Genomic DNA, 57671 nt, shown 5'->3' with positions numbered 1-57671 from the left:
GCAGCCGGCCCAGGTTCGCGTCGTCGAGGGCGGCCTCGACCTCGTCCATCACGTAGAACGGGCTCGGCCGGGCCTTGAAGATCGACACCAGCAGCGCGACCGCGGTGAGCGAGCGCTCGCCGCCGGACAGCAGAGACAGCCGCTTGACCTTCTTGCCGGCGGGCCGGGCCTCGACCTCGATGCCGGTCGTGAGCATGTCCGACGGGTCGGTCAGCACCAGCCGACCCTCGCCGCCGGGGAACAGCCGCGGGAACACCCGGTCGAACTGCTCGGCGGTGTCGCGGTAGGCGTCGGCGAACACCCGCTCGACGCGCTCGTCGATCTCCTTGACGATCTCCAGCAGGTCGGCGCGCGACTTCTTGAGGTCGGCGAGCTGCTCGACCAGGAACTTGTGCCGCTCCTCGAGCGCCGCGAACTCCTCCAGGGCCAGCGGGTTGACCCGGCCCAGCTGCGACAGCGCGCGCTCGGCCGCCTTCAGCCGCTTCTCCTGCTCGGCGCGGACGTACGGCACCTCGCGCGGGCCGGCGTCCTCGTCCTCGCCCGCCCCGGCCGCGGGCGGGGTGAGGACCGGGACGGGCCGGTGCGGGCCGAACTCCTCGACCAGCACCGTCGGGTCGATGCCGAGGTCCTCGACGGCACGGACCTGCAGCTGCTCGACCCGCAGCCGCTGCTCCGCGCGCAGCACCTCGTCCCGGTGCGCGGCGTCGGTCAGCCGGGCGACCTCGCGCTGGGTCTCGTCGACCCGCGACCGCACCGCGGACAGCGCGGTCTCCCGCTCGGCGCGCGCGGCCTCCGCGGCGTCCCGCTCGTCGGCGGCCCGCTGCAGCGCGTGCTCGATCGCGCCGAGCGCCTGCGTCGCGCCCAGGGCGACGGCGGTCGCGACGGCGGCCTGCCGGGCGCGGGCGCGCTCCCGCTCGGCGGCCCGCTCGCGCGCGGCCCGCTCGGTGCGCGCGGCGCGGTCGAGCGACTCGGCGCGGCCGGACAGCGCCCGGGCCCGCTCCTCGGCGGTGCGCAGGCTGAGCCGGGCCTCGGTCTCCTTGCCGCGCGCGGCGGTCGCGGCCGCGTTCGCGGCGTCCCGCTCCCCCGTGCGCTCCTCGATCGCGGCGTCCGTGTCGGCGGGCTCGGCCTCGGCGGCGGCCAGCCGCTCGGTGAGCTCGGCCAGCTCGGCGGCGCCGTCGGCGAGGGTCTGCTCCGCGGTGGCCAGCGACGCCTGGACGCGCTCCGCCTCGTTCCGCGCGGCGCGGGCGGTCGCGCCGAGGTGGCCGAGCTGCTCGGCGACCGCGGCCAGCGCGGCGTCGGACTCGTTGAGCTCGTCGAGGGTGCGCTGGTATTCGGCGCGGGCGGCCTCCTCGGCCTCGCGCGCGCCCACCAGGGCGAACCGCGCCTGCTCCGCGCGGGCCGCCGCCGCCTCGGCGCCCTGCCGGGCGTCGTCCAGGGCGGACTGCAGGTGCAGGGCGCTCGGCGCGGTGGCGGAGCCCCCGGAGGCGCGGTGCGCGGCGAGCACGTCGCCGGCGCGGGTCGCGACCACGAGGTCGGGGCGGTCGCGCAGCACGCCGCGTGCGGCGACCAGGTCGTCCACGACGGCGACGCCGCGCAGCAGCCGCCGCACGGCGGGGACGACGGCCGGCGGCGCCTGGACGAGGTCGAGCGCCCAGTCGGCGCCGTCGGGGGCCGCGCCCTGGTCCTCGTCGCCCGCGTCCGCCGCGTCCCCGGCCGCGACGACGAGCCCCGCCCGCCCGGCGTCCTGCTCGCGCAGCCAGCGGATCGCGTCCACCGCCGCCTCCACCGACTCGACCGCGACCGCGTCCGCGGACGCACCGAGCGCCGCCACGATCGCGTCCTCGTCCCCGGCCGCGACGCCGAGCAGCGCGGCGACCGAGCCGACCACGCCGACCAGGTCGTCCGCCGCGAGCAGCGCGCCGGCGCCGTCCTTGCGGGTCAGGCTGAGCTCGAGCGTCTCGATGCGGGACTCCAGCGCGGCGCGCTCGCGCTCGGCCTCGGTCAGCTGCGCCGTCAGCTCGGCGACCCGCGCTGACGCGGTCTCGACGGCCTCGGCGGCCGCCTCGTGCGCGGCGTCCAGGTCCTCCTCGCCCTCCTCGACGCCGGCGACCCGGGTCTCCAGGGCGGTGAACTCGACGGTCGCCTCGTGCCCGCGGCGCTCGGCCGCGGTCAGCGTCTCGCGGAGCCGGCCGATCTCGGCCTCGGTGGCCTCCAGCCGGCTGCGCCGCGCGCCGACCTGCCCGGCGAGGCGTGCGAGCCCCTCGCGGCGGTCGGCCGCACCGCGCAGCACGGTGGCCAGCGCCTTCTCGGCCGCCGCGGCGGCGCCCTCCGCATCCTGGCGGGCGGCCTGCGCGGCCTCCAGCGCGGCGCGGGCGGCGTCGACCTCGGCGGTGAGCTCGGCCTCGGCCGCGCGCGCGCGCTCCGCCTGGCGCTCGAGGTCGTCCGGGTCCTGCCCGCGGGTCGGCTCGGGACCGGCCCCGCCCAGCAGCCGGGCGCGGTCCGCGGCCAGCGAGGCCGTCCCGCGCAGGCGCTCGCGCAGCGAGGACAGCCGGTACCAGACGTCGGACGCCTCGCCGAGCGCCGGCGCCGCCTCGGCCGCCTCGCGCTCCAGCGCCGCGAGCCTGGTGCGGGCGGCGTCCAGCGCCGCCTCCGCCTCGGCCCGGCGGGCCCGCAGAGCCGTGTCGTCGGCGATCTCCTGCTCCAGCTGCGCGGTGAGCTGCGCCAGGTCGTCGGCGAGCAGCCGCGCGCGGGCGTCGCGCAGGTCGGCCTGCACGGTCTGTGCGCGGCGGGCGACCTCGGCCTGCCGCCCGAGCGGGCCGAGCTGGCGGCGCAGCTCCCCCGTCAGGTCGGTGAGCCGGGTGAGGTTCGCCTGCATCGCGTCGAGCTTGCGGAGCGCCTTCTCCTTGCGCTTGCGGTGCTTGAGGACGCCCGCGGCCTCCTCGATGAACCCGCGGCGCTCCTCCGGGGTCGCGCGCAGCACGGCGTCGAGCTGCCCCTGGCCGACGATGACGTGCATCTCGCGGCCGAGCCCGGAGTCGGACAGCAGGTCCTGGATGTCGAGCAGCCGGCACGCGCGGCCGTTGATCGCGTACTCCGAGCCGCCGTTGCGGAACAGCGTCCGCGAGATCGTGACCTCGGTGTACTCGATCGGCAGGGCGCCGTCGGTGTTGTCGATCGTCAGCGCGACCTCGGCCCGGCCCAGCGGCGGGCGGCCGGAGGTGCCGGCGAAGATGACGTCCTCCATCTTGCCGCCGCGCAGCGACTTGGCGCCCTGCTCGCCCATGACCCAGGCGAGCGCGTCGACGACGTTGGACTTGCCGGAGCCGTTCGGCCCGACGACGCAGGTCACCCCGGGCTCGAGGTTCAGCGTCGTCGCCGAGGCGAACGACTTGAACCCGCGCAGGGTGAGCGTCTTCAGGTGCACGGGCCGCAGCCTAGTGCGGCCGCGGCCCGTGCCCCGGGAGGTGGTGGGTCAGACCGCCAGGGCCGGGAACCAGAGGGCGATCTCGCGGGCGGCCGACTCCTCGGAGTCCGAGCCGTGCACGAGGTTCTGGGTGACCTTGAGGCCCCAGTCGCGGCCGAGGTCGCCGCGGATGGTGCCGGGCGCGGCGGTGGTGGGCTCGGTGGCGCCGGCCAGGGACCGGAAGCCCTCGATGACGCGGTGGCCCTCGGCCACGACGGCCAGGACCGGCCCGGACTTCATGAAGTCGACGAGGGGCTGGAAGAACGGCTTGCCCTGGTGCTCGGCGTAGTGCTCCTCCAGGAGGGCGTCGTCGGCGGTGCGGAGCTCGACGGCCACGAGGGTGTAGCCCTTGGCCTCGATGCGGCGGAGGACCTCGCCGGAGAGTCCGCGGCCGACGCCGTCGGGCTTGACCAGGACGAGGGTGCGCTGGATGTCGCTCATGCCCCGAACCCTAACGAACGAGCACCGCCGAGATCGGACCGTTCCGCCGAGATCGGACCGGCGACGGTCCTACCTCGGCGCGCAGGTCCTATCTCGGCGAGCCAGGCGCGGTCGGCGAGCCAGGCGCGGTCGGCGAGCCCGGCGCGGCGGGCGGGTCCTGGGCGCGGGGCGGGAGGCCGCCCTGCGGTGTCTGGTCCGGGTACTCGGCGTCGAACGCCGCCCGCTCGCGGTCGATCCGCGCGCCCAGGCGCAGGGACACGAACCAGAGCACCGCGAACAGCAGGCCGAGCGCGAACATCAGCGGGATCACGAACCCGCAGGCGATGACGACCACCTGCGCGACCGACCCGGCGACGTAGCCGCCCGGCGCGGTGACCAGCCGGGACAGCACGACGAGCACGACGAACAGCACGCCCGCGACGGTCCAGAGCACCGCCGGCGACGCCGCGACCACGCCGGCCTGCGCCAGCCCGTACGCCGTCAGCGCCGCGAACAGCACCAGCACGCCCTCGAGGACCAGGATCATCGAGGTGAACTGGGGCTTGGCGGGGCGCTTCTGGCGCACGGGCCGAGAGGAGTGCATGCTCACGCGGGAAGGCTACCTGCGGTCGTCGGCGGAGCCGTGGTCCGGGCCCGCGCCCTCGCCCGGGGCGGCCGCGGACGCGCTCGGGGTCGCCCCCGTCGCACCCGCGGTCGCCTCGCCGCGCGCCACCATGCCGGCGACGTCGGACAGCTTCACCTCGCGCAGGAACAGCGTGAGCACGAAGCCGACCGCCAGCAGCGGCACCAGGTACCAGAACGCCGGGGCGAGCGCCTCGGTGTACGCGGTGACCACGCCGTCGTGCAGCGGCTCGGGCAGCTGGGAGACGAGAGCGGGAGTCAGCGACTCGGCGGAGCCGCCGGTGTCGATCCCCGCGGAGCCGGCGCCCGCGAACACGGACTCGAGCCGCTCGGACAGCCGCGTGGTGAAGATCGTGCTGAACAGCGCGGTGCCCACCGCGGCGCCGATCTCGCGGAAGAAGTTGTTCGCGGAGGTGGCGGTGCCGAGCTCGTGCGGGTCGACGGAGTTCTGCACGGCCAGCACGACGGTCTGCATGACGAGGCCGAGGCCCGCGCCGAGCGCGAAGATCATCGCGCCGAACAGCACCATCGACATGTCGCCGGTGATCGTGGTGAGCCAGGCCAGGCCGAGCGTGGTGATCGCCATGCCGGTGATCGGGAACGCCTTGTACTTCCCGGTCTTCGTGATCGCGAGGCCGGAGGCGATCGAGGTCAGCATGACGCCGACGGTCATCGGCAGCATGAGCAGGCCGGACTCGGTCACGCCCGAGCCGGTCGACATCTGCAGGAAGGTCGGGAGGAACGCGAGCGACGCGAACATGCCCATGCCGATGACCAGGCCGATGCCGGTGGCGAGGGTGAACGTCGGGTTCTTGAACAGGCGCAGCGGGAGGATCGGCTCGGCGGCGCGCAGCTCGACGAGCACGAACGCCACGGCGGCGGCCAGGGTGCCGACCAGCAGGCCGACGAGGCGCGGGTCGGACCAGTCGTAGCCGCCCTCGCCGGACAGCGAGGTCCACGAGGTGACGAGCACCAGGCCGGAGGTGGCCAGGGTCAGCAGGACGATGCCCGCGACGTCGAGCGGGCGGTTCGACCGGTGGCTCGGCAGCTTCAGCGTGAACCAGGCGACGACGAGCGCGGCGATGCCGATCGGGATGTTGATCCAGAAGCACCAGCGCCAGTCGAAGTGGTCCGTGAACAGGCCGCCGAGCAGCGGGCCGGCGACCGCGGAGACGCCGAACAGCGCACCCATCGGGCCCATGTACTTGCCGCGCTCCTTGGCGGGCACGATGTCGGCGATGATCGCCTGCGACAGGATGATCAGGCCGCCGCCGCCGAGGCCCTGGACGCCGCGCCAGATGACCAGCTCGTGGAAGGTCTGCGCGAAGCCGGCGCCGGCGGACGCGAGCGTGAACAGGCTGATCGCGACCAGGAACGGCCAGCGCCGCCCCCACAGGTCGCCGAACTTGCCGTACAGCGGCATGACGATCGCGATCGCCAGGATGTAGATCGTCACGACCCAGCCCTGGTGCTCGACGCCGTTCAGCTCGCCGACGATCGTGGGCATCGCGGTGCCGACGATCGACTGGTCGAGGGACGACAGCAGCATGCTGGCGAGCAGGGCCCCGAAGATCAGCCACACGGTGCGCTGGTTCAGCTCCACCAGGGGCTTGTCGGGGGCGGGGGCGGCGGTGGCCATGGGTACCTCGTTCTCGTGCGGGCGGCGCCGGGGCCGCCGGGGCGACGCCGGGGCGGGGCCGTCGTCGGCGGTGGTGGTGCGGCGGGTGGTGGTGCGGTGGCCGCGGAGGCGGCCGGACCGCGACGGGTGCTAGCGGGGCGCGAAGATCGCGGTGAGGTCCGCGACGACCGACGGCAGGTGGTCCTGGACGTCGCCGGTCCCCCCGGCGGTGTCCCAGCGCACGAACGTCGCGTGGGCGAGGCCGAGCAGCAGGGTCCCGACCAGGGCGACCGCGGACTCGTCGGCCGCGTCGCCGAGCCGGCGCCGGACCAGGGCGCCGATCTCGTCGTGCAGGCCCTGGACGTGGGTGTAGGCCCGGAGCATGAGCTCCGGGTGGCCCTTCGCGAGCTCGAAGGCCCGCTCCATCCGCTCCTTGCCGAGCGGCGGGTGGTCGAGGGCGCTGGCGGTGAGGGCCTGCATGTCGGCGAGCAGGTCGCCGGTGGGCCCGCCGGTCGCGAACGCCTCGGCGGCGGCCTCGTCGAGGCGCCAGTGCTCCATGCCGAGCACGGCGTCGTCCTTCGACTCGAAGTAGTTGAAGAACGTGCGGACCGAGACGCCGACCTCGGCGCAGATGGCCTCGACCGTCACGCGGTCCAGGCCCTGCTCCGCCGCGAGGCGGTGGGTGGCGTCGACGAACGCCTCCAGGCGGGCGCGCTTCTTGCGCGCCCGCAGCCCCTCGGGCTCCACGACTTCTTGCACGCCCTGAATTATTGCAGAGCGTGCAGAGTTGTCCAGGGCAACGGAGGTGCGAGGCCCGTCACACCTCGCCGAAGCCCTCCTCGACCGCCCCGACGAACGCGTCCACGGCGACCCGCGCCTGCGGACCGGTGGCCGTCACCTCGAGGGTCCGGCCCTGCGTCGCGGCGAGCTGCATGAGCTCCAGGACGCTCGCGCCGTTCACGCCGTCGACCTGCACGGCGGCGTCGAACCCGGCCATCATCCGGGCGAGCACCGCGGCCGGGCGGGCGTGCAGTCCCATGGGGTTGCGCACGACGACGTGCGCGGTGATGGGGGCTGCGGAGTCGCCGGCGTGCGGCGGCGCGGGCGGCGTGGGCTCGGCGGACGCCTCGGGCGCCACCTCCCCCGGCCCCGCGGCGTGCGGGAAGCCCGCCCCCGCGGCCACGGCGGCGCCGAGCACCTCGCCCACCGGCGCCCCGCCCGCGGCGGTCACCCCGGCGGCGACCGCCGCCTCGACGAACGGCGCGTCCGCCAGGTGCACCCGGGCCGCGACGTCCTCGTCGAGGAACTCGAGGACGGACTCGGTGGTGAGGACCGCCGACCCCAGGTCGGTGAGCACGACCGCGGACCGGCCGTCGGCCGTCGCCTCGCCGAGCGCCTGCTCGACCAGGTCGAAGCTCGTGCCGAGCCCGCCCGCGCCGTCGCCGCCGGCCGCGACGATCAGCACCTCCGGCGCCATCTGCGCCGCCAGCTCCCGGACGCCCTCGGCCAGCGTCGCCGAGTGCGAGACCAGGACGAGGGCGACCGGGGCGGTCATGCCGTCGCCTCCGCGGTGGCAGCCGCCGCCTCGAGGATCAGGGCGGTCGACGTGGCGCCGGGGTCCTGGTGCCCGGCCGAGCGCTCGCCCAGGTAGGACGCGCGCCCCTTCGTCGCGACCAGGGGAATCGTCGCCTCGGCCCCGGCGCGCGCCGCCTCGGCCGCGGCGGCCAGCACCGCGGCCGGGGAGGCGCCCGCGTCGGACGCGGCCACGGCGGCCTCGACCGCCGGGGTCCACGCGTCGACCATCGTCTTCTCGCCCGTCGTGGCCTTGCCGCGCACGACGATGCCCTCCAGGCCGGCCTCCAGCAGCGCCACGACCGCGGCGCTGTCGAGCTCCGGCAGCCCGGTCACCTTCGCGGCGCGCAGGTAGGCCGTGCCGTACAGCGGGCCCGCGGCGCCGCCGACGGTGGACATGAGGGTCGTGGCCACGAGCTTGAGCACGGCGCCGACGTCGCCCGGCGGGGCGTCCAGCGCGTCCAGCTTGGCCGTCACGGCGGTGAACCCCCGGTTGAGGTTCTCGCCGTGGTCGCCGTCGCCGATCTGCCGGTCGAGCTCGATGAGCTCCTCCCGGTGCTCGGCGACCACCTGCGCCGTGCGCCGCACCCAGGCGACCGCCCAGCCCGCGTCCAGAGAGCCCGTCATGTCCCGTTCCCACCTCCGCCGTCGGACCCACGACCCCGCCCCCGGGAGGGCGGCGGGCCGGCTACCAGTGCAGCGCGGCCGTGCGCACCGGCGCGTCCCAGAGCGCGGTGAGCTCGTCGTCCAACCGGAGGACAGTGACCGAGGCGCCCTGCATCTCCAGTGATGTCACGTAGTTGCCCACGAGCGAGCGGGTCACCTGGACCCCGCGGCCCTCGAGCAGCTTGCGTGCCTGACGATAGACGACGTAGAGCTCCGACAGCGGCGTGCCGCCCATGCCGTTGACGAACAGCAGCACCTGCTCCCCGGACGCCAGGCCGAGGTCGTCGGCCACCGGGGTCAGCAGCATCTCGGTGATCTCGTCGGCCGGGGCGGCCTTGATGCGGCGCCGGCCCGGCTCGCCGTGGATGCCGATGCCGATCTCGAGCTCGTCGTCCGGCAGGTCGAAGGACGGCTTGCCGGCGTGCGGGACGGTGCACGCGGTCAGCGCGACGCCCATCGACCGCGCGTTCGCCACGACCTTCTCCGCCACCGCGACGACGGCGTCCAGGTCGTCCCCCCGGGCGGCGGCTGCGCCGGCGATCTTCTCGACCGCGACGGTGCCCGCGACGCCGCGGCGGCCCGCGGTGTACAGCGAGTCCTCGACCGCGACGTCGTCGTGCACGACCACCGTCCGGACCGTCAGGTCGTCGGCGTCGGCGAGCTCGGCGGCGGTCTCGAAGTTGAGCACGTCGCCGGTGTAGTTCTTGACGATCGCGAGGACGCCCGCCCCGCCGTCGGCCGCCGCGAACGCGGGGGCGATCTGGTCCGGTGTGGGCGAGGTGAACATCGCGCCCGGCACGGCGGCGTCGAGCATCCCGTCGCCGACGAACCCGGCGTGCAGCGGCTCGTGGCCGGAGCCGCCGCCGGACACGAGGCCGACCTTGCCGCTCACGGCGCCGCCGGCGCGGGAGACGAACAGCGGGTCGGTGTGCACCTCGACCACGTCGGCGTGCGCGAGGCCGAAGCCCTCCACCGACTCGGCGACGACGTTCTGGGGGTCGTTGATGAGCTTCTTCACGGCGATGCTTCCTTCCCGGCACCCGGACCGCGGCGCCCTCGCCGCGACAGTGCTCACACTCGCCGCGCTGGTCGCGGGCCGTCAAGGGCACGGTGTGCGGCGGGGGTGCACGTTCGTGCACCCCCGCCGCGGCGTCCGTCAGGCGCGGCCGGTGAGCACCCGCGCCTCGGCCACCAGGTAGATCGACCCGGTCACGAGGACGGCCGCGCCGCGCTCCACCTCGCGCTCCGCGAGGTCCGCCGCCAGGGTCACGGCCTCGTCGAGCCGCTCGCGGACGTGCACCCGGTCCTCGCCGAACACGTCGACGGCGATCTCGGCCAGGTCGTCGACCTCCATCGCCCGCGGGTTCGACGCCCGCGTCACGACGACCTCGGCCAGGTACGGCTCCAGGACCGCGAGCAGGCTCTCGGCGTCCTTGTCCGCCATCGCCCCGACCACCCCGACGATCCGCTGGAACGCGAACGCCTCCTCGACCGCCGCGACCAGCGCCTCCGCGCCCGCGGGGTTGTGCGCCCCGTCGACCAGGACGGTCGGGCTGGACCGGACCAGCTCCAGGCGGCCCGGGGAGTCGACGTCGGCGAACGCCGCCTCCACCACCGACCCGTCCAGCGCGCCGCCGCCGGCGATCAGCGCCTCGACGGCCGCGAGCGCCGCGAGCGCGTTGTGCGCCTGGTGCTCGCCGTGCAGCGGCAGGAACACGTCGGTGTAGACGCCGCCGGAGCCGCGCAGCGTGAGCAGCTGCCCGCCCACGGCGACCTGCCGGTCCACCACGTCGATGTCGACGCCCTCGCGCACCACCCGCGCCCCGTGCTCGGCCGCGGCGTGCAGGATGACGCCCTCGGCGTCCTCCTCCTGCGTCGACAGCACGAGGGTGGCACCGTCCTTGACGATCCCCGACTTCTCCCCCGCGATCTCCACGAGGGTGTGCCCGAGCCAGCGCTCGTGGTCGTAGGCGACCGGGGTGATGACCGCGACCTCGCCGTCGGCGACGTTCGTGGCGTCCCAGCGGCCGCCCATCCCGACCTCGACCACCGCGACGTCCACCGGGGCGTCCGCGAAGGCCGCGAACGCCATGACGGTGAACACCTCGAAGAAGCTCAGCCGGGGCCGACCGGCCTCCTGCTCCTTGACGTCGACCATGTGCACGTACGGCGCGATGTCCTGCCAGGTGGCCACGAACGCCTCGTCGGAGATCGGCTCCCCGTCGATCGCGATGCGCTCCGTCACCCGGTGCAGGTGCGGGCTGGTGAACCGGCCGGTGCGCAGCCCGTGCTCGCGCACCAGCCGCTCGACCATGCGCGCGGTCGACGTCTTGCCGTTCGTGCCGGTGAGGTGCACGACCCGGTACGCCTTCTGCGGGTCGCCCAGCAGGTCGCACACCGCAGCGACCCGGTCGAGGGTCGGGTCGATGTCGTGCTCGGGCGCGCGCTCGAGGATGCCGGCGTACACCTCGTCGGCGGCGCGGCGGGCGGCTGCGGCGGCCTCGTCGCGCTGGTGGTCCGCTCCCCCGCGGCCCTTCGCGGCGGCCATCAGGCGGCCACCCGCTCGACGCCGACGGTGAGCTCGGAGCCGCCGTCCTCGACGACCACCTCCGTCGCCAGCGTCTCCCGCGCGATGAACTCCCGGTGCGCGTCGACCGCGGCCCGGTGCTCGGCCGGGACGCCCAGCGTGAGCCGGATCCGGTCGGTGACCACGAGGTCGGCCGCCTTGCGGGCGTCCTGCACCGCGCGGACCACGTCGCGGGCGTAGCCCTCGGCGAGCAGCGCCTCGTCCAGCGCCAGGTCCAGCACCACGAACCCGCCCGAGGGCAGCACGCCCGCGGCCAGCGTCGGGGCCTCGCCCTCGGCCGTCGTGACGTCGATCGTGGTCGTCAGCTCGTACTCGGACGGCTGCATCGGGACCTCGCCGTCGTCGGTGCGCACGACCACGGTGCCCTCGGCGTCCGTCGACCAGTCGCCGGCCTTCGCCGCGCGGATCACGGCCTGGACGCCGCGGCCCAGGCGCGGGCCGGCGGCGCGCGCGTTCACCGCGAGGTTGCTCCGGACCGCGACGCCGCCGGCGGCCGCCTCCTCGACCGTCGACAGCGCGACGTGCTTGACGTTGAGCTCCGCGGCGAGCAGGTCCGCGAACGGGGCCAGCGCCTCGGGCGTCGCCGTGGCGACGCGCAGCTCGTTCAGCGGCTGGCGGACGCGCAGGCCGTTGGCCTTGCGCAGCGCGAGCGCCGCCGACACCGCCTCGCGCACGCCGTCGACCGCGGCGACCAGGTCGTCGTCGGCCGCGAGCGCCAGGTCGTCCGCCGAGCCGTCGCCCAGGGTCGGCCAGTCGGTCAGGTGCACCGACCGGTCGCCGGTCAGGCCGCGCCACACCTCCTCGGAGAGCAGCGGGGCCAGCGGCGCCATGACGCGGGTCAGCGTCTCGAGCGAGGTCCACAGCGTGTCGAACGCCGCGGCGTCCTCGGACCAGAACCGGTCGCGCTGCGTGCGGACGTACCAGTTGGTCAGCAGGTCCAGGTGCACCCGGACGGTCTCGCAGGCTCCCGGCACGTCGTACGCGTCGAGCTGCGCGGTCACGGTCTCGACCAGCTTCCGGGTCCGGGCGAGCACGTACCGGTCCATGGTGGTGACCGGGGTGTCGGGCGTGACCCGGCCGGCGGTGAGGCCGGTCCCGTCGTTCGCCGCGTTGGCGTACAGCGCGAAGAAGTACCAGGTGCTCCACAGCGGAAGAAGCACCTGGCGCACCTCCGAGCGGATGCCCTCCTCGGTGACGACCAGGTTGCCGCCGCGCAGGATCGGCGACGCCATGAGGAACCAGCGCATCGCATCCGAGCCGTCGCGGTCGAACACCTCGTTCACGTCCGGGTAGTTCCGCAGCGACTTGCTCATCTTGCGGCCGTCCGAGCCCAGCACGATGCCGTGCGAGACGGACGTGCGGAACGCCGGGCGGTCGAACAGCGCGGTCGCCAGCACGTGCAGCAGGTAGAACCAGCCGCGCGTCTGCCCGATGTACTCGGTGATGAAGTCGCCCGGGTAGTGGTGCTCGAACCAGTCGGCGTTCTCGAACGGGTAGTGCACCTGGGCGAACGGCATCGAGCCGGAGTCGAACCACACGTCCAGCACGTCCGGGATCCGGCGCATGGTCGAGTGCCCGGTCGGGTCGTCCGGGTTCGGGCGGGTCAGCTCGTCGATGAACGGGCGGTGCAGATCGGGCTCGCCGGCGTCGTTCAGCGGCAGCCGGCCGAAGTCGGCCTCCAGCTCGGCGAACGAGCCGTAGACGTCGATGCGCGGGTGCGCCGGGTCGTCGCTCACCCACACCGGGATCGGCGTGCCCCAGTACCGGTTCCGGGACACCGACCAGTCGCGGGCGTTCGCGAGCCAGTTGCCGAACTGGCCGTCCTGGATGTGCTCCGGCACCCAGGAGATGTCCTGGTTGAGCTCGACCATCCGGTCGCGGAAGGCCGTGACCTTCACGAACCAGGACGACACGGCCTTGTAGATCAGCGGGTTCCGGCACCGCCAGCAGTGCGGGTACGAGTGCACGTACGACGCCTGGCGCAGCAGGCGGCCGTCGGCGCGCAGCCGCTGGGTGATCGGCTTGTTGGCCTCGAAGACCTGCTGGCCCTCGAAGTCGGGCACGAGGGACGTGAACTTCCCGCCCTCGTCGACGCTCAGCACCGTCGGGATGCCGACCGCCTCGCAGGTCTCCTGGTCGACCTCGCCGTAGGCCGGGGCCTGGTGCACCACGCCGGTGCCGTCCTCGGTCGTGACGTAGTCGGCGAGCAGGATCTGGAAGCCGTGCTCGGCCATGCGCGGCTGGTCCGCCAGGTAGTCGAACAGCCGCTCGTACCGGACGCCGGCCAGGTCGGCGCCGCGCACCTCGCGGGTCACCGCGGCCAGGGCGTCCTCGGCGGAGTCGTAGCCGAGGTCCTTGGCGTACCCCTTGACGAGGTCGCGGGCGAGCAGGAACTGCTCCGCCGTCGCGGAGGTGCCGTTCGGGCCGGCGGGGACCACCGCGTAGGTGACGTCGGGGCCGACCGCGAGCGCCGAGTTGGTCGGCAGGGTCCACGGGGTCGTCGTCCAGGCGAGGGCGGCGACGCCGTCGAGGCCGAGCTCGGCCGTGCGCTCGCCGGTCAGCGGGAACGTGACCGTCACCGTCTGGTCCTGGACGTCCTTGTAGACGTCGTCGTCCATCCGCAGCTCGTGGTTCGACAGCGGCGTCTGGTCGTTCCAGCAGTACGGCAGCACGCGGTAGCCCTCGTACGCCCAGCCCTTGTCGTAGAGCTGCTTGAACGCCCAGATCACCGACTCCATGAACGTCGGGTCGAGCGTCTTGTAGTCGTGCTCGAAGTCCACCCAGCGCGCCTGGCGCGTCACGTACACCTGCCACTCGTCGGTGTACCGCAGCACCGACGTCCGGCAGGCGTCGTTGAACGCCTTGATGCCCATCTCCTCGATCTGCGCCTTGTCGGTGATGCCGAGGATCCGCTCCGCCTCGAGCTCCGCCGGCAGGCCGTGCGTGTCCCAGCCGAACCGGCGCTCGACGCGGCGGCCCCGCTGCGTCTGGTACCGGCCGACGATGTCCTTGGCGTACCCGGTCAGCAGGTGGCCGTAGTGCGGCAGGCCGTTCGCGAACGGCGGGCCGTCGTAGAACACGAACTCGTTGGCGCCGTCGGTGCCGGCGTCACGGGCGTCGATCGACGCCTGGAACGTGCCGTCGGACTCCCAGTACGCGAGGACGTCCTTCTCCAGCGCCGGCAGGTCCGGGGACGCGGGCAGGCCGAAGGACGCGCCGGGCGCGACGGGGGCGGCGTGCTTGCCGCTCGGGGTGCGGTGCAGCGGATAGGCCATGGCGGATGGCGCTCCTGGTGGTCGGCGGGCCCGGGGGCTCGCGGTGCGGTGGCGGATCCACGGGGACGACGCCCGCCCGGCTCTCGCCCGGTGCGCACCGCGGTACCACCCCGCTTGCCGATCGCCGGGTCCCGCCGGGGGCGGGGTCGGCGCGCGACCACTCTCTGCGACGGCTGTGACGGGCCTGCCCCGTCCGGTTCTACTGGGGGCGCCGGTGGTGCTGCCGCCCTGTTCTTCCGGAGGCTCCCCGGTGATGGCCGGATCGGTGCCTGTGCGCACGAGTGTAGCGACGGCGTCCAGCGGGCCGCACCGGGATACCCGCCCGCCGCCCGGGCGCCCGGGTCGATCACCCGGCGATCCGGGCCACCCGCCCTTCCGCCCGGGACGCCCCCGGGCCCAGCGTCGTGCCCGGCGGAGGCACCGGGCCTCCCCGTCACGGAGGGGCACGACATGACCACGCACGACACCTCGTCCACGACCGCCGGCCGCGCGTCCGGCGTCGGTGCCGCCGCAGGGGGCGGCACCGACGCGGCGGGCGCGACGCCCGCGACCACCCCGGCGTCGATCGCCGTCAGCCGCGTCCGGCCGCAGCCGCGCGGCTGGGCGCTCGCCGGGATCGCGGCCGGCGTGACCGGCCTGGTCGGCATCCAGGCCTCGATGGCGCTCGGCGTGAACTGGGAGGAGACCGCCGGCGACGCGGACGCGATCATCGCCGACCTGTCCGGGCGCACCGCGACGCTGCTGCTGTTCCACACCGCGACGATCCTGTCGGCGCTGCTGGCCGTCGTCTTCGCCGCAGGCCTGTCCCGGCGGCTGTCCCAGCAGGCGCCTGCGGGGAGCCTGCTGCCGTCGGTCGCGTCCGGCGGGCTGCTGCTGGTGGCCGTCGCGGGGCTGCTCGGGTCGGGGCTCGACACCCAGTTCATGTTCGGCCTCGCCGATGTCGACCTGATCGTCCCGGAGTCGGGCGCGTTCTTCAGCGACTGGATCGCGACCATCCCGTGGCTGTGGGTCGGGGCGGGGCTGTCCGGGGTCGCGGTGGCCGTGGCGGCGCTGCGGCACGCGGCGGCGCCGCGGTGGCTCGGCTGGGTGGGCGCGGTGCTCGGCGGGCTGACGCTGCTGCTCGGCATCTCGCCGCTGCAGTACATGGCCGGGTTCACCGGCCCGCTCTGGCTGCTGCTGACCGCGATCGGGTTCGCGGTGGGCGACCGGCGGTGATCGTCGAAGTCGTGCCCGAACCCTCCCGTTCTGTGGTGGTCTGCCCCTACGGTGACGCCATGGGCCGGGAGGGTTCGGGCGCGCGCGACCTGCCGCGCGACGGGCTGCCAGGCGTGGCGCTCGCGATCGCCCTGGTCGCCTGGCTGCTCGCCGGGACGGCGGCCGTGCTGCACGTCGCCGCCGGAGGTGGGATGTCCGCGGGCGACCTGCTGTTCACCGCCGTCGACGTCACCGTGGCGGCCGTCTACGGCACCGTCGGCGCGGTCGTCCTGTCCCGGCGCCGGCACCCCGTCGGCTGGCTGGTCGCGCTGACGGGCGTCGCGGGTGGGGTGTCGGCGGTCGGCGGCGCCTGGGGGGTGTTCGCGGCCGCCCGGCCCGGCGCCCCCGCGCTCGACTGGCTGACGGGCGCCTTCGGCTGGGTGTGGGTGCCGGGCACCGTCGCGCTGTTCACCGTGGTGCCGTGGCTGGCCCGCGACCGGCGGCTCGGACCGGTGGCCCGGGCCGGCGTCGCGCTGGGGACCGCCTCTGCCCTGCTGCTCACCGGGACCCGGCTGCTCGCGCCGATGTCCGACGCGCGGGGGGCGATCGCCCTGGTCGTGCTCGCCGGGCTGCTCACCGCGGCCGCGACGTGGTGGCGGTACCGCCGCGGGCCGGCGGCCGAGCGCCGCGGGCTGGGGCTGCTCGCCGCCGCGACCGCGATCATGGCGCTGTCGTTCGTGCCGCTGCTGCTCGCCGACCCCGGCCCCGCGGCGTTCCTCGCCGTGCCGGTGAGCCACCTGGTGTGCCAGGCACTGTTCCCGGCGGCGCTGCTGGTGACGGTGCTCCGCAACCGCCTGTGGGGGCTCGACCTGGCGCTCAGCCGGGCGACGGTCGCCGCGCTGCTGACGCTCACGCTCGCCGGGGTGTACGCGATCGTCACGGCGGGGGTGTCGGCGCTCGCGGGCGCCAGCACGCCGGGCGCGCAGGTCGCCGCGGCCGTCGGAGTGGTGCTGCTGCTCCAACCGGTGCGCGGCTGGCTCCAGACCCGGGTGCGCCACCTCGTCTACGGCGAGGCCACCGATCCCGGGCGGGCGGCGCTGCTGCTGGGCCGGAGCCTGACCACGCCGGGCGGGTCCGCCGACCTCCTGGCCGGGCTGGCGGCGGGCGTCGGCGAGTCGCTGCGGCTCGAGTCCGTCCGCCTGGCGACCCGGGGCGCCGACCCGGTCGCCGCGTCCTGGGGCTCGCCCACGTCCGAGCCGGTGCGCGTGCCGGTCGAGCGCGCCGGCGACGTCGTCGGCGACCTGGCCGTCACCGCCCCGCCCGGCGAGCGGCTGGACGCCCGGAGCCGCACCGCGCTCGACCAGCTCGCACCCGTCGTCGCGGCCGGGCTGGCGCTCGCCACCGGGGCCCGGGACCTGGAGCGAGCCCGGGACGCCGCGACCTCGGCCCGGCTCCGCGAACGCCGCGCGGTCCGGCGGGAGCTGCACGACGGGCTCGGCCCGTGGTTGTCGGGGATGCGCCTCGGGCTGCAGGGGGCGGTCAACCTGCTCGACGGCGGCCGACCCGACGACGTCGAGGCAGCACGCGCCGCGCTCACCGCGCTGCAGGACGAGGCCGAGCGCCGGGTCGAGGACGTCCGGGACCTCGCCCGCGGTCTGCTGCCGCCGGTGCTCGACGAGCAGGGCCTCGGGCCGGCGCTCGACGACCTGGCCCGGCGGCTCGGGCGCGAGGGGTTCGCGGTCGAGGTCGCCGGCGACGACCCCGGCGCGCTCGACCCCGTCGTGGCGGCCGCGGCGTACGGGGTCCTGAGCGAGGCGGCGCGCAACGCGCAGCGGCACTCCGGGGCCGACGGCTGCCGGATCGTGGTGCGCCGGTCCGCGGACCTGCTGGACGTGCGGTGCACCGACGCGGGGCGCGGGCCGGGACCCGCGGCCGGGTCCTCGCGATCGAGCGACGCCGTCGGCGTGGGCACCCGCTCGATGCGGGAGCGGGCGGAGGAGCTGGGCGGTCGGTTCGAGGTGGCCGAGGCGGCGCCGGGCACGGTCGTGCGTGCGGTGCTGCCGCTGGTGCCGGGCGCGCCGGTGCCGGGGGCGCGCGCGGTCGGCGCCGCCGTACCCGACGCCGCCGGGGCGGTGCCGTCGTGACGGTGCGGGTGGCGCTGGTGGACGACCACCCGGTGTTCCGGATCGGTATGGCCGCGCTGCTGGGGTCCCTGGCGGGGGTCGAGGTCGTCGGGACAGCGGCCGGGGCGGCGGAGGCGCGGGCGCTGCTGACCGACGACGGAGCCCCCCGCGTGGACGTCGTCGTCATGGACCTCGACCTCGGCGACGGGTCGGGGATCGACGTCACGCGCGAGGTCGTCGCCGCGCGGCCGGGGACCGCCGTGCTCGTCATGAGCATGCACGAGGACGACGACGCCGTGGTCGCCGCCGTCCGGGCGGGGGCCCGCGGGTACCTGGTGAAGTCCGCGCCGCCCGAGCAGGTCGAGCGCGCGGTCCGCGCCGTCGCCGCCGGGGAGATGATCCTCGGGCCGACGGTGGCGGAGCGGGCGATGGCCTACGTCCTCGGCGGACGCTCGGCGGTCCGGGTGCCGTTCCCGCGGCTGACCGACCGCGAGCGCGAGGTGCTCGACCTGGTCGCCGGTGGCCACGACAACGTGGTGATCGCGCGACGGCTGGGGCTGTCGGCGAAGACGGTCCGGAACCACGTGGCGAACGTGCTCACCAAGCTGGAGGTGCCGGACCGGTCCGCGGCGATCGTGCGGGCGCGGGCCGAGGGCCTCGGCGGCGCGGGCGTGTCGGCGGGCTGAGGCGCGGGGCCCGGCCCGATCTCCACCCGATTGTCGCGCCGCACCCGGTTCGATCGGGTGGCCGCGCGACGATCGGGTGGGGTTCGGCGCGCAGCCCCCAGGGCTACGTCCCGCAGGCCTCGTCGAACAGCGCCACCGCCCGGGCGTCCCCGGCGAGCAGCGCCGCCACGTGGCCCTCCTCCTCGACGAGCGTCGGGTAGCCCCAGACCGCCACGACCGGCTCGCCCCAGAGCGTCCGGCGTCCGGCCCGCGCCCCGGAGTCCAGGGCGAACGCCCAGCCCGCGGGCACGACCGTCGCGACGCCCGCGAACAGCTCCGCGGGCACGAACGCCGGGCCGCCCCAGTCGTCGCGCACCAGCACGCTCAGGTGGTCGGCGAGCACCAGGACCCCCGCCGCCTCGTACGTGCGTCCGGGCGTCACCGCGTACGCAGACGCCTCGCTGGTGCCGCGTGGTCGGCGGCCGGCGGGGAGGAACGCGCCGCGGGCCGCCACGCAGCGCAGCCGCAGCACGGACAGGCCCCGCACGCGACCGGCCCCGCCGACCGCGCCGTCAGTCCGTGACCGGCGGCTGCGCCGACCAGGGGAACGTGATCCACCGGTCCGTCCGGCGCCACACGAAGTCCGGCGCGACGATCGAGTGCGACTTCGCGTACAGCACCGCCGTGCGCGCCTCCTCGCAGTGCTCCGCGACCAGCCGCTGCACGAGCGCCAGGGTCTCCCCCGTGTCCGCCACATCGTCGACGACGAGCGCCCGGCGGCCCACCAGCGCCGCGTTGTCCAGCAGCGGCGGCAGCACGACCGGCTCGGGCAGCCGCGCGTCGATGCCGGTGTAGAACTCGACGTTCAGCGTGCCGCAGGCCTTGAGGCCGAGCGCGTAGGAGAGCGCACCGGCGGGCAGCAGGCCGCCCCGGGCGACGGCCACCACGACGTCGGGCTCGAAGCCGGAGGCCACCACCGCGCGGGCCAGGTCGCGCGCCGCCTCGCCGAACTCGTCCCAGCCCAGGATCTCGCGCTCGTCGGGCAGGTCCTGGCCGGGTGCGGCCTCCGCAGTCGTCATGCCGGTCAGGCTAGCGGCCGGACGTGTGCGCCAGGTTGCGCGGGGCTGTCAGGACCCGGTGACGGCGGCCGCGTGCTCGACGATCCGCCGGACGTCGTGCAGGTGGTGCAGGGCGTCGTGGGCGTTGTTCCGGGCGACGTCCTCGGCGCCCTGCGGCCCGCGGGTGGCGTGGTCGAGCACGACGCCCTCCGCGAGCGCCGCGGACACGGCGTCCACCCAGCCCGGCACCACGCGCCGCAGGGCCAGGAGCGACGCCCCGACGGTCGCGTGCGCGTAGTCCCGCGCCGCCGCGAGGGCGTCCGGGTCGTAGCCGGCCGTGGTCGTGCGGCCGTCGCAGCGCGCGGCGTCCAGGCGGTACGCCCAGGTCTCCAGGTTGTCGGCGACGTGCCGGACGTACGCGGCGGTCGACCAGCCGAGGTCCGGGTGCCGCAGCGGCTCGGGCGCCCCGACGAGGACCGCCGCGAACCGTCCCGGCACCTCGGACACGGCGTGCACCGCCTCCTCCGGGGTGCGGACCCAGGTGTACCCGCACTCGGTGCACGGCTCCCCGTACAGCGCGGCGCCCCACAGCTCCATCCCGGCACCGTACCGCCGGGACACACAGCGACGGATCGGGCGGCTCAGGCGCTCTCGCGCAGGGCCCGACGCCGGTTCTCGTGCTCGAACAGCTCGCGAGCGAGGTCGCGGTACCCGTCCGGGTCGGCCTGCGCGTCCATCCGCTGCAGGCGTCCCCGCAGGTCGGCGATGTGCCGGGTGAGCTCCATCTCGACCAGCGCCATGACCAGCCCGCGCGCGTACCCCGGCAGCCGGTCGGGGCGGTCCTCGGGCAGCGGCGCGACGGCGAGGCGGGTGATCAGGCCCGCGACCGGCGACGCCGCCTCCTCGCGGACGGCCTCCACCCAGCCGACCGCGCCGGCCGGGCCCTCGGCCGCGACCTTGGCGCGCGCGGCGGCGGCCCCGCCCGCGGCGCGGATCGCGGCGTGCACGGCCCGGTACGCGGGCGCGCTGAACGCCTCGGGCGGCAGGTCGTCGAACTCCGGCGGCACGGCGTCCGGCATCTGCAGCACGGCCTCGAGCGCGCGCCGCTCGGTCGCGGTGACCGGGTCGCGCGGGTCGGGCATCGCCATCTGGGGCGCGGGCAGCGGGGTCGCGGCGTCGCGCTGCCCCGGGCCGGCGCCGGCCTGGTCCAGGTCGTGCGGAGGCGCCTCGTCGTACGGCTCCGGCGGCGGCTCGTCGAACCGCTGCCCGTAGCCCTGGCCCGGGTTGGACGGGCCGCGCCCGCCGCCCTGGCCGAACCGGTCGCCGCCGCGCCGGTCGTCCCAGCGACCGCCGCCACCGCCACCGCCGCGGGACCCGCCGCCCTGGCCGCCACCGGGTCGTCCGCCGCCCTTGCCGCCGCGCCCGCCGTCCCGGCGCCAGCCGCCCTCCTCCGGGCCCGGGGGCACGAACGCCGTCCGGCCGGCGTTGCTGCCGTAGCCGCCGCCCTGGCCGTAGCCCGACGACGGTGCGCCCCGCCCGGCGTCCCGGCCACCTGACGAGGACCGCCCGCCGCGCGAGGCCTGCTGCACCGCGCGCTGCACCGTCTCGATGTCCATGCCGAGCCAGCCCGCGAGCATGCGGGTGTACTCGGGGCGCAGCGCGGCGTCCCGGATGCCGCCGGGGATCGGCGCGGCGGCGCGCAGTGCGGCCACCCGGCCCTCCGCGGTGTGCAGGTCGTAGCCCTGCAGCGTCGTGCGGATGACGAACTCGAACAGCGGCTGCCGGGTCTTCACCAGCGCGCGCACCGCGTCCGGTCCCTGCGCCTGACGCAGGTCGCACGGGTCCATGCCGCCGTCGGCGACGGCCACGAAGGTCTGGGCGCTGAACGCCTGGTCCTCGCCGAACGCGCGCATCGCGGCCTTCTGCCCGGCGGAGTCGCCGTCGAAGGTGAACACGACCTCGCCGCCGACCGACTCCCCCGAGGCCAGCTGGATGCCGGAGCCGGCCCCGCCCGCGCCCATGAGCCGCCGCACGATGCGCGCGTGGTCCGAGCCGAACGCCGTGCCGCAGGTCGCGACCGCGGTCCCGACGCCGGACAGGTGCATGGCCATGACGTCGGTGTAGCCCTCGACGACGACGACCTGCTTGTTCTTCGCGATCTCGCGCTTGGCCAGGTCGATGCCGTAGAGCACCTGCGACTTCTTGTAGAGCGGGGTCTCCGGGGTGTTCAGGTACTTCGGGCCCTGGTCGTCCTCGTAGAGCCGGCGGGCGCCGAACCCGACCGTGTCGCCGGTGACCTCGCGGATCGGCCACACCAGGCGGCCGCGGAACCGGTCGTACAGCCCGCGGTTGCCCTGGCTCATCAGGCCGCTGGCGGTGAGCTCGGCCTCGGTGAACGACCGTCCGCGCAGGTGCCGCAGCAGGTGGTCCCAGCCCTGGGGCGCGTACCCGATGCCGAACTGCTCGGCGGCCGCGCGGTCGAACCCGCGCTCCGCGAGGAACTGCCGGGCCGTCGCGCCCTCCGGGGACAGCAGCTGCTCGGCGAAGTACTCGGCCGCGACGCGGTGCGCCTCCAGCAGCCGCTGCCGCTTGCCGGGCTCGTGCCCGGGGCGCGGCCCGCCGCCCTCCTCGTACCGCAGCGTCACGCCGGCGCGGCCGGCCAGGTACTCGACCGCCTCGGTGAACGGCAGGCCGTCGATCTTCTGGATGAAGTCGATGACGTCGCCGCCCTCGCCGCACCCGAAGCAGTGGTACAGCCCGACCTGCGGGCGGACGTGGAACGACGGCGACTTCTCGTCGTGGAACGGGCACAGGCCCTTCATCGAGCCGACGCCGGCGGTCTTCAGCGCGACGTGCTCGCCGACGACGTCCTCGATCCGGGCGCGCTCGCGGACCGTCTGCACGTCCTCCCGCCGGATCCGTCCCGCCACGGTGACGATCCTAGGTGCCCGGCGACGGCCACTCGGCCGCGCGTGACCAGCGCCACCGCCGAGGTCGGCGGTTGCGTCCACCCCGGGGGTGGCGCAACCGCCGACCTGGGGCGGAACCGTCGACCTCGAGCCCCTGCGGGCAGGTCAGCAGGTGTCCCACGAGCGGCAGCCGGTGCCGTCGAGGGACGGCTGGGCCGGGACCGCGTCCGCGGGCGACTGCTGGAACACACGGGTGTTCGCGCCCGAGTTCATCTCGAGGATGAGCCCCGTGGCCGGGTCGACGACGATCCGCTCGGCGCCGCCCTGCGCACCGGGCCGGGTCAGGACCTCGCCCGCGCGACCCAGCGAGTCCTCGCCGGGGACGACGGTCGACCCCGGGAGCGAGCCTGCGACCTGCCACGCCGCCTGGAGCAGCGCGGTCGGCAGCCAGCCCGGGTTGTTGTTCAGCAGGTCGTACGCCATCCCGTAGACCTTCTCGTCGTCGCTGCCGCTCCGGCGGTCGGGCTCGATGCTGTCGCGGAACACCTGCTCGAGCGCTGCCGGGTCGGTGGGAAGCACGTCAGGATCGCGCACCTCGTCGATCCACCGGCCGTCGATGCGGAACCGACCGGCCGTGTACGACGGCGCCGTCGCCTCGGTGTTGCCGAGGTCGCCACCCCAGACGAGCAGCCCCGGACGGTCCGGGCTCTGCCACGACTCGTGGCGGTCCGTCACCCCGTCCGGCGCCACGGTCAACGTGTACCAGTACGGCGCCGCCCCCTGCGCGGTGCCGGCCCGGAGCGCCGCGTCGGCCGCAGCCTCGGCAGCATCCCGCGTATTTTCGGCGGCCGTGGCCTGTGCCGACGCGTCCGCCGACGGCTCGGCCGTCGCCACCGGCGTCGCCGTCCCCGCCGGCCCGGCCAGCGTGTGCGTCGACCACGGCGCCCCCCACGCCTGCCCGACCAGCACGCCGGCGAGCACCAGCCCGCCGGCCGCGCCCGCCCCGGCCGCGCGGGTCCAGGCCCGCCGTCGCCGGGCGCGCGGCACGACGCCCGTGAGGTGCACGTCGATCGTCGGGGCGGCGGCCTCGACGCGGGAGCGCAGGTCGCGGGCGAACTCGTCGTCGGTGCTCATCGGGTGCTCCTCGGGTCGGTGGGGCGGCCGGGGCCGGCGGCGGCGTCCTCGCCGAGCGAGGCGCGCAGCCGCGCGAGCGCGCGCGACGCGGTGGACTTCACGGTGCCGACGGTGACGCCCAGGTCCTCGGCGACCTCGGCCTCGGACAGGCCCTCCAGGTGCCGCAGGACGACGACGCGCCGCTGGCGGGTGCTGAGCGTGGCGAGCGCCCGGACCAGCTGGTCGCGGTCCGCCTGCCGCTGGGCGCCGGACGGGGTCGCGCCGTCCGGGAGGTCGCCGGGGTCGGTCAGGACTTCGCGGCGGCGGCGCCGCCAGGTGTCGATGCGCAGGTTCGCCAGCACGCGCCGGGCGTAGGCGAGCGGGTCGCGCTCCCGCGCCCGCGGCCACGCCAGGTAGGTGCGGACGAGCGCCTGCTGCACGAGCTCGTCGGCCTGGTGCACGTCGCCGCACAGCAACCACGCGGTCCGGGCGAGCGCCGGCGCGGCGTCCCCCATGAACAGGGCGAACTCCTCGTCGGCGGTCGCCCGGCGGGTGGGCTCGCGGCGCGCCCCGCGGTCCGGGGCGCGGTCGGGCTGCACGGGGAGCAGCAGCTCCGCCGGCGCGTCGGGCCCCTCGGCCGGGGCGGCGATGGTGACTCTCACACCCGGTACACGCACCGCGGGGCCCGAAGGTTGCGTCAGTACCGCGGCGGGGGCGCCAGGCGCGCGTGCCAGGCGGCCGCGCTGACGTCGGTGAGCGACGCCACCTGGTCCACCACGACCCGGAGCCGGGCCGCGTCGTCGGCCGCCGCGCGCCAGTCCGCCGCGAACGGCGGCTCCAGCGCCAGCGGCGCCCGCTCGGACAGCACGTGCACCAGGTCGGCGAGGATCTCGCGCTGGCGCTGGTAGAGCGGCTCGAGCTCGCGGGGCGCCATGACGTAGGCGACGGCGAGACCCTTGAGCACGAGGATCTCGGCCTGGGTCTCCTCGGGCACGATGAGGTCGGCGGCGTACCGGGTCAGCGGGCCGGGCCCGTACTGCTCGCGGGTGGCGACCTGCGCGGCGCGGGCGAACCGGCCGATCAGCTGGCTGGTGGTGTCCTTGAGCGCCGCGAGCGCCCGCCGGGTGCCGTCGAAGCCGGGGCGCCACAGCTCGGCCGCGACCAGCCGGTCCATCGCGGCCTCGAGCCCGGCGGCGTCGATCGCGTCGCCGTACCAGGTCTGGATCGCCTCGACGACCCGCGCGCGCTGGTCCGGGACGGTCAGCACCCACAGGTCGAACCGGCCGCCCACGACCGCGTCCTCGACGTCGTGCACCGAGTACGAGATGTCGTCGGCGAGGTCCATGACCTGCGCCTCCAGGCACTTGCGCCCGACCGGGGACCCGTCGCGCAGCCAGGTGAACACCGGCAGGTCGTCGGCGTAGACGCCGAACTTGTGCGTCGGGCGGCCGGTCGCGGACAGCGGCCCCTCGCCCACGCCCCACGGGTACTTCACCGAGGCGTCGAGCGAGGCACGCGTGAGGTTGAGCCCGACCGCGACGCCGTCCGGGCCGACGACCTTCGGCTCCAGGCGGGTCAGCAGCCGCAGCGTCTGGGCGTTGCCCTCGAAGCCGCCGATGTCCCGGGAGAGGTGGGCCAGCGCGCGCTCGCCGTTGTGGCCGAACGGCGGGTGGCCGAGGTCGTGCGCAAGGCAGGCGGTGTCGACGACGTCGGGGTCGCAGCCGAGGGTCTTGCCGATCTCCCGGCCGACCTGCGCCACCTCGAGGGTGTGGGTCAGCCGGGTGCGGACGAAGTCGTCGGTCGACGGGCCGAGCACCTGGGTCTTGGCGCCGAGCCTGCGCAGGGCCGAGGAGTGCACCAGGCGCGCGCGGTCGCGCTCGAACGGGGTCCGGGAGCGCGACTTGGGCGCCTCGGCGACCCAGCGCTCCCGGTCGGCGTCGACGTAGCCGTCGGGGTGCTCGCTGGTCACAGGCCCCAGTTTAGGTGGCGGGCGCCGACATCGGTCACCGATGAGCTCTACCCTTGCATGCGCAGTGCATGCACAATGGTGGCATGGTGGCACTCCAGATCCGCGACATCCCCGAGGATGTCCGTGACGTACTGACTCGGCGCGCCCGCGCGAAGGGCCAGAGCCTGCAGGCCTACCTGCGCGAGATGGTGCTCCGTGACGCCGCGTTCGACGACAACCTCACCCTGCTGGACGCGGTCGCCCACGCACGCCGGGGCGCCGTCGGCACGGGCGACGACGTGCTGGCCGCGCTCGACGCTGCCCGCCGCGACCGCCCGGGCGTCGCCGGGTGATCGTCCTCGACGCCTCGGCGTTCGCCCTCCTCTTCACCGGCTCGGACCCCCGCGCCGACGAAGCCGACCGGGTGCTGCGCGCCGATCCCGTGTGGGTCGTCCCCGAGCAGTGGCACGTCGAGGTGCTCGCCGTGATCCGCGGGCTGCTGCTCGGCGGGAAGCTGGACCCCGGCCAGGCCGACGCGGCCGTCGCGACGCTCGCCACGGCGACCGTCGCCGTCACACCCACCGCGCCGCTGCTCCCGCGCATGTGGCAGATCCGCGACAACCTGTCGGCGTACGACGCGGCCTACGTCGCCGCCGCCGAGTTGCGGGACGCCACCCTGGTCACCGCCGACGCCCGGATCGCACGCGCGGGCGTCGCCCGGTGCCCCATCCGGACGATCGCCCCCGCCTGACCGGGGAAGGTCCACCCGAGGTCACGCCAGCCGCCACACCTGCACCCCCGGGCCGTCGCCCGGCAGCCGCAGCCCGCCGGGCTCCACGCCGAGCGCCGCCCCGCCGTGCAGGTTCTCCGGCTGCTCCCCCGCCGCCAGCAGGTGCCCCGGCAGCAGCGCGCCGTCCCACGGCGCCCGCGCCGCGAGCACCAGCACCCGCTCCTCGGCGCTCTCCCGCAGGTACGCGATCGCGTCGTCCCGGACGAGCACCCAGCGCAGCCCGCCCTCGCGGAGCGCGCGGGACGACCGGCGCAGGGCGATCAGCGACCGGTAGGTGTCGAACAGCCCGGCGTCCCACGCGGGCCCGCCGCCGGCGTCGATCTGGTCCCACGGCATCGGGACGCGCGAGTTCTCGCCGTTGCGCCCGACCAGCCCGCCCTCGTCCCCCGCGAACAGCACCGGCGTGCCGGGGTAGGTCATCAGCAGGCCGACGCCCACCTCGACCAGCTCGCGCGAGCCCGCGATGGTCCGGAACCGCGCGGTGTCGTGCGAGCCCAGCAGGTTCCACTGGTGGGTGGTGACGCTCCACGGCACGGCTGCGCCGAACTCCCGCATCGCCGCCACGGCCGCGGTGCCGGGTCGGCGCGGGATCCCCACGGGCAGCTCGACGTACCGCAGCCCCGCCGCGGCCTCGGACGCCGGGTCGGTGAGCCAGGTCCACACCGGCCGGGTGAACGCGGAGTAGTTCATCGTGCCGTGCCAGCCGCCCGCGGCCCGGAGGTCGGCGCCGGCGTCGTGGAAGTGCTCCGCGATCAGGACGGCGTCCGGGTTGATCGCGGCCATGGCCGCGCGCATCCGCTCGGCGACCTCGTGCGTCAGGTCGTCCGCGCCCTGCCGGCCGGTCATGTTCGCGACGTCGACCCGCCAGCCGTCCATGCCGAACGGCTCGGACAGGTAGCGGCCGACGATCGACGACGGCCCGCCGAACATCCGCGCGGCCAGCGCGGGCGCGTGGTGGTCGAGCTTCGGCAGCGAGGCGTGACCCAGCCAGCCGACGTAGCCGGGCTCGGCGTCCTGCCAGTAGTAGAAGGAGCGCTCCTCCGACGCCGGGTCCCCGAGCGCCCGCCGGAACCAGTCGTGCGCGTCGCCGGTGTGGTTGGTCGTGAGGTCGCCGACCAGCCGCATCCCGCGGCCGTGCAGCGCGCGGGACAGCGAGGCGAACGCCTCGTCGCCGCCCAGGACCGGGTCGACGTGGTCGAAGGTGCGCGCGTCGTAGCGGTGGTTCGACCGGCCGGGGAACACCGGGGTCAGGTACAGGGTGTCGACGCCGAGCCGCTGCAGGTGGTCGAGCCGCTGCTCGATGCCCCCGAGGTCGCCGCCGTACAGCTGCGTCCCGGTGCCGGGCCCGCCGCCGATGGGCTCGTCGCCCCACGCCGCGGGCAGTGCCCAGTCGGGCAGGTCGCCCGCGGGCGGGCCGTCGTGCCGGCCCGAGGACCGCGCGAACCGGTCCGGGAACACCTGGTAGACCACGGCGTCCCGCGCCCAGTCCGGTCCCGCCGGCGTGGTCGCGAGCCGGAAGTCGGAGGTGTCCGGCACGTCCCGGGCGATGGTGCCCTCGCCGTTCAGCCACTCCTGGCCGCCGGGGCGACCCGGACCGGCCAGCAGGAACCGGTACGACGTCACCGGGTTCGTCACCGGGACGTCGGCGGTGAACCAGCGCTCGTGGGCGTCGCCGCCGTCGGCCCGCGCCGGGTACACCCGGGGCTCGCCGTCCTCGACGACCCGGAGCCACACCTCGGGGTCCGGCCCGGCACCGGCGGGCACCCGCACCCGCACGGGCACCACGTCGCCGAGCGACGGCGTCCCGCCCGGGACGTAGAGCGCGGAGCCGTCGTGGTGGGCGCCGAGCGGCACCGGGACGGCGTCGGACGCGGCGGGGCCGGCGGCGTGCCGGCCCCGCGTCGTCGGGTCGGACAAGCGCGTCAGCCCTTCACCGAGCCGGCGGTCAGGCCGCCGACGATGTACTTCTGCAGGAACAGGAACAGCAGCACGACCGGGATCGCGGCGAGCACGGCGCCCGCGGCGAAGATGCCCCAGCGCGCGTTCCGCTCGTCGGACGCCCAGTTGTAGAGGCCGAGCGCGAGCGTGAACCGCTCGGGCCGCTGCAGCACGACCTTGGCGATGATGAACTCGCCGTAGGACGAGATGAACGACAGCAGGCCGACGACGGCGAGGATCGGCGCCACCAGCCGCAGGATGATCGTCCAGAAGATCTGCGCGTGGCTGGCGCCGTCGATCTTGGCGGCCTCGTCGATCTCCCGCGGGACGGTGTTGAAGAAGCCGTACATGAGGAACGTGTTCACGCCGAGCGCGCCGCCGAGGTAGACGCAGATCAGGCCGAGCTGGGTGTTCAGCCCGATGGCGGGGAACACCTCGGACAGCGACAGCAGTACCAGGAACAGCGCCACGAACGCGAGCATCTGCGGGAACATCTGCACCAGCAGCAGCGTGGTCAGGCCCGACCGGCGGCCGCGGAACCGGAACCGCGAGAAGGCGTAGGCCGCGGCGGCGCCCATGAGCACGGTGCCGACGGCGGTCGCGGTGGACACCACGAGCGAGTTGACGGCCCAGTTGTAGTACCCACGGGAGCCCAGCTCCGTGTAGTTCTCGAGGCTGAACGTGCGGAACAGCTGGTTCGATCCGGTGAGCGTGCCGCCCGGGTTGAGCGACGCGGACAGGACGTACAGCAGCGGCAGCAGGCAGATCGCGATCATCACGACGCCGACGACGTGCCGCCAGCCGATCTCGGACCACCAGCGGCGGCCGCGCACGGCGGTGTGCAGCTCGGGCGAGCGGGCCATCTCAGATCTCCTCGAGGGTGCGGGTGCGACGGAAGCCGAGGTAGGAGATGACCCCGACGATCAGGAAGATGACGATCGACAGCGCGCTGGCGACGCCGTACTGCTTGACCCCGGACTCGAAGGCCACGGAGTAGACCATCGAGATGAGGATGTCCGTGTGGCCCACGACGTACGGGGTGCCCACGAAGTTCGGGCCGCCGCCGGTCAGCATGTAGATCAGCGAGAAGTTGTTGAAGTTGAACGCGAAGCTCGAGATCAGCAGCGGCGCGACCGACACCATCAGCAGCGGCAGCGTGAGCGACCGGAAGATCCGCCAGCGGCCGGCGCCGTCGATCCGCGCGGCCTCCGTCATGTCGTGCGGGATGGACTGCAGCGCGCCCGTGCAGATGAGGAACATGTACGGGAAGCCGAGCCACAGGTTCACGCCGATGATCGCGGCCTTCGCCAGCCACGGGTCGCTGAGCCACGGGATCGACGCCCCGCCGAGCAGCACCTCGTTGATGAGGCCGAACCGCTCGTTCAGCATGCCGCGCCACACCAGGGCCGACAGGAAGCCGGGGAACGCGTACGGGAGGATCAGCAGCGAGCGGTAGACCTTGCGGCCGCGCACCCGGGGCTCGTTGAACGTGATCGCGAGGAACAGGCCGAGCGCGAACGTCGTCACCACGGACAGGAACGCGAACGCGAACGTCCAGACGAAGATCTGCGCGAACGGCCCGGCCATCCGGGAGTCGGTGACCATCGCGGTGAAGTTGTCGAAGCCGACGCCGACCCGCCAGCCCGGGGTCAGCCGCTGGCCGTCCTCGGACACGAAGTTGCCGCCCTCGCCGGGCGTGTAGACGGTGCCGGTCTCGGCGTCGGTGAAGGTGTCGCTCGCGGCGTCGTACTCGAGCGTCGACTGGAACACGTAGCCGGTCGAGCCGTCCTGGGTGCGGACCGAGCCGTCGGCGGGGTCGTCGGAGAACGGCACCCGCAGCGAGGTGATGGCCTCCTGGTCGGCGGCGACCTGGGCGAAGCCGAGCACCTCCCAGCCGGGGACCTCGGTGATGCGGCCGGACTCGACGGTGGCGTCGACGTCCTCGAACGGCTGCTCGGCGGTGCCGACCTGGGCGTCGCCGTCCTCGGTGACGACCGCGAAGCCGAGCTCGTCGCCGTTCTGCACGACCGTGAGCGGCAGCGCGGGCGATCCCTCGACGCGGCGCTCGTTCTGGGCGGCGATCTGCGTGATCGCGTCGGCCTTGGTCGAGTTGTGGCCGTCGCCGTAGTTCGTGAACGCGACGTAGCCGGTGTAGGCCATCGCGAACAGCTGGTAGACGACCAGGAACACCAGGCCGGGCACCAGGTACTTCGCCGGCAGCATCCGACGGGAGAAGTAGGCCCAGTTCGCCGCGCCGAGCGCGACGACCAGGAACGCCAGGATCCCCCACTGGGACACGGCCCAGGCGGACAGGATCCCATACACGCCGAGCGCGTCGACCGTGCCGATGAGGATCAGCTTGGCGATGAAGCCCGGGGAGAAGGAGCGGGCGTGCGACGTGGTGCCGCGGGGCACGCGCCGGCGGCGCGGCGGGCGTGCGGTCCCGGGGTCGTCGGGCGCGACCTCCTGGACGGTCGACTGGTCGGTCATGCGGGTGCCTCCGGGCGCGCGGCGGTGCTGGTGCTGCGGGATGGGGGGAAGAGCGGCGCGACCGCCGGGGCGCCTCGTGGGCACCCCGGCGGTCGCGGAGACGGTCAGCCGTCGATGGCGTCCTGGATGTTCTGGACCATCGCGTCCCACGCGCCGGCCGGGTCGGCCGTCTGGCCGCCGACGATCTGCGCCTCGGTCGCGCCCCAGAAGGACCACACCGAGCTCATCGCGGGGATGGCGGGCATCGGCGCGCCGGTGGCACCCGCGTCGTTGAAGCCCTGGAGGACCGGGTCGTCGACCTTGTCCGCGGAGGCGGTCAGCGCCGGCAGGCGGCCGCCGGCCTCGTACAGCGCGTCCTGCGCCTCCTCGGTGGTCAGGTAGTTGACCACGAACTCGTTGGCGAGGACCGGGTTGGCCGACTTCGCCGAGATGAACACGCCCTGCACGCCCACGAACGGCTGCGCGGGCTGGCCGCCGGCCGACGGGACCGGGAGGACGGAGATGTCCATGCCGGCCTCCTCGAACGCCGAGGTGTTCCACGGGCCGGTGACGATGTACGGCGCCTGGCCGTCGAGGAACGCCTGCTTGGCCTTGTCGCCGTCGACCGACAGGTCGAGGACCTTCTCCTGGCCGAGCTTGGCCAGGTACTGCGCGTACGCGTGGCCGGCGTCGCCGCCGAGCGCCAGCGTGTCGGTGTAGGAGCCGTCCGCGGCCTGCTCGAACACCGGGGCGCCGAACGAGGTCTGCAGCGGGTACAGGTGGTACGGGTCGGACTCCTCGCCCTGCTGGATCAGCACGGAGAAGTCGGTGCCCGCGGTCTGCGCCTGCGCGACGAGCTCGTCGAACGTGGTGGCCGGGGTGTCGGCCAGCAGCGCGTTGTTGCGCACCAGCGCGATGTTCTCGATCGAGATCGGCACGCCGTAGGTCTGGCCGTCGTAGGCCATGGCCTGGACCGCGGAGTCGGCGAACGCGTCGGCCTTGTCGCCGAGCTCGATCGGCGCGACCACGCCGTTGTTGACCCACTCGCCGAGGCCGTCGTGGGCCGAGACGATGATGTCCGGGCCCTCGCCGGTCGGGACCTGGGTCACGAAGTCGGGGCCGATGTCGCCCGTGGCCTTCTGGACCAGGTCGACCTCGACGCCGGACTCCTCGGTGAAGGCCTCGACGACAGGGCGCATGGAGTCGATGCGGGTGTCGTCGACCCACATCGTCAGGGTGCCCTCGGCGCCGGAGTCGGCGGCGGGGCTGTCGGAGGTGGCGTCGGACGGCGAGTCCGAGCTCGAGCAGGCCGCGAGGGCGAGCGCGAGGACGGCCGTCGTGGCGAGGGCGGGGATGCTCCGTCGCATCAGGGTGTCTCCCAGCGTCAGAAGGGGCGGTGCGAGCAGACCCCGGCACCGCCGGCGCTGGCTCGATGACCCGGACGGTAATCAACTTCCGGGCCTCGTTGCAAGCCGTTACGGTAACTTTCAGGCATCGGTTACAGTGCTCTCCGACCCGAGGGGACGAAGCTGCCCCGATCGGATGACGACAACGACGACGAGGAGGCGACGGTGCCCTCTACGCTCGCGACCGTGCGCACACGCCTCACCGACCTGGCCGAGCAGGCCGGCGTCTCCACCGCGACCGTCTCGCGGGTCCTCAACGGCAAGCCCGGCGTCTCCTCGCAGGCGAGGCAGGCCGTGCTGGCCGCCCTCGACGTGCTCGGCTACGAGCGGCCCGAGAAGCTCCGCACCCGTCCCGCGGGCCTCGTCGGCCTCGTGGTGCCCGAGCTGTCGAACCCGGTGTTCCCCGCGATGGCCCAGGCGATGGAGTCCATGCTGACCCAGCGCGGGTACACCCCGCTGCTGTGCGCCCAGCAGCCGGGCGGCACCACCGAGGACCAGTACGTCGAGATCCTGCTCGACCACGACGTGGCCGGGATCCTGTTCGTCTCGGGCCTGCACGCGGACACGCAGGCGTCGGTGGAGCGCTACCACGCGCTCCGCGGGCGCGGGCTGCCGATCGTGCTCGTCAACGGCCGGGCCGAGGCGGTCGACGCCCCGAGCATCGCGACCGACGACTCCGTCGCGATCGAGCTGTCCGTGCGGCACCTGGTCGCCCTCGGGCACCGCCGCATCGGCCTCGCCATCGGTCCCGAGCGGTTCGTGCCGGCGGCCCGCAAGCGGCGGGCGTTCGCCGAGCAGCTCCGCGCGCAGCTCGGCGTCGAGGACGCCGCGCCGCACGTCAACACCACCCTGTTCACGGTCGAGGGCGGCGCCACCGCGGCGCACGAGCTCATCGACTCGGGCCACACCGCGATCATCTGCGGGTCCGACCTCATGGCCCTCGGCGTGATCCGCGCCGCGCGGTCCCGCGGCCTGCGCGTCCCGGAGGACGTGTCGGTCGTCGGCTTCGACGACTCGCCGCTGATCGGCTTCACCGACCCGCCGCTGACGACGGTGCGCCAGCCCGTCCAGGCGATGGGCCAGGCCGCCGTCTCCGCGCTCATGGCGGAGATCAACGGCACCCCCACGTCGCGCACCGAGCTCCTGTTCCACCCCGAGCTCATCGTGCGCGGCTCCACCAGCTCTGCACCCGTTTCTCCCGGAGGACCAGCGTGACCCAGCTCGACCAGCAGCCGATCTCCCGCCCCGCCCCGGAGGTGGTGCACGAGCCCGGCCCCGTCGACGGCCCGTGGTGGCGGGACGCGGTCATCTACCAGGTGTACCCGCGGTCCTTCGCGGACGCGGACGGCGACGGCATCGGCGACCTGCCGGGCATCACCGCGCGGCTGGACCACCTGGCGGCGCTGGGTGTGGACGCCGTCTGGCTGTCCCCGTTCTACAAGTCCCCCCAGGCGGACGCGGGCTACGACGTCGCCGACTACCGGGACGTCGACCCGCTGTTCGGCACGCTGGCCGACTTCGACGCGCTGCTCGAGCGCGCGCACGCGCTCGGCCTCAAGGTCGTCGTCGACCTGGTCCCGAACCACTCCTCGGACGAGCACGTGTGGTTCCGGGAGGCGCTCACGACGCCGCCCGGCTCCCCCGAGCGCGCGCGGTACCTGTTCCGCGAGGGCCGCGGCGTCGACGGCACCGAGCCGCCGAACAACTGGGGCTCCATCTTCGGCGGCCCGGCCTGGACCCGGCTCACCCCCGAGCAGCACGGCGTCGACGACGGCCAGTGGTACCTGCACCTGTTCGACTCCAAGCAGCCCGACCTCGACTGGTCGAACCCCGAGGTCCGCGAGGAGTTCGAGGGCGTGCTGCGGTTCTGGCTGGACCGCGGGGTCGACGGCTTCCGGGTCGACGTCGCGCACGGGATGGTCAAGGCCGAGGGGCTGCCCGACTGGGACGGCCACGTGTCGATGATCGAGGGGGCCGACGACAGCGACGCCGTCTCCGGGTCCGGCAACCAGGGCCCGATGTTCGACCAGGACGGCGTGCACGAGATTTACCGCGCGTGGCGCCAGGTCCTCGACGAGTACGACGGCGACCGGATGCTCGTCGCCGAGGCCTGGGTCGAGCCGCTGAGCCGCCTGGCCCGGTACGTCCGCCCCGACGAGATGCACCAGGCGTTCAACTTCGCGTTCCTCGCCACCGGCTGGGACGCCCCCGCGCTGAAGAAGGTCATCGCCGCGTCGTACCAGGTCAACGACACCGTCGGCGCCCCGACGACCTGGGTGATGTCGAACCACGACGTCGTCCGGCACGCCTCCCGCCTGGGCCTCGCCGACCCGTCGTCGCGGCCCAACGGCATCGGCGCCGAGGACGAGCAGCCCGACGCCGAGCTCGGCCTGCGCCGCGCCCGCGCCGCCTCGCTGCTCATGCTCGGCCTGCCGGGCTCCGCGTACGTCTACCAGGGCGAGGAGCTCGGCCTGCCCGAGCACACGGCGCTGGACGACGAGGTCCGCGAGGACCCGGCGTTCTTCCGCACGAACGGCGCCGAGAAGGGCCGCGACGGCTGCCGCGTCCCGCTGCCCTGGGAGGCCGACGCCCCGGGCTTCGGCTACTCGCCGAACGGGCGGACGTGGCTGCCGCAGCCCGCGGAGTGGGCCGCGTTCGCCGCCGACGCGCAGGACGGCGTCGAGGGCTCGACCCTCGAGCTGTACCGCGCCGCGCTGCGCCTGCGCCGGGCCGAGAAGCTCGGCCTGGGCGGGGCGTCCTGGGAGCCGGAGTTCCAGGACGACGAGGACGTCATCGCCGTGCGCAACGGCTCGGTCGTCGTCGTCGCGAACCTGGGCTCCTCCCCGGTCGCGCTGCCCGCCGGCGCCGAGGTGCTGCTGGCCTCCGGCCTGCCGGGCGACGCCCCGGTCGGCGCGGAGCTCCCCGGCGACACCACCGTCTGGCTCCGGGCGCGCTGACGCCGTGACGCACCCCGACGGGGCCGTCCCCGTGCACGGGGGCGGCCCCGTCGTCGTCGTGGGACCCGCCTCCTGGAACACGCTGGTCCGCCTCGATGCGCTGCCCGAGGCGCGGTCGCAGACGCTGTTCGCCTCCGGGCACCACGACGGGCTCGGCGGGACGTCCGCGGGCAAGGCCGTGACGCTCGCGGCTCTGGGGGTCGACGTGCGGCTGCGGACCGTGCTGGGCGCGGACGCGCTCGGCGACGCGGTGCGGGCGGCGCTCGACCACCCGCGGATCGCGCTCGACGCGGTGCCGGCGCGCGACGGGCTGACCGAGCGGCACGTCAACCTCATGGCCGCGGACGGCGGGCGGGTGTCGGTGTACCTGACGCTGCCGTCGCCGGGCGGGCCTGTGGACGCGACGGCCGGGCTCGCCGGCGCGCGGGCGGCGGTCGTGGACCTCGCGGAGCTGTCGGTCCCGGTGCTGGCCGCGGCGCGGGAGGCCGGGGTGCCGGTGTGGTGCGACGTGCACGACGACGACGGGGCGGCGGAGTTCCAGCGGCCGTTCGCCGACGGCGCGGATGTGCTGCTGGTGTCGGAGGCGCGGCTGGCGGACCCGGCGGCGTACCTGCGGGCGCGCGTCGCCGGCGGGGCCCGTCTGGCGGTGTGCACCCGCGGCGCGCGCGGGGCGCTGGCGCTGGACGCGGGCGGGTTCTGGGAGGTCGGCGCGGCTCCGGTCGACGCGGTCGTCGACACGAACGGCGCCGGCGACGCGTTCTTCGCGGGCCTGCTCGCGGCGACGCTCGAGGGCCTGCCCGCGCCGGACGCCCTGGCGTGGGCCAGCGCGGCGGGCGCCCTGGCGGTTGGGACGGAGTCGCTGGGCGCTCCGCACGCGAGCGCGGAGGCCGTGCGCACCCTCGCGGCCCGCATCCCGGTCACCCGCGCCTGACCCGGACTCCGGCACTCCGCGACCGCCCCACGGCCCCCCGCGACCACCCCACGCGCTCCCGACCCACGCTTCACGCACGCCGAGTGGGCAGTCGATGTCCCCTCGGGGCGTCCGATGGGGACATCGAGTGCCCAGTCGGCGAGAGTGTGGGTGTGGGTGTGGGTGTGGGTGTGGGCGTGGGTGTGGGTGTGGGTGTGGGTGTAGGTGTGGGCGGGCGCGGCGGCGTCAGCCGCCGCTGACGCTCAGCTCGGCCTCCGCCAGGCCGCGGCGGAAGTCCTCCGAGAGGTCCCGGCTGTCCAGCCAGCCGTCCGGGAGGTGCGGGCGCTTCGGGGTCCCGGCGCGGCCGCGCTGGCCCTCCGCCGCCTCGCCCGGGTACGGCTGGTCCAGGTCGAGCGCCGCGAGCCGGTCGTCCAGCTCGGCCAGGCTCGACACCAGGCCCAGCGCCGCGCGCTGCTCGCCGCCGACCACGTAGCCCTTCCAGTACCAGGCCATGTGCTTGCGGAGCTCGCGCAGCGCCTTGCCCTCGTCCCCGAACGCCTCGACCATCAGCTCGGCGTGCCGGCGGATGACCTGCGCGACGTACCGCGCGCCCGGCGTGATCCGCTCCGGCGAGCCGGCGAACGCGGCCGCGAGGTCGGCGAACAGCCACGGCCGTCCCTGGCAGCCGCGCCCCACGACGACGCCGTCGCAACCGGTCTCGCGGACCATGCGCACGGCGTCCTCCGCGGACCAGATGTCGCCGTTGCCGAGCACCGGGATGTCGGTGACGGTCTCCTTCAGCTTCGCGATCGCCGACCAGTCCGCGGTGCCGGAGTAGTACTGCTCGGCGGTGCGGGCGTGCAGCGCGACCGCGGCGACGCCGAGGTCCTGCGCGACGAGGCCGGCCTCGAGGTAGGTCAGGTGGTCGTCGTCGATGCCCTTGCGCATCTTGACCGTGACCGGGACGCCGTACGGGGAGGCCGCGTCGACGGCCGCCTTCAGGATCGACTCGAACAGCTCGCGCTTCCACGGCAGCGCGGAGCCGCCGCCTCGACGGGTGACCTTGGGCACCGGGCAGCCGAAGTTGAGGTCGACGTGGTCGGCCCGGTCCTCGGACGCGATGAGGTGCACCGCCGCGCCCACCGTCGCCGGGTCGACGCCGTAGACCTGCACCGAGCGCGGCTTCTCGTCGGGGGCGTGCGAGATGATCCGCATCGACTCCTCGCCGCGCTCGACCAGCGCCCGCGACGTCACCATCTCCGCGACGTACAGCCCGGCGCCCGACTCGCGGCACAACCGGCGGAACGCCGCGTTCGTCACGCCGGCCATCGGCGCGAGCACCACGGGCGTGTCGATCGTGAGCGGTCCGATGCGCAGCGGCGGGAGCACGTGCCCCTCGGCCACGGGGCCGGCCGGGTCGACGGTGGAGGGAGCGGTCATGCCTCGATTGTCCCCCACGGCGCGGGCGGACCCCGCGTCGGGCCGGTCGGCGCCCCGACGGCACGGCCCGCGGCGCGATCCCCGCGCACCCGGCAGAATCGCCCCGTGCCCTCACCCGCCGCCCTGCGCACCCGCCGCGTCATCGCCGCGATCCTGCTGCCGCTCGTGCTGGCCGCCGCCGTCGGCATGGCGTTGACCTGGCCGCACGGCGAGCCGTCGACCGCCCGCCAGATCAGCGACGTCGCGATCGACTACCCGACTGCGACGGTCACCGGCACCTCGGTCGAGCAGTGCCAGGGCACGGTCGAGGACCGGCTGCCCGACGGCACGATCCCCGACGAGGTGGCCTGCCTCCGGGTGCACGCCACCGTCACCAGCGGACCGGAGCAGGGGCGCGACGTCCAGGTGTGGGCCACGGCGTCCACCACCGCCGACCAGGTGCCGGCCGGCACCCGCATCCTGGTCGAGCACTACCCGGCGACCGGCTCCGACGACGAGGTCTGGGCCTGGCACGACTACGACCGGACGCTGCCCCTGGTGTCGATCGCACTGGTGTTCGCGCTCGCGATCATCCTGGTGGCGCGCGGCCGGGGGCTGCGGGCGCTCGTCGGCCTGCTCATCGCGTTCGCCGTCATCGGGGTGTACGTGCTGCCGGCGCTGGTCCGGGGCGAGAACCCGGTGGTCGTCGCGCTGAGCGCGTCGACGCTGATCATGGCCGTCGTGCTGTACCTGGCCCACGGGCTGTCGCTCCGGACGTCGGCGGCGCTGCTCGGCACGCTGGCCGGGCTCGCGGCGACGACCGGGCTCGGCATCCTCGGCGCGGAGTGGGCCCGGCTGTCGGGCGTCAGCAGCGAGGACTCCTACCGGCTTGCCCAGCTGCTCGGCGAGAGCGGGGCGACGTCGCTGCGCGGGCTGTTCCTCTGTGGCCTGGTGCTCGCCGGGCTCGGCGTGCTGAACGACGTGACGATCACCCAGGCGTCGGCGGTGTGGGAGCTGCGGGCGGTCTCCCCCGCGGCGACGCGGGGCGAGCTGTTCCGCGGCGGCATGCGGATCGGCCGGGACCACATCGCGTCGACCGTCTACACGATCGCGTTCGCCTACACCGGGGCCGCTCTGCCGGTGCTGCTGCTGCTCGAGCTGTACGGCCTGCCGCTCGGGCCGACGCTGACGTCCGGGGAGTTCGCGGAGGAGATCGTGCGGACCATGGTGTCGTCGATCGGCCTGGTGCTCGCGATCCCGCTGACGACCGGCATCGCGGCCCTGGTGGTCACCCGCGCTGGCGCGGCCCCGGCCCGGCACGCGGCCCCGGACACCCACGCCCACGCGCACGTGCACGCGGTCACGGCCGCTGACGCCGCCGAGCCGCTCCACCCGCCGAAGTAGGACCGCCCGCGCGAGGTAGGGCCGCAGACGGTCCTATCTCGACGCGGAGGTCCTACCTCGACGTCAGGAGGCGGAGCCGCGCGCGCCGGCGCCCGCCGGGAAGAGCATGCGGGCCAGCAGGAGGAAGTACAGCGGGACCACCGCGGCCAGGGCGAGCCACGACCACGCCAGCCCGACGGTCATCGTCAGCACCACGAACGCCAGGATTGCCACCAGGCCGAGCGCCGCGGAGTAGATGCCGAACCGCGCCGCCGCCTCGGGCTCGCGCGTGAACCGGTCCTGGCCGACGGCCTGCCGCCCGAGCTCGACGGTCCACGGCTTGTGCCGGTTGGTCTGCGTCACGCCGAGGACCACGAACCCGAGCACGCCGGCGACGAGCAGCGCCCCCGCCGCGACAGCGAGCCAGATCCGGCCCAGGTCGGCCGCGAACAGCCCACCGAGCCCGAGGGCCGTCACCACGGCCGCGCTCGCGGCGCCGAAGCCCAGCGCGCGCCCGCCCGGCAGCGGGTAGTTCTGCGTCGTCTCCTGGCGCAGCGCGTCGGCGACGACGACCCCGGTCGCCAGCCCGGCGACCACGGCGAGCGCCGTGCCCGCCCCGGCCGACCACGCCAGCACCCCGGTCGCGACCAGCGCCACCAGAGCCGCCGCGCCCGCCAGCACGACCGCGGCGAGCGTGACCCGCACGACGAACGCCGGCCGCGGCCGGACGCGGTGCGCGGACAGCAGCGCGGCGTACCCCGCGTCGTCCGCCGGGCCGTCGGCCACCGCGGCGACGACGTCGCGCAGGTCGCCGATCTCGGCCAGGGCCGTCCGGGCCGCCTCCGCGGGGGCGGCGCCGGCGGCCTCGAGGTCGGCGGCGCGGGCCATCAGGCTGGCGCGCACCTCCTCCTTGAGGTCCTGCGCCTCGTCCGAGGCCGGCGCCGCGGCGAACGCGCGGTCCAGCGCGCGGTGGATGCTCGTGTCGACGGTGGTGCTCATCGCGGGCCCTCCTCGAGGTCCAGGAGCGTGTTGATGATCTGCTGGGTGGCTCGCCAGTCGGCCACGTTGCGGCGGTACACGGCGCGCCCGGCGTCGGTGATCCGGTAGTACTTGCGGCGGCCGCCCTGGGACTCGTCGCCCCAGTAGGCCTCGACGAGGCCGTCGCGGGCGAGCCGCCGGAACGAGGCGTACAGCGTCGCCTCCTTGATCTCGTGCTGGCCGCCGGTCGCGTCGCGGATGGCCTTGTAGACCTCGAAGCCGTACCGGTCGGTGCGGCGCAGCACGCCGAGCACGATCGTGTCGGTGTGCCCTCGCAGCAGGTCGGCGGCGAACGCGTCCGACCCCGCGGCCGAGCGGTCGGGTGCCTGTGTCATGTCGAGTACCGTAACAGATCAACTACCCACGCCGACAGAGTTCCTGCCCAGAGCCACATCCGCCGAGATGGCAGCTCTCGGCTGTGACCGGGGCGCCGCGCACAGCCGAGAGTTGCCATCTCGGCGAAGAGCAACGCGGCCGGGCGAGAGGGCCGGGGTCAGGCTGTCGGGGTCGCGGCCTGGGCGGCGTCGGTGTCGGCGTCGCCTACCGGCTCCCCCGCCGCGGCAGCCGGGGCCGGGGCCAGGGCCGCGGCGATCGCGGTCGTCAGCGGGATCGCCAGCACCAGGCCGATCGAGCCGACGAGCGTCCGCACGACCTCCTCCGCGATCTCCCCGCTCGTCAGCGTGTCGAGCAGCGTCCGGTCGGACATCGCCACGAGCAGGATCAGCGGCAGCGCCGCCCCGAGGTACGCGAACGCCACGGTGTACACGGTCGACGCGATGTGGTCCCGCCCGATCCGCATCCCGCCGCGGAACAGGTCCCGGCGGGAGGCGGCGGGCGACAGCGCCCGGATCTCCCACACCGCCGACACCTGGGTGATCGTCACGTCGTTGAGCACGCCCAGGCCGGCGAGCACGATGCCGCACAGCAGGATGCCCTGCAGGTCCGCGAGCGGGGCGTTGGCCCGCAGGTCCAGCGCGTACTCGCCGCTCAGGAACGTCAGGTGCGTCGCCCCGGTGGCCCAGGCGGCGAGCGCACCCGTCGCCAGCAGCCCGCCGAGGGTGCCGAGCAACGCCGTCGACGTCCGGATCGACACCCCGTGCGCCAGGTACAGCAGCACGAACATGAGCGCCGACGCGGTGACCAGCGCGACGGGCAGCGGCGGACCGCCGGTCAGCAGGGCGGGCACCGTGAACCACAGGACCCCGCCGACCGACACGACCAGGCCCGCGAGCGCCCCGAGCCCGCGCAGCCGCGCCACCGCCAGCACGAGCACGCCCATGACGGCGGCCAGCAGCGCCATCGGCGGTCCGCGCACCAGGTCGACGAACACGTACGGCGCCGCACCCCCGGCCTGCGGCAGCGTCAGCACACGGATCCGGTCCCCCGCCTCGATGACGTCGAGGTACTCGGGCGCGACCTGCACGGTGATCGACGCGCCGTCGTCGGTATCCGCGAGCAGCGCCGGCCCGGTCTCCGCGTCCGCGAGCAGGTCGACGTCGGTGGCGGTCACCTCGACGTACGACGACCCGTCGGGCGTGGTCTGCAGCGTCGGCGCGTCCTCGCGCGGCCAGAGCGCCACGAGCCCGGCCACGGTCGCGAGCAGCGCGACGCCGAGCAGCACGACGACGACGGCGCGGGCCCGCCGCCCGACGGTGACGTCGGGGGCGGGACCCGCGCCGTGCGCGTGGCCGTGCGAGACGCCCAGGGTCAGGCCCCGACGAGCCGCTGCGCGAGGTAGCCGGTCACCTGGTCGAGCGCGACCCGCTCCTGGGTCATGTCGTCGCGGTGCCGGATCGTGACGGCCTGGTCCTCGAGCGTGTCGAAGTCGACCGTGATGCAGAACGGGGTGCCGATCTCGTCCTGGCGGCGGTACCGGCGGCCGATGGCGCCGGCGTCGTCGAAGTCGACGTTCCAGGACTTCCGGAGCTCCGCGGCGAGGTCGCGCGCCTTGGGCGACAGCGCCTCGTTGCGGGACAGCGGCAGGACGGCGGCCTTGACCGGCGCGAGGCGCGGGTCGAGCTTCAGAACCGTGCGCTTGTCGACCCCGCCCTTGGCGTTCGGCGCCTCGTCCTCGGCGTACGACTCGATGAGGAACGCCATGAGCGACCGGGTCAGGCCGGCGGCCGGCTCGATGACGTACGGCACCCAGCGCTCGTCCTTGGTCTGGTCGAAGTACGACAGGTCCTGCCCGGAGTGCTTGCTGTGCGTCGACAGGTCGAAGTCGGTGCGGTTCGCGATGCCCTCGAGCTCGCCCCACTCGGAGCCGCTGAAGCCGAACTTGTACTCGATGTCGACGGTCCGCTTGGAGTAGTGCGACAGCTTCTCGGCCGGGTGCTCGTAGTGCCGCAGGTTCTCGCGGGAGATGCCCAGGTCGACGTACCAGTCGGTGCGCTGGTCGATCCAGTACTGGTGCCAGGTCTCGTCGGTGCCCGGCTCGACGAAGAACTCCATCTCCATCTGCTCGAACTCGCGGGTCCGGAAGATGAAGTTGCCGGGCGTGATCTCGTTGCGGAACGACTTGCCGATCTGGCCGATGCCGAACGGCGGCTTCTTGCGGGCCGTGGTCAGCACGTTCGCGAAGTTCACGAAGATGCCCTGGGCGGTCTCGGGCCGCAGGTAGTGCAGGCCGGACTCGTCCTCGACGGGGCCGAGGTACGTCTTCAGCATCATGTTGAAGTCGCGCGGCTCGGTCCACTGGCCGCGGGTGCCGCAGTTCGGGCACGCGATGTCGGCGAGGCCGTTCTCGGGAGCGCGGCCCTTCTTCTCCTCGTACTCCTCGAGCATGTGGTCCTCGCGGAACCGCTTGTGGCAGTGCAGGCACTCCGTCAGCGGGTCGGTGAACACGCCGACGTGGCCCGAGGCGACCCACACCTGGCGGGGCAGGATCACGGCGGAGTCGAGGCCGACGACGTCGTCGCGCGACTGCACGACCGTGCGCCACCACTGCTTCTTGATGTTCTCCTTGAGCTCCACGCCCAGCGGCCCGTAGTCCCACGCGGAGCGGGAACCGCCGTAGATCTCGCCGCTCTGGAAGACGAAGCCGCGCCGCTTGGCGAGGGAGACGACGGAGTCGAGACGGGACGGTGCTGCCACGGTGAGTGCTCCTGGTGCCGGGGTCCTGCGCGCCTGGGTGGCGCGGAGGGAGGGATCGTCCGACAGGCTACCGGGCCGCGACCGCGCGTGACCGGCGGCGCCGCACCTCGGACGGACGCGTTGCCTCGCGGTTTTGACACTCGTTCTCAACAGTCCGATGATGGGGGCATGCCCCGTCGTCGCACCCTGCCCCTCGCCGTGTCCGCGGGGGTCGTCCTCGCCCTGTCCGCCTGCTCCTCCCCGGGCTCGGGCGGCTCCGGCGGCGGGTCCGGCGACGGCGACGGCATCGCGGTGCTGGCCTCGTTCTACCCGCTGCAGTACGTGGCGCAGCAGGTCGGCGGCGACCTCGTGTCCGTCGACACGCTGACGCCCCCCGGGGCCGAGCCGCACGACCTCGAGCTCTCCCCCGCCCAGGTGGACGAGGTGGGCCGCGCCGACCTGGTCGTGTACCTGTCGGAGTTCCAGGCCGCCGTGGACGACGCGGTGGACGCGAACCCGCCGGCGCACGTCGTGGACGCGGCGCAGGACACCGAGCTGCACGCCGCCGAGCACGGCGAGGACGGCGAGGAGGAGCACGCCGAGGACGACGGGCACGATCACGGCTCGCTCGACCCGCACTTCTGGCTGGACCCGACCCGGCTGCCCGCGGTCGCCGACGACGTCGCCGCGCAGCTGGCCGAGATCGACCCCGACCACGCCGACGAGTTCCAGGCGAACGCCGAGGCGTTCGCCCAGCAGATGGCCGACCTCGACGCCGAGTACTCCACGGGCCTGGCGTCGTGCGAGAGCCGCACGATCGTCACCACGCACGAGGCGTTCTCCTACCTCGCCGAGCGGTACGACCTCGAGCAGGTCGGGATCTCCGGCGTCGACCCGGAGGGCGAGCCGTCGCCGGCGCGCCTGGCCGAGGTCGGGAAGGTCGTGCAGGACGAGGGCGTGTCCACGATCTTCTTCGAGACGCTCGCCAGCCCGAAGGTCGCCGAGACGCTCGCCGACGAGCTGGGCGTCGACACCGCGGTGCTCGACCCGCTGGAGGGCCTGACGGACGACACGCAGGACTACGTCTCGGTTGCCCGGGCCAACCTGGAGACGCTCCGTACGGCACTCTCGTGCTCGTGACCGACACCACCGCGCCCGAGCCCGCGGTCCTCGCCACCGGCGTCGACGTCGTCCTCGGCGGCCACCAGATCCTGTCCGGCGTCGACCTGCGGGTCGAGCGCGGCGAGGTCGTCGCCCTGCTCGGCGCGAACGGCTCCGGGAAGTCCACCCTGGTCCGTGCCCTGCTGGGCATCGCGCCGCGCACCGCGGGCGAGGTCCGGCTGCTCGGGGGGGCGCTCGGCGACGGCGTGCCGTGGGAGCGGGTCGGCTACGTCCCGCAGCGGCTGCCCGCCGGCGGCGGCGTCCCGGCCACCGCGCTCGAGGTCGTGATGTCCGGCCTGGTGCACGGCCGCACGCTCCGCCCGCCGCGGGACGCCCGGAAGCGGGCGCTCGCCGCGCTGGAGGAGGTCGGCATGGCCCGGCACGCGCGCCGCTCGGTGCTCCAGATGTCGGGCGGCCAGCAGCAGCGGGTGCTGATCGCCCGCGCGCTGGTCCGTCAGCCCGACCTGCTCGTGCTCGACGAGCCGACCTCCGGGATCGACCTGCCGACCCAGGAGACGTTCGTCGCCACGGTCCGCCGGCTGCACGAGCAGGGCGGCACCGTCCTGGTGATCCTGCACGAGCTCGGCTCGTTCGCCGGCCTGATCGACCGGGCGGTCGCGCTGCGGCATGGCCGGGTCGTCTACGACGGCCCGCCGCCGACCCCGCGCGGCGAGCACGCCGGACCCGAGCACGAGCACACCCACCCGCACGCCGACCCGCCCCCGCCGGACCCGGGCACCGGGCTGTCCATGGAGGTCCTGCCGTGACGTGGTTCGAGACGCTCGGGGCGATGCTGTCGTCCCCGCTGATGCAGCGCGCGCTCATCGCGGCCGTGCTGGTCGGCGCCGCCGCACCGGTGGTCGGCACGTTCCTCGTGCAGCGCCGGCTCGCGCTGATGGGCGACGGGCTCGGCCACGTCGCGCTCACCGGCGTCGCGCTCGGCTGGCTGGTCGGCACCTGGGCGGGCCTGGTCCCCCAGGACGCGCTCGCGATCCCCGGTGCGGTGGTCGCCGCGCTGATCGGCTCGGTCGCGATCGAGTGGGTGCGCGCCCGCGGCCGCACCTCCGGCGACCTCGCGCTGGCGCTGATGTTCTACGGCGGCATCGCCGGCGGCGTGCTGCTGATCAAGCTGGCCGGCGGCACGAACGCGAACCTGGTGTCCTACCTGTTCGGCTCGATCTCGACCGTGTCGACCGGCGACCTGTGGTGGACCGCGGGCCTCGCCGTCGGCGTGCTGCTCGTCGGGCTCGGCCTGCGGCACGTGCTGTTCGCGGTGAGCCACGACGAGGAGTTCGCCCGCGGCTCGGGCCTGCCGGTGACCGCGCTCAACATGGTGGTCGCCGCGATGTCCGCGCTCACGGTCACGATCGCGATGCGCGTCGTCGGGCTGCTGCTGGTGAGCGCGCTGATGATCGTCCCGGTGGCGGTCGCGCAGCTCGTGGCCGGCTCGTTCACCCGGGTCATGGCCCTGGCGTCGGGCATCGGCGTCGCCGTCAGCGTCGTCGGGCTGTCGATCACCTACTGGGAGGACATCCCGCCGGGCGCGACGATCGTGCTGCTGGCGATCGGGCTGTACGCGGTCGCGGCGGTCACGCGGCCGCTGCTGGCGCGCCGCGGCGACGAGGCCCCGCACGACCCGCACCCGGAGCTGCCGGACGACGTGGAGCTGCCCGCGGCCCGCTGACGGCGTCGCCGGCCCCGGTCCGGTGGAGCGTTCTGCCCGACACGCCCCGGCGTGTCGGGCAGAACGCGCCACTCGACGCCGATCGCGGGCGAGGGTTCAGGCCGGCTGCTGCGCGTCCTGGACCACGCGGGCGACGTGCAGCGCCAGGTACGCGACCTCGTCCGGCGTGAGCGACGCCTGCAGCCGGACCTCGACGAGCCGCGCGAGCCGGTCGGCCGTGTCGACCGCCTCGGGGTAGGTCGCGCGGATCGCGTCCCCCACGGCCGAGTGCCTCGCGTCGTCGAGCTGCCGCCGCTGGTGCACCCGCACGAACAGGTACCGCAGGTGGGTGACGAACCGCCCGACGCTGACCCCGCCCGCCTCGAGCGCGACGCCGTGCGCGCCGGCGACCACGTCCAGGAACTGCTGGATCAGCCCGGTCATCGTGTAGCTGAACGCGAGGTCGCCGGTCGCGAACCCGGCGTTGACCAGGTGCAGCGCCAGGCCGACCGCCTCGGTCGGCGGCAGCGGCGTGGTCACGCGGGCGTTGATCGCCTCCAGCAGCCGGAGGGCCTGCGCGTGCTCGTCGGCGTACAGGTTGGTGACCTCGGCGAGCAGCGGGTACTCGACGGTCTGGCCGGCCTCGGCCCGCGCCAGGGCGAAGCTGACGTGGTCCGCCATCGCGACGACCAGCGCCGGGCGGGCGGCGACCGCCTGGAGGCCGACCTCGGTCAGCGCGTCGCCGACCAGCTGGACGTGCTCCGGCGGGATGCCCGCGAGCAGCCCCGCCAGGTGGTCCGGGTCCCGGCCGTCGTCGGGGCGGAACACGCGGACGATGCGCTCCGGGTCCGCGAGGTCGCCCGGGCGGGCCTGGAAGCCCAGGCCCCGGCCGGTGAGGATCACCTCGGAGCCGTCCTCGTCGCGCGCGAGGACCAGGTTGTTGTTGAACACGCGGAGGATGTCCACGTCGCTCCTCGCCGGGGCTCGGGTGGTCGGGGTGTCCGGGCGGGGCCGCGCGGTCGGGCGCGGCCCCGCCCGGGCGGTCAGGGCTCGACGTCGACGACGACCGCGCCCCGGGCGACGGTACCGGCCGGCCGCGGCTCGACGCGCGCGAGGGCCCGGGCGTTGACGACCGTGACCAGCGTCGTGGTGTCGTAGCCGGCCTCCCGGACGACGCCGAGGTCGACGGTCACCAGCCGGTCCCCCGCCGCCACGTGCTCGCCCTTGCGGACGGCGACCTCGAACCCGGTGCCCGCGAGCTTCACCGTGTCGATGCCGACGTGCACGAGCACCTCGACGCCGTCGGCGGTCTTCAGCCCGAACGCGTGCCCGGTGTCGGCGACCGTCAGCAGCTCGCCCGCGACCGGGGCCACGACCACGCCGTCCGACGGGACCACGCCGACGCCCTCGCCGAGGGCCTTCGACGCGAACACCGGGTCGTCGACCTCGGCGAGCGGGACGACCTCGCCGGCCACGGGCGCCAGGACGGCGGTCGTGGGCGCGGCGGGCGCGGCCGGGGCGGCGGGCGCCGCGGCGACCGGGCCGGCCGCCGGGGCGCCGGCCCCCACCGTCGCCGCGACCGGGGCGGCGACGGACGCCGACTCCAGCGCCAGGTCCGCCTCCGCCTGCTCCCGGGCGGCGCGGGCCTCGGCCCGCTGCTCCGGCGTGCGGTAGTCGGACACGATCACGAGCACCATCGACACCGCGAACGCCGCGGCGATCGCGATCAGGTACACGGGGATCGGGCTGAACACGGGGATGGTCAGCAGCGAGGTGAACGCGAAGGCGTTGGTGTCGACGCCGCCCAGCACGCCGATGATGACGCCGCCCGTGAGGCAGCCGACGAGCATCCGCGGGTAGATCCGCTTGAACCGCAGGTGGATGCCGTAGAGCGACGGCTCGGAGATGCCGCCGAGCAGGCCGGCGGCGAGCGCGCCGGTCGCGGTCTGGCGCATCTGCACGTCCTTGTCGCGCACCGCGAGCACGAGCACGCCGGCGGTCGCGCCGAAGCAGGCGAAGTTCCACGCGCCCATGGGGCCCTGGATGAAGTCGTAGCCGAGGGTGTTGAGGTTGACCAGCATCAGCGCGTTCAGCGGCCAGTGCAGGCCCAGCGGCACCAGGAACGGGTAGATCAGCGGGATCACGATGGCGAACACGATCGGGGCATTGCCGTTCAGCCACGCCAGGCCGTCGCCGAGCCCGGAGCCGAGCCAGATGCCGAGCGGGCCGAGCAGGAACGCGGTGACCGGGATCATCACGACCATCGACAGGAACGGCACGAACACCATCTGGATGTTCTCGGGGAACACCCGCTTGAGCCCGCGGTACAGCGGGGCGAGCACCGCGACCATGATCAGCGGCACGAACACCTGGCCGCCGTAGTCGTTGAGCTGCATCGGCAGCCCGAAGACGTCCGCCACGCACGCCGTGGTGCCGAGGGTGGCGTTGGTGGTGCACACCGTCGTCGCCGCGTCCGTGAGGGACAGGAAGTTCGGCGTCATCACGGCGGCCATGACCGTGGCGCCGAGCCACGGGTCGACCTGCAGCTTCTTCGCCGCGTTGTACGCGACCATGATCGGCAGGAAGTAGAACACCGCCCGCCACATCGCGTCGACGAACACCCAGGTGGCGGGCTTGTCGTCGGCGCGGAAGTCGACCACGCCCAGCGCGTCGAGCACCGCAGCGAACGCGATGATCAAAGAGGCGCCGAGCAGCACGCCGAGCAGCGGGCGGAACGAGTCGGACAGGTACTCGAAGACCGCGTCCAGCCAGGCGACCTTGCCGCGCGCCTTCGACCGCGCCGCGGCCTTCACGTCGGCGTCGGACTGCCGGCCGACGCCGACGCCGGCCATCTCGGGCAGGCCCATGATCTGGGTGAACACCGTCTGCACCGCCCCGCCGACGACCACCTGGTAGCGGTCGCCGGACTGCGGCACGGCGCCCATCACGCCGGGCACCGCCTCCACGGCCTGCTGGTCGACCACCGAGGCGTCGCGCAGCTCGAAGCGCAGCCGGGTGGCGCAGTGCGTCAGGGCGCGGACGTTGGCCGGTCCTCCGACCGCCCGGATGATCTCCTCGGCCCTGTCGCGCGTCGTCGCGGACGTCATGTCGTACTCCTCGTCGAGAGCCGACGCCGTCCGGGCACAAAAAAAGACCTGAGGCGCATCGCTGCGGCTCAGGTCTTGCCCCGCGACGACGGCGGGTAACAACCCTGTGTGAACTCAGGTTCGCCGACGAGGTTAGCACCCCGGTGCCGGGGGTCCGTCCGGGACCTTCGTCCCGACGAGGTCAGGCCGACCTCGCTCGTAGACTCGGACGGGTGAGCGACACGGCGGCGGCGTACGGGATGGGCGGATGGCCGTTCTGGGCCGTCATCGCCGGGCTGTTCGTCGTCGTCATGGCGCGCTCGCACCTGTTCTACTGGGTCGGCCGCGGGGTGACCTCGGGCGCAGCGCGGCTGGCGGAGCGGGTGCCGGGCACCGAGGCGGACGCGCCGGGCGGCGAGGACGTCGCCCCTGCCCCGGCGCCTCGTGGAGCCGCGGCCCGCGCGCAGGTGGAGCGCCTCATGCGCACCCCGACGGCCCGCCGCGGCCTCGCCCTCGTGCACCGGTTCGGCCCGTTCGCCGTGACCCTCGCCTACCTGACCGTCGGCGTGCAGACGGCGGTGTTCGTCGGCTCGGGGCTGGTGCGGATGCCCTACCCCCGGTTCCTCGCGGCGTCGGTGCCCGGCAGCGTAGCCTGGGCCTTCGTCTGGGGCACCGTCGGCCTCGGCGCGGTCTGGGCGGCCGTCCGGCTCGCGACCGCGTCGCCGTGGGGCCTCGCGGCGGTGCTGGCGGCGCTCGCGGGGCTGGTGACGTGGGCGGTGCTCCGTCGCCGGTCGCGCACCGCGCGCGCTGCCGCTCGCCGGGGCCTGGTCGTCGACGCCGCACGCGCGGACGAGCTCGTCTGAGGCGGGTCGCGGGGCGTGCCCGTCAGTGGCCCTCCTCCGTGCCGTCCGGCGGTGGCGGGTCGCCGGCGGGCGGGGCGTCCCCGGCCGTCCCGTCGGCCGCCGCGCCCGCGCCACCAGCGCCTCCTCCGCCGCCGCGTGACGGGTACAGCGTGACCCGCGACCCCGGCTCCGCGCTGCCGATCCGGCTCTGGCTCGCGATCACCCCGGCCGGCAGGTCGGACCCGGTGCTGCCGCCGATGACGGCCTCGAACCCGGCCCGCCGCAGCGCCTCGACCGCGGCGTCCCGGTCCAGGCCCACGACCGAGGGCACCGAGGACGACCGGCCCAGGCGGGCCTGGTCGGTCACCGGCGTGAACGCCGGGTTCGGCTGCCCGTCCGCGAGCGCCGCGTCCATGAACCCCTTCCACGCCACGCCCGCGATCGTCGCGCCGTAGACGTGCTGGTGCCGCCGGCCGTTGATCACCACGTTCTGCATCGGGGAGAACGAGTCGGGGTACCCCACCCAGGTGGCCGCGGCCAGCCGGGGCGTGTAGCCGACGAACCAGGTCTGCTCGTTGCGGCTCGTGGTGCCGGTCTTCCCCGCCGCCGCGTACCCCGGCGTGCCGAGCGACCGCCCGGTGCCCTGCCACACGTGCCCGAGGGCGTGGTTCATCGTGGCGGCGATCTCGGGTTCGATCGCCTGGGAGCACGCGGCGTCCGGCACCGGCAGCGCGGCGCCGGACGGGTCCCGCACCGCGGTGACCGCCACCGGGGTGCAGAAGAGGCCGTCCGCGGCGAACGCGGCGTACGCCCCCGCCAGGGCGAGCGGCGAGGTCGCCTCCGAGCCGAGGACGTTCGCCGCGTAGGCCCCGAACGGCTCGCCCTCGCGCCCGGGCGAGGACTGCGTGACGCCCAGGTCGGCGGCGCCCTGCATGATGTCGCAGAGGTCGAGCTGCATCGCCATCGACAGGTAGCCGAGGTTCACGGACCGCTGGGTGGCCTGGAGGACCGACATCGAGCCCGCGCCGCCCTCGGAGTTGCGCACCGGCCACGTCTGGCTCGGCAGCCGCGACCCGCACGCCGTGAACTGGTTCGTGTTCAGGGTGCGCGCGGTCCCGTCGACCGTGCGACCGAGGTCGTTCCCCTGCTCGAGCCACTCCAGGAGCGTGAAGGGCTTGAGCGTCGACCCTGGCGCGAACCCGCCCGACCCGCCGTAGGAGTACGACGTGCTGTAGTTCACCGACACCGCGGACCCGCCCGCGTCGGCGGTGTTGTCGAAGGTGCGGTTCTGCGCCATCGCGACGACCCGCCCCGTGCCCGGCTCGACGACCACCATGGCCGACCCCACACCGGAGCGGTCGTCCACCGGCACGCGCGCCTTGACCTGCTCGTCCGCGAGCGCCTGCAGGCGGGGGTCGAGCGTGGTGGTGATGACCAGGCCCCCGCGGTACAGCAGGTCCGCTCGCTCCTCCGGCGTCTCGCCGAACGCGGGGTCGTGCCGGATCACCTGCGTGACGTAGTCGCAGAAGAACCCCGAGCCCGGGATCGCGGCGTCCGCCGCCATGCAGCCGCTGCGCGCCTCGCTCACCCGCAGCGTCTCCTCGATCGGGGTCGCGACCGCCGCGTCGTGCTCCTCCGCCGTGATGTAGTCCTGGTCGCGCATGAGCATGAGCACGGTGTTGCGACGCTGCTCGGCCGCCGCCGGGGACCGGGTGGGGTCGAAGGCGCTCGGGTTCTTGGTGATCCCGGCGATGGTCGCGGCCTCCACCAGGTCGAGCTCCGCCGCCGGCTTGCTGAAGTACCGCCGGGCGGCCGACTCCGCGCCGTAGACCGCCACGCCGAACGGCGCGATGTTCAGGTAGCTCTCCAGGATCTCCTCCTTGGTGAGCTCCTGCTCCAGCGCCACCGCCAGCCGGGCCTCCCGGAGCTTGCGGGCGTAGCCCTCGGCCCCGTCGGTCTCCTGCGCGGCCTCGACCCCGGCGTGGTCGCCGACGCGGACGGACCGCTCGATGAGCACGTTCTTCACGTACTGCTGCGTGAGCGTCGACGCGCCCTGCTGGGACCCGGTGAGCTGGTTCTGCACCAGGGCGCGGGCCATGCCGGTCGGGTCGATCCCGCCGTGGTCGAAGAACCGCCGGTCCTCGGTCGCGACCACCGCCTGCTGCAGGTGCTCCGACACCGCGTCCAGCGGCACGACCACGCGGTCCTCCGCGAAGAACTCCGCGAACGGCGTGCCGTCCGCCGCCGTCATCACCGACCGCTGGGACAGCGGGCGGCGCTCCAGGTGCGCGGGCAGGTCCCGGAGCATCTCGTCGCCCACCTCGGTGGCGGTGCGCGCGGCCGCCGCGACCGGCATGAACGTGCCGGCGAGCAGGAGCCCGCCCGTGCCGGACGCGAGCACGAACGCGAGCAGCAGCGCGAGCACCTGGGCCGGGGTCACCTGGACGCGGGGCGGGCGGCTGGGACGGGTCATGCCCGCGACGCTAGGCAGCCCAGCGGCACCCGGTCCCCGACCGGGTGGCGGGCGTAGGTGGACGTGCGGGGAGGGCCGGGAGACGTGGTGAAGACGCCGTGCCCACCTACGGACCGGCGACCCCCGTCAGGCGGAGGCGGGCTTGTCCACCGCGCCGCCGTAGCGGCGGTCGCGGCTCGCGTACGTCTCGATCGCGCGCCACAGGTGCCGGCGGTCGACGTCGGGCCACGGCTCGTCGAGGAACACCAGCTCGGCGTAGGCGGCCTGCCAGATCATGAAGTTCGACGTGCGCTGCTCCCCCGAGGAGCGCAGGAACAGGTCGACGTCCGGCAGGTCGGGCTCGTCGAGGTAGCGCTGCACCGTCTTCTCGGAGACCTTGTCCGCCTTCAGCCGCCCCGCCGCCACGTCCTGCGCGATCGCCTTGGCGGCGTCGGCGATCTCGGCGCGGCCGCCGTAGTTCACGCACATGGTCAGCGTGCAGGTGGTGTTGTCGACGGTCAGCCGCTCGGCCTCCTCCAGCTCCGAGATGACCGATCGCCACAGCCGCGGGCGGCGGCCGGCCCAGCGCACCCGGACGCCCCAGTCGTTCATCACGTCCCGCCGGCGGCGCAGCACGTCCCGGTTGAAGCCCATGAGGAATCGGACCTCCTCGGGCGACCGGGTCCAGTTCTCGGTCGAGAACGCGTAGGCCGACACGTGCTTCACACCGATCTCGATGGCACCGGCGACGACGTCGAGCAGCGACGCCTCCCCCGCGGCGTGCCCGGCGGTGCGCGGCAGCCCGCGGGCGTTCGCCCACCGGCCGTTGCCGTCCATGACGATCGCGACGTGCTGCGGGACGAGCTCCTTCGGCAGCACGGGCGGGCGGGCCCCGCTCGGGTGCGGGGGCGGCGGAACCGGCATCAGATCCTCTCGACCATCGGCAGCGAGCGCAGCGTGCGCTCCAGGTGGAACTGGGAGTACGCGGACACCAGGCCGTTGCCCTCCTTGCGGTGCCGCTCGGCGGACGAGTCGGCCACCGCCCAGTCGCCGGCGAGCAGCGCGGACAGCAGCTGGAACGTCTCCGGGGCCGGGGCGGTCGCGCCCGGGGGCCGGCAGGAGGTGCAGACGGCGCCGCCCTGAGCGACGGCGAACGAGTGGTGCGGGCCCGGCCGGCCGCAGCGGGCGCAGTCGGTGAACGACGGGGCCCAGCCGGCGATCGCGAGCGCGCGCAGCAGGTAGGAGTCGAGCACCAGGCCCGGCGCGTGCTCCCGGGACGCCAGCGAGCGGACCGCGCCGACCAGCAGCCAGTACTGCTGCAGCGCCGGCTCGCGCTCGGCCTCGACGAGGCGCTCGGCGGTCTCCAGCATCACGGTGCCGGCGGTGTACAGGGCGTAGTCCTCGCACACCGGCCGGCCGTACGCGCCGAGGGTCTCGACCTGGGTGACGACGTCGAGGTTCCGGCCGGTGTTGAGCTGCACGTCGATGTGCATGAACGGCTCGAGCCGGGAGCCGAACCGCGAGGTGGTGCGCCGGACGCCCTTGCCGACCGCGCGCACCTTGCCGTGGGTGCGGGTCAGCAGGGTGACGATCCGGTCCGCCTCCCCCAGCTTGTGGGTGCGCAGCACGATCGCCTCGTCGCGGTAGAGGCTCACGCTCGTATTGTCCCCCGCGACCGCCCCGGACCGCGCACCTGTTCGCCGACCGCGTGCCGCGCCCCCGCGGAACCTCCGCACGGACGCGGCGACGCCCGCCCGGCCGGCCGGCCGGCGCACCATCGCCGAGATAGGGCTTCCGCGTCGAGATAGGACGCAGGACGGTCCTACCTCGCGTGAAGGGACCTATCTCGGCGGGGCGGTCACGCCCCGGACGCGGCGACGCCCGGCCCCGCGGCCGCGCGCGGGTGGGCGCGGCGGGCGGGACCGGGCGCTGGGGCCGGTCGGGGGTGGCGCCGGCCCCGTCCTGGGGCCCGCGCGGGTCAGCGGGAGGCGGCGGCCTCGCGCTCGGCGCGGTTCACGGCCGAGATGATGGCCTTGAGCGAGGCGGTGGTGATGGAGGAGTCGATCCCGACGCCCCACAGGGTCCGGTCGCCGACCGCGCACTCGACGTACGCGGCGGCCGCGGCGTCACCGCCGGCGGACAGGGCGTGCTCGGCGTAGTCGAGCACCTGCACCCGGGCGCCGACCTGGTCGAGCGCGGCGACGAACGCCGCGATCGGGCCGTTGCCGGACGCCTCCACGGTGCGGTCCACCCCGCCGTCGACGAGGTCGACCGCGAGCGTGTCCGGGCCCTCCTCGGCGCTGGTGGTCCGGGTGCCGCGGAGCGCGAACCGGCCCCAGGCGTCCAGGTCGGACGCGGCGTCGACGGGCAGGTACTCGTCGGTGAAGATCCGCCACAGCACGTCGGCCGTGACCTCCGAGCCGTGCGCGTCGGTGTACCGCTGCACGACCTGGGAGAACTCGATCTGCAGGCGGCGCGGCAGGTCCAGATCGCGCTCGGACTTCATCAGGTAGCTGATGCCGCCCTTCCCGGACTGCGAGTTGACCCGGATGATCGCCTCGTACGACCGGCCGACGTCCTTCGGGTCGATCGGCAGGTACGGGACGGCCCAGACGATGTCGTCGACGTCCTCGCCCTCGGCCGCGGCCCGGGCCTCCATCGCGTCCAGGCCCTTCTTGATGGCGTCCTGGTGCGAGCCGGAGAAGGCGGTGAACACCAGGTCGCCGCCGTACGGGTGCCGCTCGGGGACGGCCATCTGGTTGCAGAACTCGACGACCCGGCGGATGTGGTCGATGCCGCCGCCGACGGAGAAGTCGATCTCGGGGTCGACGCCCTGGCTGAACAGGTTCATGCCGAGGGTGACCAGGCAGACGTTGCCGGTGCGCTCGCCGTTGCCGAACAGGCAGCCCTCGATGCGGTCGGCGCCGGCCAGGTAGCCCAGCTCGGCGGCCGCGACGGCGGTGCCGCGGTCGTTGTGCGGGTGCAGCGACAGCACGACGTTCTCGCGGTACCGCAGGTGCCGGCCCATCCACTCGATGGAGTCGGCGTAGACGTTGGGGGTGGCCATCTCGACCGTCGCCGGCAGGTTGATGATGACCGGCTTCTCGGCCGTCGGCTCGAACACGTCCAGCACGGCGTTGCAGATCCGGACCGCGAACTCGAGCTCGGTGCCGGTGTACGACTCCGGGCTGTACTCGTAGAACACCTCGGTCTCCGGGATGCTCTCCTCGTACTTCTTGCACAGGCGGGCGCCGGAGACGGCGATGTCGACGATGCCGTCCTCGTCGGACCGGAAGACGACCTCGCGCTGCAGCACCGACGTGGAGTTGTACAGGTGGACGATCGCCTGCTTGGCGCCGGCGATGGCCTCGTAGGTCCGCTCGATCAGGTGCTCGCGGGACTGGGTCAGCACCTGGATGACGACGTCGTCGGGGATGCGACCCTCCTCGATCAGCATCCGCACGAAGTCGAAGTCGGTCTGCGAGGCGGACGGGAAGCCGACCTCGATCTCCTTGTAGCCCATCTGCACGAGCAGCTCGAACATCGCCAGCTTGCGAGCGGCGTTCATCGGCTCGATCAGCGCCTGGTTGCCGTCGCGCAGGTCGACCGCGCACCAGCGCGGGGCCTTCGCGATCTGCTTCGTCGGCCAGGTGCGGTCCGGCAGCTCGACCCGGATCTGGTCGGCGAACGGGCGGTACTTGTGCACCGGCATGCCGGACGGCTGCTGGGCGGTGCGGGTGTGGTAGCTCATCGGGGGTCCTTCGCTTCGCGGGGTGCTGGGGTCAGCCGGCGCACCGAACACCGCGACGAGGATCCGGCCTAGAGGGCCTCGTCGCGGCGGCGAAGGAGGAGGCTGCGAAGCGTGAGCACGGTTCGACTGTACTCCGCACCACCGGGCGGACCGCAACCGCTCAGCATCTGGACGGCTCAGGTGAGGGCGATCAGCTCGTCCCGGCTCCGCAGCACCAGGTGGCCGCCGACGGCCTCGACGGACCGCACGCCGTCCTCGATCGGCAGCACCCACTCGAGCTCGCCGTCGGACAGCCGGCGGGCCTCCATGGTCGGCCGGCCCGTCGGCGAGCGGCCGGCGCCCAGCACCGTCGCCCCGTCGGTGAGCGGCGCCCACCACATCAGCACCCGCTCGGGCGACTCCCACTCCGAGAGGCCCGTGCGCGCGGAGACGACCTGGTAGCCGTCGACGCCGAGGAGCACCAGGTGCCCCCCGGACTGCACCCGCACCGCGCGGTACGTCTCGTGCCGCCACAGCTCGGTCCCGTCCGGCAGCGACCGGCCGACGAGCGTCCCGCCCTCGTCCATCACCAGGACGTCCGGTGGAGCACCGTCGGAGGCCGTGATCGTCGGGAACAGCGCCCGGGACGAGAACAGCGGGCGCCCGGTCCGGTCGTGGACCACGCCGCCCTCGCCGCTCGACCAGGTGCCGTACACGTCGGTCGACAGCGACCCCACGATGAACGAGCGGGGCGGGGTGGCGGTCAGCTCGTCGCCGTCCGCGGCGTCGAGCACCGTCGCCGACCAGCCCTGCAGCAGCACGAACGACTCGTTCACGCGCAGCTCGGAGCCGCTGACGATCCCCTCGCGCAGCCGGAGCGGGGTGGTGCCGCGGTACCACCAGAGGCGGTGTCCGTCCGCCCCGGCGTACCGGCCGACGCGCGCGTGGCCGTCCGCCCCGACCCGCAGCACGACCAGGTCGTCGCCGATCCGGTCGACCGCGGCGAGCCGGCCCGAGACCGTCCACCGGCCCAGCACGTCACCGGTGGCGGCGTCGAGCGCCGAGATCTGCGCCCAGCGCTCGTCCGGCGCGGGGAACGGGACCGTGCCGTGCGACCAGCCGCCGCCGGGGAGGACCGGCGGCTCGACCACGCAGAGCACGACCGGGCCGACATCGGCTCCCGTGTGCGGGCAGCCCGTCAGCGGCCGGGTGCCGGCGACCGGCCCGAGGTCGCGGGTCCACAGCCGCTCGCCGCTGCCCTCGTCGTAGCCCGTCACCTGGAACCGGCGGTCCCGCACCCCGGACACGACCAGCGCACCGGTCGCCGCGAGCACGTCGGCCGACCGCGGCACGGAGACCCGCCACCGCGCCCACGGCGGCCCGTCCAGCGGGGCGAGCATCCCGGGCGCGACGACAGCGGGCGGTGCCGGTGCCGCGGCGCGCCCGACGGCGACGCCCGCCACGACCAGCCCCACGACGACGAGCACCGCGACCCACCGACGACGGCGGGGACGCGTCGACCGGGGCGGCCCCGGTGCGGGCGGCTCGTCCGGCGGGGACGGCGGCAGCCAGGTGCGGGGCCGTCCGGGCGCGCGCGGGCGGCCAGTGACGTCGACCAGCTCGACGTCCTGCATCGTCGCAGCAGACCGCAGGCGGCCCATGCGCCATCGTAGGCCCCTAGGCGCGCAGCCCCACGGCGAGCGCCAGGTCACCGAACGCCACGAGCGAGCCGTCCGCCAGCCGCACACGCCGGTCCGGGAGGCAGACGATCCGCTGGCCGTCGGCGAGCGTCACGAGCGTGCCGTTGGTCGAGCCGCGGTCGACGACCCACGGCCCCTGCTCGTCGACGCCGAGCATGAGGTGCGTCTTCGACACCGAGCGGCCCGGGTCGGCGACGGCGACGGTCCGGACGCCGTCCTGCGGGTCGGGGTTGCGACCGACGAGCAGCGGGCTGTCCAGCGCCGCGACCGTGCCGTCGGGGAGCCGGACCGCCCACCCGGCGCCCGGGCCCGGCGCGGGGGCCGGGGGCGCGGCGGGGAACGGGGCGGGCGGGACCGGCGGCGCGGGGGTCGCGGGGGCGACGGCGGCGTGCGGGGCCGGTG

Annotated in this window: 47 protein-coding genes (1 of these 47 running past the window's edge); 13 read left to right on the top strand and 34 right to left on the bottom strand. The window is 74.8% G+C overall.

What is annotated here, in order from left to right:
* From smc to ileS, 10 genes are all read right to left on the bottom strand, one after another.
* On the bottom strand, positions 1-3424 hold the 5' portion of the coding sequence (gene smc / locus J5O08_RS11015; RefSeq protein WP_218706893.1) for a chromosome segregation protein SMC. It extends 161 nt beyond the left edge of the window; only the first 3424 of its 3585 coding nucleotides appear in the window; the start codon lies at positions 3422-3424; the stop codon falls past the left edge of the window.
* A 48-nt stretch (positions 3425-3472) separates the two neighbouring features.
* A complete protein-coding gene (gene ndk, locus J5O08_RS11010; protein WP_218706892.1) occupies positions 3473-3904 on the bottom strand; it encodes a nucleoside-diphosphate kinase in 432 nt (143 codons plus the stop codon).
* Positions 3905-3992: 88 nt separating this feature from the next.
* The gene (locus J5O08_RS11005) at positions 3993-4487 is read right to left on the bottom strand and encodes a DUF4233 domain-containing protein (protein WP_218706907.1); all 495 of its coding nucleotides are present in this window, start codon (positions 4485-4487) and stop codon (positions 3993-3995) included.
* Between the two features lie 15 nt (positions 4488-4502).
* Complete coding sequence (locus J5O08_RS11000) at positions 4503-6164, bottom strand: MDR family MFS transporter (RefSeq protein ID WP_218706891.1); 1662 nt, start codon at positions 6162-6164, stop codon at positions 4503-4505.
* Positions 6165-6293: 129 nt separating this feature from the next.
* Positions 6294-6902, bottom strand: coding sequence for a TetR/AcrR family transcriptional regulator (locus J5O08_RS20945; protein ID WP_168216846.1), 609 nt, complete (start codon positions 6900-6902; stop codon positions 6294-6296).
* A 58-nt stretch (positions 6903-6960) separates the two neighbouring features.
* Positions 6961-7698, bottom strand: coding sequence for a dihydroxyacetone kinase phosphoryl donor subunit DhaM (gene dhaM, locus J5O08_RS10990; RefSeq protein WP_217615831.1), 738 nt, complete (start codon positions 7696-7698; stop codon positions 6961-6963).
* Complete coding sequence (dhaL, locus tag J5O08_RS10985) at positions 7695-8342, bottom strand: dihydroxyacetone kinase subunit DhaL (RefSeq protein WP_218706889.1); 648 nt, start codon at positions 8340-8342, stop codon at positions 7695-7697. The genes dhaM and dhaL overlap by 4 nt, the downstream gene beginning before the upstream one ends.
* 61 nt (positions 8343-8403) lie before the next feature.
* Positions 8404-9399 (bottom strand): dihydroxyacetone kinase subunit DhaK, encoded by a 996-nt coding sequence (dhaK, locus tag J5O08_RS10980; protein WP_218706887.1) that lies wholly within the window; start codon positions 9397-9399, stop codon positions 8404-8406.
* 138 nt (positions 9400-9537) lie between these two features.
* A complete protein-coding gene (locus tag J5O08_RS10975; RefSeq protein WP_218706885.1) occupies positions 9538-10929 on the bottom strand; it encodes a folylpolyglutamate synthase/dihydrofolate synthase family protein in 1392 nt (463 codons plus the stop codon).
* Complete coding sequence (gene ileS, locus J5O08_RS10970; RefSeq protein ID WP_218706883.1) at positions 10929-14243, bottom strand: isoleucine--tRNA ligase; 3315 nt, start codon at positions 14241-14243, stop codon at positions 10929-10931. Before ileS ends, J5O08_RS10975 begins: the two co-directional genes overlap by 1 nt.
* 450 nt (positions 14244-14693) lie before the next feature.
* On the opposite strand from ileS, the gene J5O08_RS10965 reads away from it, so the two are divergent.
* Genes J5O08_RS10965 through J5O08_RS10955 form a run of 3 tightly spaced genes read left to right on the top strand, consistent with a single transcriptional unit; the run spans position 14694 to position 18246 of the window.
* Positions 14694-15458, top strand: a complete 765-nt coding sequence (locus J5O08_RS10965; RefSeq protein ID WP_255589624.1) for a hypothetical protein — start codon at positions 14694-14696, stop codon at positions 15456-15458.
* Between the two features lie 59 nt (positions 15459-15517).
* Positions 15518-17581, top strand: a complete 2064-nt coding sequence (locus tag J5O08_RS10960) for a histidine kinase (protein ID WP_218706881.1) — start codon at positions 15518-15520, stop codon at positions 17579-17581.
* Positions 17578-18246: a response regulator transcription factor gene (locus J5O08_RS10955; RefSeq protein ID WP_218706879.1), complete on the top strand. Its 669-nt coding sequence runs from the start codon at positions 17578-17580 to the stop codon at positions 18244-18246. The genes J5O08_RS10960 and J5O08_RS10955 overlap by 4 nt, the downstream gene beginning before the upstream one ends.
* A gap of 103 nt (positions 18247-18349) precedes the next feature.
* On the opposite strand, the gene J5O08_RS10950 is transcribed toward J5O08_RS10955, so the two are convergent.
* The 7 genes from J5O08_RS10950 to J5O08_RS10920 form a co-directional block, all read right to left on the bottom strand.
* Positions 18350-18772: a hypothetical protein gene (locus tag J5O08_RS10950; protein ID WP_218706878.1), complete on the bottom strand. Its 423-nt coding sequence runs from the start codon at positions 18770-18772 to the stop codon at positions 18350-18352.
* A gap of 25 nt (positions 18773-18797) precedes the next feature.
* The gene (locus J5O08_RS10945; protein ID WP_147793900.1) at positions 18798-19304 is read right to left on the bottom strand and encodes a phosphoribosyltransferase; all 507 of its coding nucleotides are present in this window, start codon (positions 19302-19304) and stop codon (positions 18798-18800) included.
* Between the two features lie 48 nt (positions 19305-19352).
* Positions 19353-19880, bottom strand: a complete 528-nt coding sequence (locus J5O08_RS10940; RefSeq protein ID WP_218706877.1) for a DinB family protein — start codon at positions 19878-19880, stop codon at positions 19353-19355.
* A gap of 44 nt (positions 19881-19924) precedes the next feature.
* Positions 19925-22213 (bottom strand): DNA primase, encoded by a 2289-nt coding sequence (gene dnaG, locus J5O08_RS10935; RefSeq protein ID WP_218706876.1) that lies wholly within the window; start codon positions 22211-22213, stop codon positions 19925-19927.
* A 144-nt stretch (positions 22214-22357) separates the two neighbouring features.
* A complete protein-coding gene (locus J5O08_RS10930) occupies positions 22358-23326 on the bottom strand; it encodes a hypothetical protein (protein ID WP_218706875.1) in 969 nt (322 codons plus the stop codon).
* Positions 23323-23820 carry a SigE family RNA polymerase sigma factor gene (locus J5O08_RS10925; protein ID WP_218706904.1) on the bottom strand — a complete coding sequence of 166 codons (498 nt, stop codon included), beginning with the start codon at positions 23818-23820 and terminating at the stop codon, positions 23323-23325. The genes J5O08_RS10930 and J5O08_RS10925 overlap by 4 nt, the downstream gene beginning before the upstream one ends.
* A gap of 182 nt (positions 23821-24002) precedes the next feature.
* Positions 24003-25274, bottom strand: coding sequence for a deoxyguanosinetriphosphate triphosphohydrolase (locus J5O08_RS10920; RefSeq protein ID WP_246855161.1), 1272 nt, complete (start codon positions 25272-25274; stop codon positions 24003-24005).
* Positions 25275-25357: 83 nt separating this feature from the next.
* Here J5O08_RS10920 and J5O08_RS10915 point away from each other — a divergent pair, with 83 nt between their 5' ends.
* Together J5O08_RS10915 and J5O08_RS10910 are read left to right on the top strand one after the other, a co-directional pair.
* On the top strand, positions 25358-25606 hold the full coding sequence (locus J5O08_RS10915; protein WP_218706874.1) for a hypothetical protein: 249 nt from the start codon (positions 25358-25360) through the stop codon (positions 25604-25606).
* Complete coding sequence (locus J5O08_RS10910) at positions 25603-26004, top strand: PIN domain-containing protein (protein WP_308281552.1); 402 nt, start codon at positions 25603-25605, stop codon at positions 26002-26004. Before J5O08_RS10915 ends, J5O08_RS10910 begins: the two co-directional genes overlap by 4 nt.
* A gap of 21 nt (positions 26005-26025) precedes the next feature.
* Here the strand turns inward: J5O08_RS10910 and J5O08_RS10905 are convergent, their stop codons facing one another.
* From J5O08_RS10905 to J5O08_RS10890, 4 genes are all read right to left on the bottom strand, one after another.
* Positions 26026-27960 (bottom strand): glycoside hydrolase family 13 protein, encoded by a 1935-nt coding sequence (locus J5O08_RS10905; RefSeq protein ID WP_255589623.1) that lies wholly within the window; start codon positions 27958-27960, stop codon positions 26026-26028.
* Positions 27961-27965: 5 nt separating this feature from the next.
* Positions 27966-28844, bottom strand: a complete 879-nt coding sequence (locus J5O08_RS10900) for a sugar ABC transporter permease (RefSeq protein WP_147793907.1) — start codon at positions 28842-28844, stop codon at positions 27966-27968.
* A 1-nt stretch (position 28845) separates the two neighbouring features.
* Positions 28846-30471: an ABC transporter permease subunit gene (locus J5O08_RS10895; protein ID WP_218706873.1), complete on the bottom strand. Its 1626-nt coding sequence runs from the start codon at positions 30469-30471 to the stop codon at positions 28846-28848.
* Between the two features lie 104 nt (positions 30472-30575).
* Entirely contained in the window at positions 30576-31817 is a 1242-nt protein-coding gene (locus J5O08_RS10890; RefSeq protein ID WP_218706872.1) for a maltose ABC transporter substrate-binding protein, read from the bottom strand.
* A 225-nt stretch (positions 31818-32042) separates the two neighbouring features.
* Here J5O08_RS10890 and J5O08_RS10885 point away from each other — a divergent pair, with 225 nt between their 5' ends.
* The 3 genes from J5O08_RS10885 to J5O08_RS10875 are packed head-to-tail and all read left to right on the top strand — an operon-like array spanning position 32043 to position 35744.
* Positions 32043-33071, top strand: a complete 1029-nt coding sequence (locus J5O08_RS10885; protein ID WP_218706871.1) for a LacI family DNA-binding transcriptional regulator — start codon at positions 32043-32045, stop codon at positions 33069-33071.
* Positions 33068-34813, top strand: a complete 1746-nt coding sequence (locus tag J5O08_RS10880; RefSeq protein WP_374225970.1) for a glycoside hydrolase family 13 protein — start codon at positions 33068-33070, stop codon at positions 34811-34813. Before J5O08_RS10885 ends, J5O08_RS10880 begins: the two co-directional genes overlap by 4 nt.
* A 4-nt stretch (positions 34814-34817) precedes the next feature.
* Positions 34818-35744 carry a PfkB family carbohydrate kinase gene (locus tag J5O08_RS10875; RefSeq protein WP_308281551.1) on the top strand — a complete coding sequence of 309 codons (927 nt, stop codon included), beginning with the start codon at positions 34818-34820 and terminating at the stop codon, positions 35742-35744.
* A gap of 225 nt (positions 35745-35969) precedes the next feature.
* Here the strand turns inward: J5O08_RS10875 and dusB are convergent, their stop codons facing one another.
* On the bottom strand, positions 35970-37163 hold the full coding sequence (dusB, locus tag J5O08_RS10870) for a tRNA dihydrouridine synthase DusB (RefSeq protein ID WP_218706870.1): 1194 nt from the start codon (positions 37161-37163) through the stop codon (positions 35970-35972).
* A 105-nt stretch (positions 37164-37268) separates the two neighbouring features.
* On the opposite strand from dusB, the gene J5O08_RS10865 reads away from it, so the two are divergent.
* Positions 37269-38546 carry a YibE/F family protein gene (locus tag J5O08_RS10865; RefSeq protein WP_308281550.1) on the top strand — a complete coding sequence of 426 codons (1278 nt, stop codon included), beginning with the start codon at positions 37269-37271 and terminating at the stop codon, positions 38544-38546.
* A gap of 63 nt (positions 38547-38609) precedes the next feature.
* On the opposite strand, the gene J5O08_RS10860 is transcribed toward J5O08_RS10865, so the two are convergent.
* The 4 genes from J5O08_RS10860 to J5O08_RS10845 all read right to left on the bottom strand — a co-directional run bounded on the left by J5O08_RS10860 (position 38610) and on the right by J5O08_RS10845 (position 42656).
* A complete protein-coding gene (locus J5O08_RS10860) occupies positions 38610-39524 on the bottom strand; it encodes a permease prefix domain 1-containing protein (protein ID WP_218706869.1) in 915 nt (304 codons plus the stop codon).
* Entirely contained in the window at positions 39521-39898 is a 378-nt protein-coding gene (locus J5O08_RS10855; RefSeq protein WP_217615851.1) for a PadR family transcriptional regulator, read from the bottom strand. The genes J5O08_RS10860 and J5O08_RS10855 overlap by 4 nt, the downstream gene beginning before the upstream one ends.
* A gap of 158 nt (positions 39899-40056) precedes the next feature.
* Entirely contained in the window at positions 40057-41184 is a 1128-nt protein-coding gene (locus J5O08_RS10850; RefSeq protein ID WP_308281549.1) for a YibE/F family protein, read from the bottom strand.
* Between the two features lie 86 nt (positions 41185-41270).
* Positions 41271-42656, bottom strand: a complete 1386-nt coding sequence (locus J5O08_RS10845) for a glycine--tRNA ligase (RefSeq protein ID WP_147793914.1) — start codon at positions 42654-42656, stop codon at positions 41271-41273.
* Positions 42657-42824: 168 nt separating this feature from the next.
* Between J5O08_RS10845 and J5O08_RS10840 the strand changes: the two genes are divergently transcribed.
* Genes J5O08_RS10840 through J5O08_RS10830 form a run of 3 tightly spaced genes read left to right on the top strand, consistent with a single transcriptional unit; the run spans position 42825 to position 45480 of the window.
* Positions 42825-43775: a metal ABC transporter substrate-binding protein gene (locus tag J5O08_RS10840; protein ID WP_218706868.1), complete on the top strand. Its 951-nt coding sequence runs from the start codon at positions 42825-42827 to the stop codon at positions 43773-43775.
* A complete protein-coding gene (locus J5O08_RS10835) occupies positions 43772-44563 on the top strand; it encodes a metal ABC transporter ATP-binding protein (RefSeq protein ID WP_218706867.1) in 792 nt (263 codons plus the stop codon). Before J5O08_RS10840 ends, J5O08_RS10835 begins: the two co-directional genes overlap by 4 nt.
* A gap of 23 nt (positions 44564-44586) precedes the next feature.
* Positions 44587-45480 carry a metal ABC transporter permease gene (locus J5O08_RS10830; RefSeq protein WP_218706896.1) on the top strand — a complete coding sequence of 298 codons (894 nt, stop codon included), beginning with the start codon at positions 44587-44589 and terminating at the stop codon, positions 45478-45480.
* A 96-nt stretch (positions 45481-45576) separates the two neighbouring features.
* Here the strand turns inward: J5O08_RS10830 and J5O08_RS10825 are convergent, their stop codons facing one another.
* Positions 45577-46425 (bottom strand): PRD domain-containing protein, encoded by an 849-nt coding sequence (locus tag J5O08_RS10825; protein ID WP_218706865.1) that lies wholly within the window; start codon positions 46423-46425, stop codon positions 45577-45579.
* Positions 46426-46502: 77 nt separating this feature from the next.
* On the bottom strand, positions 46503-48566 hold the full coding sequence (locus J5O08_RS10820) for a glucose PTS transporter subunit IIA (RefSeq protein WP_218706863.1): 2064 nt from the start codon (positions 48564-48566) through the stop codon (positions 46503-46505).
* Positions 48567-48778: 212 nt separating this feature from the next.
* On the opposite strand from J5O08_RS10820, the gene J5O08_RS10815 reads away from it, so the two are divergent.
* A complete protein-coding gene (locus J5O08_RS10815; protein WP_308281547.1) occupies positions 48779-49408 on the top strand; it encodes a hypothetical protein in 630 nt (209 codons plus the stop codon).
* Positions 49409-49430: 22 nt separating this feature from the next.
* Here the strand turns inward: J5O08_RS10815 and J5O08_RS10810 are convergent, their stop codons facing one another.
* From J5O08_RS10810 to J5O08_RS10785, 6 genes are all read right to left on the bottom strand, one after another.
* Positions 49431-51860 carry a transglycosylase domain-containing protein gene (locus tag J5O08_RS10810; RefSeq protein WP_218706861.1) on the bottom strand — a complete coding sequence of 810 codons (2430 nt, stop codon included), beginning with the start codon at positions 51858-51860 and terminating at the stop codon, positions 49431-49433.
* 126 nt (positions 51861-51986) lie between these two features.
* A complete protein-coding gene (locus J5O08_RS10805; protein WP_218706860.1) occupies positions 51987-52763 on the bottom strand; it encodes an isoprenyl transferase in 777 nt (258 codons plus the stop codon).
* Entirely contained in the window at positions 52763-53494 is a 732-nt protein-coding gene (gene recO, locus J5O08_RS10800) for a DNA repair protein RecO (RefSeq protein ID WP_218706859.1), read from the bottom strand. The genes J5O08_RS10805 and recO overlap by 1 nt, the downstream gene beginning before the upstream one ends.
* Positions 53495-53817: 323 nt before the next feature.
* On the bottom strand, positions 53818-55590 hold the full coding sequence (gene leuA / locus J5O08_RS10795) for a 2-isopropylmalate synthase (RefSeq protein WP_218706858.1): 1773 nt from the start codon (positions 55588-55590) through the stop codon (positions 53818-53820).
* A gap of 176 nt (positions 55591-55766) precedes the next feature.
* Positions 55767-57230, bottom strand: a complete 1464-nt coding sequence (locus J5O08_RS10790; RefSeq protein ID WP_218706857.1) for a PQQ-binding-like beta-propeller repeat protein — start codon at positions 57228-57230, stop codon at positions 55767-55769.
* 16 nt (positions 57231-57246) lie between these two features.
* The coding region (locus J5O08_RS10785; RefSeq protein WP_218706856.1) for an FHA domain-containing protein at positions 57247-57671 on the bottom strand (425 nt) is incomplete at its 5' end.

The sequence above is a fragment of the Cellulomonas sp. PS-H5 genome (assembly GCF_019265565.1).
Lineage (GTDB): Bacteria > Actinomycetota > Actinomycetes > Actinomycetales > Cellulomonadaceae > Cellulomonas.
The sequence above is the reverse complement of the archived record's forward strand: the minus strand, read 5'-3'. Positions and strand labels throughout refer to the sequence as shown.

What these genes read in the sequence shown, in the direction of transcription:
- J5O08_RS11005 (WP_218706907.1), bottom strand. Translation starts at nt 4,487, where the DNA reads ATGCACTCCTCTCGGCCCGTGCGCCAGAAGCGCCCCGCCAAGCCCCAG.
- J5O08_RS10810 (WP_218706861.1), bottom strand. Translation starts at nt 51,860, where the DNA reads ATGACCCGTCCCAGCCGCCCGCCCCGCGTCCAGGTGACCCCGGCCCAG.
- J5O08_RS10855 (WP_217615851.1), bottom strand. Translation starts at nt 39,898, where the DNA reads ATGACACAGGCACCCGACCGCTCGGCCGCGGGGTCGGACGCGTTCGCC.
- J5O08_RS10890 (WP_218706872.1), bottom strand. Translation starts at nt 31,817, where the DNA reads ATGCGACGGAGCATCCCCGCCCTCGCCACGACGGCCGTCCTCGCGCTC.
- ndk (WP_218706892.1), bottom strand. Translation starts at nt 3,904, where the DNA reads ATGAGCGACATCCAGCGCACCCTCGTCCTGGTCAAGCCCGACGGCGTC.
- J5O08_RS10945 (WP_147793900.1), bottom strand. Translation starts at nt 19,304, where the DNA reads ATGACGACTGCGGAGGCCGCACCCGGCCAGGACCTGCCCGACGAGCGC.
- leuA (WP_218706858.1), bottom strand. Translation starts at nt 55,590, where the DNA reads ATGAGCTACCACACCCGCACCGCCCAGCAGCCGTCCGGCATGCCGGTG.
- J5O08_RS10805 (WP_218706860.1), bottom strand. Translation starts at nt 52,763, where the DNA reads ATGCCGGTTCCGCCGCCCCCGCACCCGAGCGGGGCCCGCCCGCCCGTG.
- J5O08_RS10960 (WP_218706881.1), top strand. Translation starts at nt 15,518, where the DNA reads ATGGGCCGGGAGGGTTCGGGCGCGCGCGACCTGCCGCGCGACGGGCTG.
- J5O08_RS11000 (WP_218706891.1), bottom strand. Translation starts at nt 6,164, where the DNA reads ATGGCCACCGCCGCCCCCGCCCCCGACAAGCCCCTGGTGGAGCTGAAC.
- J5O08_RS10860 (WP_218706869.1), bottom strand. Translation starts at nt 39,524, where the DNA reads ATGAGCACCACCGTCGACACGAGCATCCACCGCGCGCTGGACCGCGCG.
- dhaL (WP_218706889.1), bottom strand. Translation starts at nt 8,342, where the DNA reads ATGACGGGCTCTCTGGACGCGGGCTGGGCGGTCGCCTGGGTGCGGCGC.
- J5O08_RS10930 (WP_218706875.1), bottom strand. Translation starts at nt 23,326, where the DNA reads ATGAGCACCGACGACGAGTTCGCCCGCGACCTGCGCTCCCGCGTCGAG.
- J5O08_RS10940 (WP_218706877.1), bottom strand. Translation starts at nt 19,880, where the DNA reads ATGGAGCTGTGGGGCGCCGCGCTGTACGGGGAGCCGTGCACCGAGTGC.
- ileS (WP_218706883.1), bottom strand. Translation starts at nt 14,243, where the DNA reads ATGGCCTATCCGCTGCACCGCACCCCGAGCGGCAAGCACGCCGCCCCC.
- dusB (WP_218706870.1), bottom strand. Translation starts at nt 37,163, where the DNA reads ATGACCGCTCCCTCCACCGTCGACCCGGCCGGCCCCGTGGCCGAGGGG.
- J5O08_RS10820 (WP_218706863.1), bottom strand. Translation starts at nt 48,566, where the DNA reads ATGACGTCCGCGACGACGCGCGACAGGGCCGAGGAGATCATCCGGGCG.
- J5O08_RS10975 (WP_218706885.1), bottom strand. Translation starts at nt 10,929, where the DNA reads ATGGCCGCCGCGAAGGGCCGCGGGGGAGCGGACCACCAGCGCGACGAG.
- J5O08_RS10965 (WP_255589624.1), top strand. Translation starts at nt 14,694, where the DNA reads ATGACCACGCACGACACCTCGTCCACGACCGCCGGCCGCGCGTCCGGC.
- J5O08_RS10790 (WP_218706857.1), bottom strand. Translation starts at nt 57,230, where the DNA reads ATGGGCCGCCTGCGGTCTGCTGCGACGATGCAGGACGTCGAGCTGGTC.
- J5O08_RS10895 (WP_218706873.1), bottom strand. Translation starts at nt 30,471, where the DNA reads ATGACCGACCAGTCGACCGTCCAGGAGGTCGCGCCCGACGACCCCGGG.
- J5O08_RS10840 (WP_218706868.1), top strand. Translation starts at nt 42,825, where the DNA reads ATGCCCCGTCGTCGCACCCTGCCCCTCGCCGTGTCCGCGGGGGTCGTC.
- dhaM (WP_217615831.1), bottom strand. Translation starts at nt 7,698, where the DNA reads ATGACCGCCCCGGTCGCCCTCGTCCTGGTCTCGCACTCGGCGACGCTG.
- J5O08_RS10900 (WP_147793907.1), bottom strand. Translation starts at nt 28,844, where the DNA reads ATGGCCCGCTCGCCCGAGCTGCACACCGCCGTGCGCGGCCGCCGCTGG.
- J5O08_RS10830 (WP_218706896.1), top strand. Translation starts at nt 44,587, where the DNA reads ATGCTGTCGTCCCCGCTGATGCAGCGCGCGCTCATCGCGGCCGTGCTG.
- J5O08_RS10925 (WP_218706904.1), bottom strand. Translation starts at nt 23,820, where the DNA reads ATGGGGGACGCCGCGCCGGCGCTCGCCCGGACCGCGTGGTTGCTGTGC.
- J5O08_RS10915 (WP_218706874.1), top strand. Translation starts at nt 25,358, where the DNA reads ATGGTGGCACTCCAGATCCGCGACATCCCCGAGGATGTCCGTGACGTA.